At 64.9% G+C, this 57671-nt stretch carries 43 protein-coding genes and 1 tRNA gene (2 of these 44 cut by a window edge); 29 read left to right on the top strand and 15 right to left on the bottom strand.

From position 1 onward, the window contains the following. Window positions 1-1147 carry the 5' portion of a dicarboxylate/amino acid:cation symporter gene (locus QOL62_RS08425; RefSeq protein WP_283405918.1) on the bottom strand. Its footprint begins 134 nt before the window's first position, so 1147 of the gene's 1281 nt are visible here — the first part of the coding sequence; it begins with the start codon at window positions 1145-1147; its stop codon lies off the left edge, out of view. Between the two features lie 233 nt (window positions 1148-1380). Between QOL62_RS08425 and glmM the strand changes: the two genes are divergently transcribed. The 3 genes from glmM to thiD are packed head-to-tail and all read left to right on the top strand — an operon-like array spanning window position 1381 to window position 3768. After that, entirely contained in the window at window positions 1381-2721 is a 1341-nt protein-coding gene (glmM, locus tag QOL62_RS08420; RefSeq protein ID WP_283405917.1) for a phosphoglucosamine mutase, read from the top strand. 31 nt (window positions 2722-2752) lie between these two features. Next, the gene (locus QOL62_RS08415; RefSeq protein ID WP_103729318.1) at window positions 2753-2989 is read left to right on the top strand and encodes a DUF1272 domain-containing protein; all 237 of its coding nucleotides are present in this window, start codon (window positions 2753-2755) and stop codon (window positions 2987-2989) included. Window positions 2990-3018: 29 nt separating this feature from the next. Beyond that, window positions 3019-3768, top strand: a complete 750-nt coding sequence (gene thiD, locus QOL62_RS08410) for a bifunctional hydroxymethylpyrimidine kinase/phosphomethylpyrimidine kinase (protein WP_283405916.1) — start codon at window positions 3019-3021, stop codon at window positions 3766-3768. A 3-nt stretch (window positions 3769-3771) separates the two neighbouring features. Here the strand turns inward: thiD and QOL62_RS08405 are convergent, their stop codons facing one another. Both QOL62_RS08405 and QOL62_RS08400 read right to left on the bottom strand, forming a co-directional pair. After that, window positions 3772-3939, bottom strand: coding sequence for a hypothetical protein (locus QOL62_RS08405; RefSeq protein WP_158250648.1), 168 nt, complete (start codon window positions 3937-3939; stop codon window positions 3772-3774). 120 nt (window positions 3940-4059) lie between these two features. Then, entirely contained in the window at window positions 4060-4935 is an 876-nt protein-coding gene (locus QOL62_RS08400) for an LOG family protein (protein WP_103729138.1), read from the bottom strand. A gap of 91 nt (window positions 4936-5026) precedes the next feature. Here QOL62_RS08400 and QOL62_RS08395 point away from each other — a divergent pair, with 91 nt between their 5' ends. Then, on the top strand, window positions 5027-6091 hold the full coding sequence (locus tag QOL62_RS08395) for a S66 peptidase family protein (RefSeq protein ID WP_283405915.1): 1065 nt from the start codon (window positions 5027-5029) through the stop codon (window positions 6089-6091). Window positions 6092-6098: 7 nt separating this feature from the next. On the opposite strand, the gene QOL62_RS08390 is transcribed toward QOL62_RS08395, so the two are convergent. The 3 genes from QOL62_RS08390 to QOL62_RS08380 all read right to left on the bottom strand — a co-directional run bounded on the left by QOL62_RS08390 (window position 6099) and on the right by QOL62_RS08380 (window position 9803). Next, window positions 6099-7349, bottom strand: a complete 1251-nt coding sequence (locus QOL62_RS08390; RefSeq protein ID WP_283405914.1) for an MFS transporter — start codon at window positions 7347-7349, stop codon at window positions 6099-6101. Between the two features lie 288 nt (window positions 7350-7637). After that, the gene (locus QOL62_RS08385; protein ID WP_103729135.1) at window positions 7638-8942 is read right to left on the bottom strand and encodes an MFS transporter; all 1305 of its coding nucleotides are present in this window, start codon (window positions 8940-8942) and stop codon (window positions 7638-7640) included. Between the two features lie 63 nt (window positions 8943-9005). Then, entirely contained in the window at window positions 9006-9803 is a 798-nt protein-coding gene (locus QOL62_RS08380; protein ID WP_283405913.1) for a 2-keto-4-pentenoate hydratase, read from the bottom strand. Window positions 9804-10079: 276 nt separating this feature from the next. Between QOL62_RS08380 and QOL62_RS08375 the strand changes: the two genes are divergently transcribed. The 5 genes from QOL62_RS08375 to QOL62_RS08355 all read left to right on the top strand — a co-directional run bounded on the left by QOL62_RS08375 (window position 10080) and on the right by QOL62_RS08355 (window position 15564). Beyond that, window positions 10080-11099, top strand: coding sequence for a LacI family DNA-binding transcriptional regulator (locus tag QOL62_RS08375; protein WP_103729134.1), 1020 nt, complete (start codon window positions 10080-10082; stop codon window positions 11097-11099). A 103-nt stretch (window positions 11100-11202) separates the two neighbouring features. Next, a complete protein-coding gene (gene kduI, locus QOL62_RS08370) occupies window positions 11203-12039 on the top strand; it encodes a 5-dehydro-4-deoxy-D-glucuronate isomerase (RefSeq protein WP_283405912.1) in 837 nt (278 codons plus the stop codon). Between the two features lie 76 nt (window positions 12040-12115). Further along, window positions 12116-12871: a 2-dehydro-3-deoxy-D-gluconate 5-dehydrogenase KduD gene (kduD, locus tag QOL62_RS08365; RefSeq protein WP_103729132.1), complete on the top strand. Its 756-nt coding sequence runs from the start codon at window positions 12116-12118 to the stop codon at window positions 12869-12871. After that, window positions 12871-13896, top strand: coding sequence for a sugar kinase (locus QOL62_RS08360; protein WP_283405911.1), 1026 nt, complete (start codon window positions 12871-12873; stop codon window positions 13894-13896). The genes kduD and QOL62_RS08360 overlap by 1 nt, the downstream gene beginning before the upstream one ends. A 117-nt stretch (window positions 13897-14013) precedes the next feature. Then, a complete protein-coding gene (locus QOL62_RS08355) occupies window positions 14014-15564 on the top strand; it encodes a carboxylesterase/lipase family protein (RefSeq protein ID WP_283405910.1) in 1551 nt (516 codons plus the stop codon). A 4-nt stretch (window positions 15565-15568) separates the two neighbouring features. Here QOL62_RS08355 and QOL62_RS08350 read toward each other — a convergent pair whose 3' ends face one another. After that, entirely contained in the window at window positions 15569-15919 is a 351-nt protein-coding gene (locus tag QOL62_RS08350) for a cupin domain-containing protein (protein WP_283406038.1), read from the bottom strand. A gap of 349 nt (window positions 15920-16268) precedes the next feature. Between QOL62_RS08350 and QOL62_RS08345 the strand changes: the two genes are divergently transcribed. The 3 genes from QOL62_RS08345 (at window position 16269) to QOL62_RS08335 (ending at window position 21335) form a co-directional block, all read left to right on the top strand. Next, window positions 16269-19160: a TonB-dependent receptor gene (locus tag QOL62_RS08345; protein ID WP_103729128.1), complete on the top strand. Its 2892-nt coding sequence runs from the start codon at window positions 16269-16271 to the stop codon at window positions 19158-19160. A 74-nt stretch (window positions 19161-19234) separates the two neighbouring features. After that, window positions 19235-20233 (top strand): alpha/beta hydrolase, encoded by a 999-nt coding sequence (locus QOL62_RS08340; protein WP_283405909.1) that lies wholly within the window; start codon window positions 19235-19237, stop codon window positions 20231-20233. Window positions 20234-20282: 49 nt separating this feature from the next. Then, on the top strand, window positions 20283-21335 hold the full coding sequence (locus QOL62_RS08335; RefSeq protein WP_283405908.1) for a LacI family DNA-binding transcriptional regulator: 1053 nt from the start codon (window positions 20283-20285) through the stop codon (window positions 21333-21335). On the opposite strand, the gene QOL62_RS08330 is transcribed toward QOL62_RS08335, so the two are convergent. Beyond that, complete coding sequence (locus tag QOL62_RS08330) at window positions 21336-22766, bottom strand: mannitol dehydrogenase family protein (protein ID WP_283405907.1); 1431 nt, start codon at window positions 22764-22766, stop codon at window positions 21336-21338. After that, complete coding sequence (uxaC, locus tag QOL62_RS08325; RefSeq protein WP_283405906.1) at window positions 22763-24220, bottom strand: glucuronate isomerase; 1458 nt, start codon at window positions 24218-24220, stop codon at window positions 22763-22765. Before uxaC ends, QOL62_RS08330 begins: the two co-directional genes overlap by 4 nt. An 81-nt stretch (window positions 24221-24301) precedes the next feature. On the opposite strand from uxaC, the gene QOL62_RS08320 reads away from it, so the two are divergent. From QOL62_RS08320 to QOL62_RS08275, 10 genes are all read left to right on the top strand, one after another. Next, window positions 24302-25816, top strand: a complete 1515-nt coding sequence (locus QOL62_RS08320; RefSeq protein WP_283405905.1) for a UxaA family hydrolase — start codon at window positions 24302-24304, stop codon at window positions 25814-25816. Window positions 25817-25925: 109 nt separating this feature from the next. Further along, window positions 25926-27554 (top strand): family 43 glycosylhydrolase, encoded by a 1629-nt coding sequence (locus QOL62_RS08315; RefSeq protein ID WP_283405904.1) that lies wholly within the window; start codon window positions 25926-25928, stop codon window positions 27552-27554. Between the two features lie 14 nt (window positions 27555-27568). Beyond that, a complete protein-coding gene (locus tag QOL62_RS08310) occupies window positions 27569-28720 on the top strand; it encodes a fumarylacetoacetate hydrolase family protein (protein WP_283405903.1) in 1152 nt (383 codons plus the stop codon). A 24-nt stretch (window positions 28721-28744) separates the two neighbouring features. Continuing rightward, complete coding sequence (gene xylB, locus QOL62_RS08305) at window positions 28745-29536, top strand: D-xylose 1-dehydrogenase (protein WP_283405902.1); 792 nt, start codon at window positions 28745-28747, stop codon at window positions 29534-29536. Next, entirely contained in the window at window positions 29536-30399 is an 864-nt protein-coding gene (locus QOL62_RS08300; RefSeq protein WP_283405901.1) for an SMP-30/gluconolactonase/LRE family protein, read from the top strand. The genes xylB and QOL62_RS08300 overlap by 1 nt, the downstream gene beginning before the upstream one ends. Window positions 30400-30440: 41 nt before the next feature. Beyond that, entirely contained in the window at window positions 30441-31886 is a 1446-nt protein-coding gene (locus QOL62_RS08295; protein ID WP_283405900.1) for a sugar porter family MFS transporter, read from the top strand. Continuing rightward, a complete protein-coding gene (locus QOL62_RS08290) occupies window positions 31883-32725 on the top strand; it encodes an aldose 1-epimerase (protein WP_283405899.1) in 843 nt (280 codons plus the stop codon). Before QOL62_RS08295 ends, QOL62_RS08290 begins: the two co-directional genes overlap by 4 nt. A gap of 69 nt (window positions 32726-32794) precedes the next feature. Next, on the top strand, window positions 32795-33871 hold the full coding sequence (locus QOL62_RS08285) for a LacI family DNA-binding transcriptional regulator (protein WP_283405898.1): 1077 nt from the start codon (window positions 32795-32797) through the stop codon (window positions 33869-33871). A 157-nt stretch (window positions 33872-34028) separates the two neighbouring features. Continuing rightward, the gene (locus QOL62_RS08280) at window positions 34029-37886 is read left to right on the top strand and encodes a LamG-like jellyroll fold domain-containing protein (RefSeq protein ID WP_283405897.1); all 3858 of its coding nucleotides are present in this window, start codon (window positions 34029-34031) and stop codon (window positions 37884-37886) included. After that, complete coding sequence (locus QOL62_RS08275) at window positions 37886-38599, top strand: LamG domain-containing protein (RefSeq protein WP_283405896.1); 714 nt, start codon at window positions 37886-37888, stop codon at window positions 38597-38599. The genes QOL62_RS08280 and QOL62_RS08275 overlap by 1 nt, the downstream gene beginning before the upstream one ends. A gap of 234 nt (window positions 38600-38833) precedes the next feature. On the opposite strand, the gene QOL62_RS08270 is transcribed toward QOL62_RS08275, so the two are convergent. Then, window positions 38834-38907 (bottom strand) — tRNA-Gln (locus QOL62_RS08270). A gap of 153 nt (window positions 38908-39060) precedes the next feature. On the opposite strand from QOL62_RS08270, the gene QOL62_RS08265 reads away from it, so the two are divergent. Together QOL62_RS08265 and QOL62_RS08260 are read left to right on the top strand one after the other, a co-directional pair. Continuing rightward, a complete protein-coding gene (locus QOL62_RS08265; protein ID WP_283406037.1) occupies window positions 39061-40419 on the top strand; it encodes a Ppx/GppA phosphatase family protein in 1359 nt (452 codons plus the stop codon). After that, complete coding sequence (locus QOL62_RS08260; RefSeq protein WP_283405895.1) at window positions 40416-41075, top strand: RlmE family RNA methyltransferase; 660 nt, start codon at window positions 40416-40418, stop codon at window positions 41073-41075. Before QOL62_RS08265 ends, QOL62_RS08260 begins: the two co-directional genes overlap by 4 nt. Window positions 41076-41186: 111 nt before the next feature. Here QOL62_RS08260 and QOL62_RS08255 read toward each other — a convergent pair whose 3' ends face one another. Next, window positions 41187-41843, bottom strand: a complete 657-nt coding sequence (locus QOL62_RS08255; protein ID WP_283405894.1) for a c-type cytochrome — start codon at window positions 41841-41843, stop codon at window positions 41187-41189. Between the two features lie 136 nt (window positions 41844-41979). Between QOL62_RS08255 and QOL62_RS08250 the strand changes: the two genes are divergently transcribed. Next, entirely contained in the window at window positions 41980-42879 is a 900-nt protein-coding gene (locus tag QOL62_RS08250) for a prephenate dehydratase (protein ID WP_283405893.1), read from the top strand. A gap of 139 nt (window positions 42880-43018) precedes the next feature. Here the strand turns inward: QOL62_RS08250 and QOL62_RS08245 are convergent, their stop codons facing one another. Beyond that, window positions 43019-44032, bottom strand: coding sequence for a M48 family metallopeptidase (locus tag QOL62_RS08245; protein ID WP_283405892.1), 1014 nt, complete (start codon window positions 44030-44032; stop codon window positions 43019-43021). Window positions 44033-44461: 429 nt separating this feature from the next. On the opposite strand from QOL62_RS08245, the gene QOL62_RS08240 reads away from it, so the two are divergent. The 4 genes from QOL62_RS08240 (at window position 44462) to ispG (ending at window position 49302) form a co-directional block, all read left to right on the top strand. After that, a complete protein-coding gene (locus QOL62_RS08240; protein WP_283405891.1) occupies window positions 44462-44704 on the top strand; it encodes a hypothetical protein in 243 nt (80 codons plus the stop codon). A gap of 768 nt (window positions 44705-45472) precedes the next feature. Continuing rightward, the gene (gene glmS / locus QOL62_RS08235) at window positions 45473-47296 is read left to right on the top strand and encodes a glutamine--fructose-6-phosphate transaminase (isomerizing) (protein WP_283405890.1); all 1824 of its coding nucleotides are present in this window, start codon (window positions 45473-45475) and stop codon (window positions 47294-47296) included. 192 nt (window positions 47297-47488) lie between these two features. Then, window positions 47489-48001, top strand: a complete 513-nt coding sequence (locus tag QOL62_RS08230; protein WP_283405889.1) for a GNAT family N-acetyltransferase — start codon at window positions 47489-47491, stop codon at window positions 47999-48001. Window positions 48002-48174: 173 nt separating this feature from the next. Next, entirely contained in the window at window positions 48175-49302 is a 1128-nt protein-coding gene (gene ispG, locus QOL62_RS08225) for a flavodoxin-dependent (E)-4-hydroxy-3-methylbut-2-enyl-diphosphate synthase (protein WP_283405888.1), read from the top strand. A gap of 142 nt (window positions 49303-49444) precedes the next feature. On the opposite strand, the gene QOL62_RS08220 is transcribed toward ispG, so the two are convergent. The 3 genes from QOL62_RS08220 to rpoB form a co-directional block, all read right to left on the bottom strand. After that, a complete protein-coding gene (locus tag QOL62_RS08220; RefSeq protein WP_283405887.1) occupies window positions 49445-50020 on the bottom strand; it encodes an opacity protein in 576 nt (191 codons plus the stop codon). Window positions 50021-50354: 334 nt separating this feature from the next. Beyond that, complete coding sequence (rpoC, locus tag QOL62_RS08215) at window positions 50355-54653, bottom strand: DNA-directed RNA polymerase subunit beta' (RefSeq protein ID WP_283405886.1); 4299 nt, start codon at window positions 54651-54653, stop codon at window positions 50355-50357. Window positions 54654-54727: 74 nt separating this feature from the next. Next, window positions 54728-57671, bottom strand: the 3' portion of a protein-coding gene (rpoB, locus tag QOL62_RS08210) for a DNA-directed RNA polymerase subunit beta (protein ID WP_283405885.1). It continues 1223 nt past the right edge of the window; the window shows 2944 of its 4167 coding nt (coding positions 1224-4167); the start codon falls outside the window, past its right edge; it ends in the stop codon at window positions 54728-54730.

Raw genomic sequence — 57671 nt, 5'->3', positions numbered from 1 at the left:
CGAGCGGCCCTAGCGGCACACCCATCGTGGCGGCGATCGGTCCGATGGAGGAGACGAAGCTGATCGTGCCGGGCAGCGATACCGCGCCAAACGTGGTGGCGAAGGCGACAAAGGCGCCCGCCGCCAGAGCGCCTGCGCTCAGTTCCACCCCGGCGAGCTTCGCCGCGTAGATCGCCACGCCCATGTTCATCGCCGGCCCGGTCGCGCGGAACAGAGTGACGGCGAGGGGAAGGGCGAACTCCGCCGTGGTGGTCGCAACGCCCAGCCTGCGGCTCGCCGCCAGCATCGTCGGCAGGGTGGCCAGCGAGGACTGGGTGGACACGGCGACGACCTGCGCCGGAAGCATGGCCTTGAAGAAGGCCGAGAGGCTGCGCCGCCCCGCGATGACTGCGATCGCATAGCCCGCGATCATCACCACGGTGCCGACGGTGACGACAAGCACGATGTAATGCGCGAGCGCCCCGAGCGCCGCACCGCCGCTGCGCACGCCAAGCGACAGACCCAGGGCGAAGACGCCGATCGGAGCGAGCTTCAGGACCCAGCCGATGACCACCATCATAGCGCCGGCAAGCCCTTCAAACAGCAGTGCGAGAAGCTTGCGGGGCTCGTCGCGAAGCCGCGTGGACGCGAAGGCGAAGAGCCCGACGAAGACGATGACCGGGAGCATCGCGCTGGCCGCCGCAGCCGAGACCACGTTGTAGGGCAGCAGGGATGCGAGGAAGTCGGACAGGCCCGGTACCTTCCCAGGGGTGACGCCCTGCGCGAAGCTGACGCCGGCGGGGGCGGGGAAGAGGTCGAGCAGAAGCGGCATCGCCACGGCACCCAGGATGGCACTGAAGGCGAGGAAACCCACGATGATGCCCAGGGTCCGCCGCGCCATGAGGCCTGCCTTGGCCGCAGCCACCGTCTCCACAATGCCGGAGAAGAGCAGGCCGGCGACGAGCGGGAGGATCGTCATCTGCAGGCCCTGCAGCCACAACGAGCCGACCGGGGCCGCAATCGCCAGGGCCGGCTGCGCCTGAGGCTTGCCCGCGAGGAGGAGCCCAAGGACCAGTCCGCAGATCAGGCCTGTCAGCGTCAGCGCGCCGGGAACGCGGATTTCAGGGATGCGCGAGGTGCTTGATGAAGCGGGGGATAGCGAAGTCATGCGCAGCGACAAATAAGCGTCAGTGCTCCGGATGGCAATTTGCCCCAGGTACCTTCGAAGCATTATCCTTGCGCTATGCTTTCGTCGCGAGCAGACGGCGGGTGACGGTTATCTGTTCGACGGATCAACGATCAAGCTGTAAGGGCGCGCCAAAGTCAGGGTGCCTATGTCGCGCCAGACAAGGCATCGGCGTTTCGAAGCTATATTGAACGCTGCATAGAAAAGGTCAGAGAATGGGGAAACAGTTCTTCGGCACGGACGGTATCAGGGGCCGAACCAATCAAGGGACGATGACCGCGGCCACGGCGATGCGGGTGGGCCAGGCGGCTGGCACTCATTTTCTTCGCGGCGCCCACCGTCACCGGGTGGTCATCGGCAAGGATACGCGGCTTTCCGGATACATGCTGGAGAACGCCATGGTGGCCGGTTTTACCAGCGTTGGCATGGACGTCGTCCTCCTCGGCCCCATGCCCACGCCCGCCGTGGCCTTGCTGACGCGGGAACTGCGGGCCGATGTGGGCGTCATGATCTCGGCCAGCCACAATCCGTACGAGGATAACGGCATCAAGCTGTTCGGCCCTGACGGATTCAAGCTCTCCGACGCGGATGAGCTGGCGATCGAAGCGATGCTGTGCCAGGATCTTCCCCTCGCCCCATCCGCTGAAATCGGCCGCGCCCGCCGCGTTGACGACGCCAACGGCCGGTACATCCACGCGGTGAAGGCCGCGCTGCCTTCGTCGGTGCGGCTCGATGGCCTGAAGATCGCCGTCGACTGCGCGAATGGCGCGGCCTACCAGGTCGCACCCGCGGCCTTTTGGGAACTCGGGGCGGAGATCGTCTCGATCGGCGTCTCCCCCAATGGACGAAACATCAACGAGCGTTGCGGCTCGACGCACGTCGATCTGCTTCAGGAAACCGTAGTCTCCTGCGGCGCCGATATCGGCATCGCTCTCGACGGTGACGCGGACCGCCTGATCGTCGTGGACGAAAAGGGCAGGACTGTGGATGGCGACCAGATCATGGCTCTCACCGGAAGCCAGCTTGCCGCCCGGGGTGAACTGCGCGGCGGCGGCGTCGTGGCTACCGTCATGTCCAACCTCGGGCTGGAGCGCTTCCTCAACGGGCAGGGCCTCTCGCTCGAACGCACGGCCGTAGGGGACCGCCACGTCCTCGAGCGCATGCGGGAGGGCGGCTTCAACGTGGGCGGGGAGCAGTCCGGCCATATGATCCTGCTCGATCATGCGACGACCGGCGATGGAACGGTGGCAGCGCTGCAGGTGCTGGCGGCCCTGGTTCAGTCTGGCAAGCGGGCGAGCGAATTGCTCCATCTGTTCGATCCCGTGCCGCAGCTGCTGCGCAACGTGCGCTTTGCCGGCGGCCGCCCGCTTGAGGAGGACAGCGTCAGGGCGGCCATCGCCGATGCGCAGGCCTCGCTCGACGGTCGGGGGCGACTCGTGATCCGCCCGTCGGGCACGGAGCCGGTCATCCGCGTGATGGCCGAAGGCGACGATGCCGGCGAAGTGGAAGCGGCCGTGGCCTCGATCTGCCACGCCGTCGAGAAGGCAGCGGCATGATTCTCTTGGAAGTCCGGGGAGGATGCTGCTGATGCTTGAGATGCGGCCTGACTGTGAACGCTGCGGCACGTCCCTTCCCGCAGAGGCGCCCGGCGCGTTCATCTGCTCGTTCGAGTGTACCTACTGCGCCGAATGCGCGGATGCGCTGGACGACCTGTGTCCGACGTGCGGGGGCGAACTCGTCGATCGTCCCACCCGCGCCAAGCGGCACCACGATTCGGCGCCTCCATCGAAGCAGCGACGTTTCAAGGGGCAAGGCTCGACTTGATCGGGGGTGAGGGGATAAGGAGCGCCGTCATGAACCAGCCCCCTCGCATCCTCTCCATCGCCGGGTCCGACAGTTCCGGCGGCGCCGGCATCCAGGCCGACATCAAGACCATCACGATGCTGGGTGGCTTCGCGATGACGGCGATTACGGCTATTACCGCCCAGAACACTCGTGGCGTGACGGCGGTGACCGCCTTGTCCGCCGACATGGTCGGCGCGCAGATAGACGCCTGCGCGTCCGACATCGGGGTGGACGCTGTGAAGATCGGGATGCTGGGAAGCCCGCAGATCGCAGGCGTGGTAGCGGATCGGCTGGAAAAGCTGGGCGTGCCTGTGGTCTTCGACCCTGTCATGATCTCGACCGCGGGGTCGGTTCTCGCGGACGAAGCGACGGTGCAGCAGTTCGGGCGGCTTATGGCGATCGCCTGCCTCACGACCCCGAACTTCGATGAACTCGCAGCGCTTGGCGGCGATGAAGCGTTCGTTGGCCGGGGCATACCCTATCTCGCGAAGGGAGGAGACGCGCCCGGCGAGATGGTGGTGGATCGCCTGATCGTGGACGGCAGGGACCCGGTGGTATGGACCGGCTCGCGCATCGACACCCGCCACACACACGGTACCGGCTGCACGCTCTCAAGTGCGATTGCCACCCTCCTCGGAAAAGGCGCCACGCTTGAGGAAGCGGTGCGGGATGGCCGGGAGTTCGTTCGGGCAGCGTTGCTCGCAGCGCCGGGGTTCGGCGCAGGCCATGGACCGATGGGGCATCAGGCGGTGCGTTGACCGTCAATCCTGGGACTGACGGTGCCGCCGTAGCGCCGTGTCCGCAAGCATTCCTGCGGCGGCCATGGCACCGCCGGTGATGCCCGCAGTGCCCAGCGCCAGAATGACGGGCTGCACGTAATCAGCAAGCATGCGGGCCCGCTGGTGCAGCGGCTCTACAAGGGTGCTCATGGGTTTGCATCTGCTTGGGTCATGCCCCTGCAGATGCACCCGATTCCCTTATCGATCCACCCGGATAAGTTCGCTCATTGTGTTCGATATTTCCGAACAGTGCACCGGGCGCCTGCTGCTTCAGCCGCAGTCCAGATCGTAGTACTTCTTGATGTGACCCCAACCTTCCTCCGCCGTTTCGCACCAGTGGAAGAGGTTGACATCGTCGGGGCTGATGACGCCCTCTTCGGCCAGGGCTTCGAAGTTCACCACGCGTTCCCAGAACTCGCGTCCGTAAAGCAGGATGGGGATAGGCTTCATCTTTCCGGTCTGTATCAAGGTCAGCAGTTCGAAGAACTCGTCGAATGTGCCGAAGCCGCCGGGGAACACGGCAACCGCGCGCGCGCGCAGAAGGAAGTGCATCTTGCGAAGCGCGAAGTAGTGGAACTGGAACGAGAGGCGCGGCGTCACGTAGGGATTGGGCGCCTGCTCATGAGGCAGGACGATGTTCAGCCCCAGCGACTCCGCGCCGACGTCTGCCGCGCCCCGGTTGGCCGCTTCCATGATGGAGGGGCCGCCACCGGAGCAGACGACGAACTGGCGCATACCCTTCTCGACGATGGCGCACTGGCTGGCCAGGCGCGCCAGCGTGCGGGCTTCCTCCCAGTACTTGGCCTTCGCGGCGAGGCGTTCGGCCACCTTGTGCTGGTAGTCGGTCGCGGCCGCCGCCACGAGCGCGTCCGCACGGTCCGGAGAGGGTATGCGCGCGGATCCATACATGACGAGGGTGGAGCCGATGTTGGCTTCCTCAAGCAGCATTTCCGGCTTCAGCAGCTCCAGCTGGAAGCGAATGGGGCGCAGTTCGTCCCTCAGCAGGAAATCGGTGTCGCGGAAGGCGAGACGATAGGCCGGATGCTCGGTCTGGATGGTGTCGGCTTGCTTTTCGGCGAAGCCGGCCTCCTGTTCGGCCTTGTAGAAGCGGCGTTCGGTGAGGTCTTTATCTTCTTTTTCGGTCATTGGTGCTCCATGGCCCGACGCGTCGGGCGGGTCCAGAACAGTTGTCGGTGCCGCTGGTTGCACGGCGTTGCATACAGGCTAGGCTGTGAGGATGATGAACAGTCGGACTTTGACGCGGCGAGGCGCACTTATGGGGATCGGCGGCGGTCTCTGCATGCTTCCCGCCCGGGGGGCGGTGGCGCGCGGAGGCCTGCCATCGGCACCGGTCAATATGGTGAAGCCGCCGCGCCTGCGCAACGGCGATGTCTTGGGCATCGTGGCTCCTGCCGGCTTCGTAGCCGACCGCTTCGGGATCGAGGAGGTCGCCGCCACGGTTCGTGCCATGGGCCTCGTGCCCCGCGTAGCGCCGCATCTGACTCAGCGGCACGGCTATCTTGCAGGCACGGACGAGGTGCGCGCCCGCGATCTCATGAGCATGTTCGCTGACGATGATGTCAGGGGCATCCTGGCGGTCCGCGGCGGGTGGGGATCGGCTCGACTGCTGCCTCACCTCGACTTCGCCACCATCCGCAAGAAGCCGAAGCTTTTCGCGGGCTTCAGCGACAACACGGCCCTCTGCCTGGCGCTGGCCAGCCAGGGTGTCGTTTCGATACACGGGCCGAACGCCTCGGCTTCGTGGCCGCAGGCCTCGTGGGAGTCGTTCCACCGGGTCGCGTTCGAGGGCACGCTGCCGACCTATTCCGTGCCCGTGCGGGATGGCCCCGGCCTTGGCGCGCGGGGAACCGGCGTGCGGACGTTTCGCGGAGGCAAGGCTCAAGGGCGACTGATCGGGGGCAACCTCACGGTCCTGAGCGCGCTTGTCGGCACGCCTTTCCTTCCGTCTTTCGACCGCGCCATCCTCTTCCTGGAAGATACCAACGAGGCAGAGTACCGGATCGACCGAATGCTGACCCAGCTCGCTTTGTCAGGCGCGCTCGACAAGGTGGCAGGTGTGGTTTTCGGTCAGTGTACCCGGTGCGAGAATCCGGATGGCGGCTATTCCAACTTCACTCTCTACGAAGTGCTGGACCAGCGCTTCGGCTCTCTTGGCAAGCCGGCCTTCCAGGGCCTCATGATAGGGCACGTGGCAAACCAGATCAGTGTTCCCGTAGGCATCATGGCCGAGATGGATGCAGACGCGGGAACGCTCCGTCTGCTTGAGCCGGCGGTCGTCTAGGAATGCGTCAGCGCTTCACCTGCACGGCCATGAGCCCGAACAGACTGAGCAGGGCCGCCGCCGAGATGTAGAGGCCGACGAAGAGAACGCCGCCACTGTCCGCCAGCGCCTGCGCGGTGGCCGGTGCGAAGCCGCCGCCGATGATGCCACCCACGTTGAACGCGATGGAGGCGCCTGTGTACCGTACCCGAGCCTTGAACAGGCGCGGCAGCAGTTCCGCGATCGGGCCGTAGACCAGCCCCATCGTGAACAGCGCGAGGCAAAGGAACAGGCCAATGACAAACAGGGATCCGGCCGAGAACATCAACCCCATGATGGTGCCGAGGAGCACCGCACAGAAGCATCCGAACATGAGGACCGAGCGCGAGGACCGCCGGTCTGCCGCGTATCCCGCAACCACGATCCCCGCAGCCATGAAGAGGATCGCGAACAGCTGCACGCCCAGGAACTGCTGGCGTCCATAGCCCAGCGTGCCGGTCCCGTAGCCGAGCGCGAAGGTGGTGGCGAGATAGTAGAGGGCGAAGCAGGCGATCACCGCGAAGGTTCCGGCCACCGTCTCGCGTATGTGCGTGCGGAACAGCTCGACCACGGGGATCGCGCGGTGCTTTTCATCTTCCTGCACGAAGACGGGGCTTTCCGAGAGACGAAAGCGGATCCACAGTCCGAGGCCGACCAGCACCGCGCTCAACAGGAAAGGAACGCGCCATCCCCAATCGGCGAACTGCTCGTCCGTCAGCACCGAGCTTAGGACGAGGAAGAGCCCGTTCGCCGCGAAGAATCCCACAGGCGCACCAAGTTGCGGGAACATGCCGAAGCGCGCCTCATAGCCCTTCGGGGCGTTCTCCACCGCCAGCAGGGCAGCGCCGCCCCACTCACCGCCCAGCCCGAGCCCCTGGCAGAAGCGCATCAGGCACAGAAGGGCGGGTGCCATCCATCCGGCGCTTTCGTATGTCGGCAGCAGGCCGATCAGCACGGTTGCGCCCCCCATGAGCAGGAGCGATGCGACAAGGGTGGACTTGCGTCCGACTCTGTCCCCGAAGTGGCCGAACAGCGCTGCGCCTACCGGCCGGGCGATAAAGGCGATGGCGAAGCTGGCATAGGACGCGAGGTGCTGCACCGCCGTCGATTCGGCCGGGAAGAACAGCGGCCCGAAAACCAGAGCCGCAGCCGTGGCGTATATGTAGAAGTCGTAGAACTCGACCGCGGTGCCCACCAGGCTTGCAGTGAGCACCCGGGCATTCTGGCGGTAGACGTTCATCGATCGCTCCCCTCGCGTGGCACCCCTCTAGCCGGACACGGGGCCGATGACGAGAGGGCGAAAGACCCGGGGCATGTCGCGAAGATTGGAAAACCTGGTGTCGCTGGCGGTCTTCGGCATGAACCCGGCTCCTCGGCCGGGCTCCGCTTCATCGCTGCGTTTCGGGAGAGCGATCTCGGGCACGGCCCGCGTTGGAGGGGGCCAGGGAATCCCGGATGTGGCCCGTAATTCCCTGACCATGAGGAATAACGCGCTGTCCCTTCCCCGGGACCGCCTTGGGCGGGGCCCTTACTTCGCTTCGATGCTCACCGGTCTGAGGCGCGGGCTGAGCACGTGGACCGCGAGCAGGGCGAGCAGGTAAGCGCTTGCACAGATGGCGAAGAGCACCTCGTAACTGTGGGTCGCATCAAGGATGTAGCCCGCGAACAGCGCCATACCCATGCCGCCCACGGCGCCTGCGGTGCCGCCGATGCCCACCACCGAACCGACCGCTCCGCGCGGGAACACGTCGGAAGGCAGGGTGTAGAGATTGGCGGAGAAGGCCTGGTGGGCTGCGGTCGCAAGGCCAATGATCAGCACGGCGGTCCAGACGTTGTCGACGCCCTGGACGAACCAGATCGGCAGCACGCACACCGCGCACAGCAGCATCGTCGCCTTGCGCGCGAAGTTGGGGCTGCGGCCAGTGGCAATCAGCTTGGACGACATCCAGCCGCCGGCGATGCTGCCAACGTCCGAGATCAGGTAGATTGCCGCCAGCGGCAGGCCGAAGGTCTTGAGGTCCAGGTCGTAGCGGTCGAACAGGTAGCCCGGCAGCCAGAACAGGAAGAACCACCAGATCGGGTCGATGAGAAACTTGCCGAGCGCATAGGCCCAGGTTTCGCGCACGATGAGCAGTCGCCCCCAACCGATCTTCTCGACTGGATCGGCCGGGTCCTGACGGATGTAGGCCAGTTCCTGCGGCGTCACGTGGGGATGGCTGCTCGGGTGGCGATAGAATGCCCACCAGGCGCCCAGCCACAGGATCCCGAACAGGCCGGTGACGAAGAACGCCATGCGCCAGTCGAACCACAGCACCAGCAGCGGCACCAGCAGCGGGGTCACAATCGCGCCGACGTTCGCGCCGGCGTTGAATATGCCGATTGCCAGTGCCCGTTCCTTCTGCGGGAACCAGTCGGTCACGGCGCGGATGCCGGCGGGGAAGTTACCCGATTCGCCCAGTCCCAGTCCGAAACGGGCCATCGCGAAGGAGGTGATGCCGGTCGCGAAGCCGTGGGCCATGTGGCTGACGGTCCAGATGACGATGGCCAGAACATACCCCAGCCGGGCGCCCAAAGTATCGACGATCTTGCCGAAGGAGAGATAGCCGATGGCATAGGCCAGCTGGAACCAGAAGACGATCCCGGCAAAGTCGGATTCGGTCCAGTTGAATTCGGCGGACAGCGTGGGCTTGAGCACGCCGATCATCTGGCGGTCCACATAGTTGATGGCCGTCGCTGCAAAGAGCAGCGCCACCACTACCCAGCGGTAGCGCCCCACCTTCAGCGGAGCGCCTGTCCTTGCCTGGCCGGCCGTGCTGCCGGTTTCTGCATCCATTTTCCTGCTCCCTTGCGACCTCGCGCCGTTCACCACGGCCATATTTTCCGATCGCTCTTCTCGTCAGTCCTGCCTTGCCGCGATAATGCCGCAAGCGACCGTACCGTGGCCGTCGAAGTTCGCCAGTATATGCTGGCCCGGCGTGACGGGATGAACACCCGTCACCGCGCCGGTCGAAACCCAGGTGCCGGCGCTGCAGTCGATCCCGCGCACCGAGAGATGGCCCAGCAGGAAGCGGACGGCGCCGAGCGGTCCGTCCAGCATTGTCGTCGTGGTCGCCTCACCGGCCGTGTCGCCATCGATGTCCAGTCGGACGGTGATGGCGTTGAAGTCAACGGTTTCCCAGCCTTCCAGCAGCGGGCCGATGACCATGCCGTAGTTGTTGCCGTAATCGGAGACAGTCACCGGCGGTCCATCCGCGTTGATGCCGGGATAAGGGGAGCTGGCGACCTCGATGCCGATATGCACCGCGTCCAGTATGGCCCGCGTGCCCGCATCGTCCTGCGGCACCACGCCGTCCCAGCCGGGCGCGACATGAAGCAGGAACTCCGCCTCGGCTGCGGCGAAACCGTCCGCGAAGACAGGCATCGCCGGTGCTTCCCCGTCAGCGACGGTCACCACGCTGTCACTGAAGATAGGCCCGGCCAGGCGGTTGCTGGCCAGCTGCACGTCAAGCGGCGGGTTGATCTTGCCGACCTTCCAGCCTGCGATCTCGCGGCCGTCAAACCGGATGGCGATGTCCTGGATGGCATAGCCGCCGCCGAGATCGGCTGGGATCTGCCCCGGATAGGTATTCAGTGCGCGTTTTTCGCGCCGTGCCGTCACGAAAGCTTCGGCCACTGCTTTTGCGGTGTCTGTCAAAACGATCCCCAACCCATTTCCTATCGTGCCCGGATCATCTGGACACCGGTGTCACCCGACGCCAATAGCAATCCGTCGTATTCAGAGTGTCCGCTCTGTCGGGATGGCCACCGACAGCGCCACCCTAGGGATGGACCTGCTTTCTTTCCGCCGATGACAGGATAAACGGAAAGATGGTAACCGGTGTCATATTGCCTTTCACCTCGCGGGAAGGCAAGCCGAAAAAAAAGCGCCCCGGTTCCTCGATAGCCCGGCGTACATCAACAAGGATGCCGCATGGCAGAAGGCCAGAAACCGACGATCAATGATGTGGCGCGCCTTTCGGGCGTGTCCAAGAAGACGGTCAGCCGCGTGATCAACAAATCGCCGCTGCTCAATGCGAGCACGCGCGAGAAGGTGGAATCGGTGATCGCCGAACTGGGTTACGTGCCCAATCCGCAGGCGCGGGCGCTGGCGTTGCGGCGCAACTTCCTGATCGGTCTCATCCACGACAACCCGAACGCGCAAATGGTGCTGGGGGTGCAGGAAGGCATTCTCGACACCATCCGCGATACTGAATTCGCGCTCGTCGTTCATCCGGTGAACCGCTATTCGCCGACGCTGCATGACGATATCCGCCGCTTCATCGAGCAGCAGCGGCTGTACGGCGTCATGCTCCTGCCGCCGCTTTCCGAGCGCGATGATCTGGCCGATCTGTGCCGTGATCTTGGCTGCACCGTCGTGCGCATGGGCTCTGCCAGGCTGGACGAAGATGCTCACCTTGTTGCCTCCAACGACCGGCAGGCTGTGCGCGAGGCGGTGGGCTGGCTGGCGGAACTGGGCCATTCGCGGATCGGCTTCGTAGCGGGTCCTGAAGGCTTCCGCTCGGCCAACGAACGCGAGCAGGGTTTTCTCGAAGGTCTGGCGGGGGCAGGGCTCAGCCCGGACCCGGCGATCATGGCCCGCGGCACGTACCGCTTCGAATCGGGCAAGGCCGCAGGCGAGAAGCTGCTGGCCGCGGACATTCCCCCGACCGCCGTCTTCTCCAGCAACGATGAGATGGCGGCGGGCATCCTCCATGCGGCGCGCGAGCGTGGGCTGAATGTGCCGGATGACCTCTCGATCATCGGCTTCGACGATACCGCCACCGCTGCACACATCTGGCCGCCGCTCACTACCGTGCGGTGGCCGATCCGCGCGATGGCGAAGACGGCGGCCGCAAAGCTGATCAGGCCCGCATCGGCCGCTTCGGAGCCTTCGTTCTTCCTGTCCGACCTCATCCGGCGCGCCTCCGCAGTTCCCCGCAGCGCCGCGTGAGGGCCTGTGTAAAGGCGGACACCAATTTGGCCGAAGCCGCATTGACACCGGTTACCTAAAGCGGATACGCTTCACGCCGAAGAGATGAACGGGAGAGTTCGCAGTGTTCTGCAAGACGTACCACGCCACCCATCCGGACATGATGGAGTGTGTCTCCAATGAGGAGCTGCGCGATCGTTACCTGGTGACGGGCATGTTCAAGGCGGGTGAGGTCAACCTCAACTACTCGCACAACGAACGCTTCATCATCGGTGGCGCGGTTCCAGGGGCGACGCCGCTGGCCCTGCCGCTGCAGACCGCGCCCAAGAGCGCCGAAGGCAAGTCGTTCTTCGAGCGCCGCGAAGCCGGCATCACCAACATCGGCGGCCCGGGCGCGATCACGGTCGACGGTCAGCGCTTCGAAATGAAGAACAAGGAATGCCTCTACGTGCCGATGGGCAGCCAGGAGGTCATCTTTGAAGGCGAAGGCGCGCGCTTCTACATCGCGTCGGTTCCTGCGCACAAGGCGCTGCCGATCAAGCACATCACGCTTGACCAGGCCAATCCGCTGGCGCGCGGAGACCTTGCCAACTCCAACCAGCGCACGATCTACCAGCTGGTCATCCCCGGCGTATGCGAGAGCGCGCAGCTGCTGCTGGGCCTGACCGTGCTTGAAGAGGGTTCGGTGTGGAACACCATGCCGCCGCACCTCCACGATCGTCGCAGCGAGATCTACCTGTACTTCGAACTCCCCGAGGAGAACGACCGCATCTTCCACTACATGGGCGAGCCCGATCAGATGCGTCACATCGTGATCGCCAACGAAGAAGCCGTCATCAGCCCGCCGTGGTCGATCCACATGGGTTCGGGCACTAAGAAGTACGCCTTCATCTGGGCTATGGGCGGGGAAAACCTCGACTACACTGACATGAACGTGCTCGACATCTGCCAGCTGCAGTAAGCGGCACTGTCTTCAGGCCCGCGTCCCGGAATAAGAGAGGGACGTGGGCAAGACACATACTGACGGGATAGGACACATGGCAATTTCCTTCGACCTGACGGGCAAGGGTGCGCTCGTCACAGGTGCCAACACGGGCATCGGCCAGGCCATTGCCGTGGCTCTGGCAGAAGCCGGTGCCGATGTTGCGGTGGCTGGCCGGTCCGAGCCGACCGAGACGCTCGGCGCGATCGCCGCAACCGGGCGCAAGGCGGTGAACATCAAGGCCGACCTGTCGAGCATCGAGCCGGTCGGACGCGTCATCGACGAAGCGGTCGCGGGTCTTGGCAAGGTGGACATCCTCGTCAACAACGCCGGGATCATCCGCCGCGACGATCTGCTGGAGTTCTCCGAGGAAGACTGGGATGCGGTGATCGACACCAATCTCAAGACGCTGTTCTTCCTCAGCCAGGCAGCGGCGAGAGGCATGGTGGAGCGCGAGGGCGGCAAGATCGTCAACATTGCCTCCCTGCTGACCTTCCAGGGCGGCATCCGTGTCCCCAGCTACGCGGCGGCGAAGTCGGGCGTGAGCGGGGTGACCAAGGCAATGGCGAACGAACTCGCCCCCAAGGGCGTACAGGTCAACGCGATCGCGCCTGGCTATATCACCACCAACAATACCGCCGCGCTGGCCGCCGACGAGACGCGCAACCGCCAGATCCTGGAGCGCATCCCAACCGGCCGCTGGGGCCGGCCGGAAGATATCGCGGGGGCCGCGGTGTTCCTCGCCTCGCAGGCATCCGATTACGTCACCGGCCAGATCCTGGCCGTCGATGGCGGCTGGCTCGCGCGCTGATGCCAGGTTCCACCCGCACCGGCCACGTCGTCACCTTTGGCGAAGTCCTCCTGCGTTTCGCGACACCGGGCGGGCGGCTGATGGTCCAGTGTGATGCGCTGGACATGGTGGTGGGCGGAGCAGAGGCCAATGTCGCGGCGGGGCTGGCCTCGCTGGGGCATGACGTGACGATGCTCACGCGCCTGCCGTCCAGCCCACTGGGCGACCGGGCGCGCGCGGCGCTTAATGCCGCCGGGATCGATACCGCCCACGTCGGGCGCGACGCCGGCCGGATGGGACTTTATTTCCTCGAAAGCGGAGCGGGCTTGAGGCCCTCGTCGATCACGTATGATCGCGCGGGTTCGGTGTTCGCAACCTCCAAGGCGACCCAGTTCGACTTCGCCTCCGCTTTGGAGGGTGCCCGACTGCTCCACCTGTCGGGCATCACGCCGGCGCTCGGCCCCGGGGGCGTCGCGCTTGCGCAAGCCGCCGTCGCCGCAGCCGTCAGCGCCGGCGTGCCTGTTTGTTTCGATGGCAACTACCGTGCTTTGCTGTGGGATGCCTGGGACAGCAACCCGCGTGAGATCCTGACGGACCTGATGCAGTCGGCCACAATCATGATCGGCAACCATCGCGACATCTCGCTGCTGCTGGGGAAGGCGTTTTCCGGCGACGGTTCCGAACGGCGGCGTGAAGCGGCACTGGCGGCTTTCGACGCCTTTCCAAAGCTGCAACTGATTGCCTCTACCGCGCGGCACGTGGTCAATTCCGGGCATCATCGCATCGCAGCCCGCGTCGATGCGCGCGACGGCGCCCACCAGACCAGCGAAGTGGACGTGACCGGTATCGTCGACCGCATCGGTACCGGCGACGCTTTCGCAGCGGGCGTACTGCACAAGTGGCTCGAAGGCGCAGACCTTGTCGCTACGGCGCAGGCGGGGTTGGGCTACACGGTGCTCAAGCATACCGTGCCGGGCGATATGTGCCTGGTCGGGCCGCAGGAGCTTGAATCCTTTTCGGCCAGCGGAGGGGATGTGCGGCGGTAAGGCCGGGGACTGTCAGACCTTCGGCAGAGCGCCTCGACGCCGAGGCAGGCAGACCTCAAGAGAGCCACCGCTGCCGGAGCAATTCGCGGATAATGAGCGGGGCCGGGAGAGTTGAACATGACGTACGCCAATTTCACCCGCCGCACCCTTGTTGCCACGGCCGCTGGGTCGGCCGCCGCCTTGGCGTCGCCGCTGCCGGTTCTTGCCCGCACCGCCAGGGCTCCGCGAGCGGGCCGCTATACGGGCCTCACCGAAAACGGCGTCTTCGCCTTCAAGGGTATCCGCTACGCCCGCGCCGAACGCTTCGCCCAGCCCGTGGCGGAGCCGTGGGACGGCCCTGCCCTTCAGGCCACCTCGTTCGGGCCGATCTGCCCGCAGCGGGCGCTGGGGGATGAAGCACAGGCGGAAGATTGCCTCTATCTCAACGTCTGGACACCAGAGATCAATCCTCGGGCGAAACGGGCGGTCATGGTGTACTTCCACGGCGGGGCCTACACCACTGGTTCGGTGACGGACCCGCTGACTCACGGCGGCAGGTTGGCGGCGGACGGCGACGTCGTGGTGGTGACGGTCAACCACAGGCTGAATGCGCTGGGCTATGCCTGGCTCAAGCCGTTCGACACGCGATACTCGGACAGCGGCAACCTTGGCCAGCTGGACCTGATACTGGCGCTTCAATGGGTGCGCGCGCATGTCGAGGCGTTCGGTGGGGATCCTGCGCGGGTCATGGTCTTCGGCCAATCCGGCGGAGGCGCCAAGATCGCCACGCTGATGGCGATGCCTGCGGCAAGGGGGCTGTTCCACAGTGCTGCGACGATGAGCGGCCAGCAGGTTCAGGCCAGCGGACCTGCGCACGCCTGGGCGCGCACGCAGGCTTTTTTGGCGGCATTGAAAACCGATGTCGAAGGCCTGCGCACCATGCCGATTGAGCGGCTGAGGGAAGGGCTGGCGGCGGTCGATCCGATACTGGGCGGAAGCGTCTATTTCGGGCCGGTACTCGACATGACCAACCTTCCGCGTCATCCCTTCTGGCCCGACGCCGCGCCGCAATCGCTAAGTGTTCCGATGATCCTGGGCAATGTGCGCGACGAAACCCGCGCCTTCCTTGATCCCCGTGGCCCGAAGCTGAAGGGTCTCGACTGGAGCAACCTTGCCGCGCGCATCCAGCCCGAGATCAAGATAGACCTCGATCCGGTCTGGGTGGTGGAGCAGTATCGCCTTCATGAACCGGCCTGGACGCCCGAGCAGGTCTACTACGCGGCGACAACTGCGGGCCGCTCCTGGCCGGGGCAGGTGATCGAAGCCGACGAACGCGCTGCTGCGGGGGCAACGGCGACGTGGGTCTATCAGCTGGACCGCAGTTCGCCGCGCGACCCGCTGCGGGGCGCCGCGCACACCGACGACATCCCCTATGTCTTCGGTACCCTTGACGCACCGGGCAGCTATTCGGGCACCGATGCGGTCGCGCGCGGCCTGAGCACTACGATGATGACGGCCTTCACCGGGCTGGCCAGGACAGGCAGCCCCGGGCTGGCGGAATGGTCGTCCTATCGCCTGCCCAATCGCGCAACCATGGTCTTCGATGCGCGATCGCGGGTGGTGAACGACCCCCGCCGCTGGGAACGGGAGCTTTGGGCGAAGGCGCCCTACGTGCAGCCGGGGGTGTGAGCGGTCACTTCTTCGGAGGGTTGGGGTAAGCGACGATCAGCGAAAGCGGTTCCTCGCCGCGCTGCCAGATACCCACCACCGCGCCATCGTAGAGGTAGGCCGTCATGCCCGCGCGCAGCGTCTCACGCCTGCCATCCGACACCACTTCGCCAACGCCCGAGAGGACGTAGTAGACCTCGTCATGGGCAATCGGGTGTTCGCCGATCGCAGCGCCCTTGTGAAGGACGCGGCGACGGAATTCCATCGCGCGGGGCGGGGGGGCGGCATCGGAGATGCGGTAGGCGGTGCTCATGCCGATGCTGCCATGCGGCGGGGCTTCCTCGCGGACGGTGTCGCGCTCGTCGATCACCACCATGGGCGGCGCTGCCGCGACGAGCAGCAGAGTCGCGGCAATCACGCTGCCGGCTCCGAATGGGGTGCGAAATGCTTTGAAATACGCCAGATTTGCATCGTCTTCTCCCATGTTTATCGTGTTGCGACCGGGCTATTGACACCGCAGTCCCGCTGCGTCACATATTGATGACACCGGTTACCACTGATCGCAAGGATGATCTTCGGAACTGGTGAGGCGATCCCCCGCGGGTCGCCGTCGTGCTCCAGAAGGAGCGGGAGTAGAGGTGCCGGAAGTAGTGCTGCGGAATGCGCGCTTCCTTTTGACACCGATGTCATAAGTGCCTTTGACCGGGCTGTGAGGGGATGTTGTCATGCGCAGGCATGTTACCGGAATTACGCTGTTGAAGGCTGCTCTGTTCGCAGGCAGCGCTCTGACCGCATCGAGCACGCTTGGGCAGGCGGCGCTGGCGCAGGAAGTGAGCGAGGCTGCGGCCGATGCCGCAACGGCAGATCAGTCGGCCACCGCGAACGAGATCATCGTCACCGGTTTTCGCAAGTCGCTCGAAGCGGCGCTCAATGTGAAGCGCGAAGCGATCTCGGCCGTCGATGCCGTTGTCGCCGAGGACATGGCCAAGTTTCCGGACCAGAACCTTGCCGAATCGCTGCAGCGCATTCCGGGCATCTCGATCCAGCGCGACGGAGGTGAGGGCCGTGCCATCACCGTGCGCGGTCTTGGCGCGCAGTTCACCCGCGTGCGCGTGAACGGCCTTGAAACGATCGCCACCAGCTCGGACGGCGCATCCGCCAACCGCGACCGCGCGTTCGACTTCAACGTCTTCGCCTCGGAACTGTTCAGCAGCCTTGTCGTTCACAAGACCGCCGAAGCCAGCCTTGACGAAGGATCACTGGGCGCCGTGGTCGACCTCAACACCGGCAATCCGCTTGCGGGCAAGGCGGGGTTCACAGGGGTGCTCAACCTCCAGGGTTCGTACAACGACCTGTCGGACAATGTCGGCCCCCGCGCCGCCGGCCTCCTGTCCTGGAGGAACGATGCAGGCACGTTCGGCGTCAACCTGTCGGCTGCGTACTCGCATACCGATACGCTTGAAACCGGCAACAATACCGTGCGCTGGGCGCAGGCCTACTTCAACTCGGTCAACGGAACGCCCTGCTTCTACTCGGACGTGGGGCCGACGGGGGGCAGCCCGGTGAACTCGGGCGGCGGTTATCGTCCGTCCGCAGCCTGCGACGCTGCCGCGCTTTCGTTCCACGCCCGCATCCCGCGCTACGGCAAGGTCGAACATGACCGCCGCCGCCTGGGCCTCACGGGCTCGGTCCAGTTCGAGCCGACCGACCGCACCAAGATCTCGATCGACGGGCTCTATTCCTCGTTCAAGGAAGACCGCAAGGAGCAGTGGCTCGAGGTTCTCGCCCGCTCCAACGAGCGTCGCTTCAATCTGGTGAACCCGGTCTACGACGATACCGGCACAATGATCGGCGGTACGTACAACAACGCCTGGGTCCGTACTGAAAGCTACCTGCGCAAGTCGGAAACCGAGTTCTACCAGGTTGGCGCGACCTGGGAGCAGGACGTCAGCGACACCTTCCGCTTCACCCTGCTCGGCGGCTTCTCGCAGTCTGACGCCGACATCCCGGTCGAGACGACGTTCGCCTACGACAACCGCAACGCCAACGGCTTCAGCTTCGACTACAGCGACATGAAGTCGCCGGTGCTGAGCTACGACCTCGACGTAACTGACCCGGCGAACTTCCAGCTTGCCGAAATTCGCGACCGTCCCTCCTACGTCAAGAACCAGTTCAAGACCGCGCAGCTGCGCACCGAATGGGACATGACGGAAGGCTTCACCGTGAAGGCAGGCGCCGTGTGGCGTCGCTACGACTTCCGCACACAGCTGTTCATGCGTGACACGGCGGCCTGTGCCGCCAACGGCCAGCCCGACCTGATCCTGGGCCAGGTGACCTGTTCCTCCAGCGTCTACGGCCTGCCCGTGTTGGCCGACTTCTCGCGCCTGATCGAGCTTGGCGACGCGGGCCAGCCCGGCGGCACCACCAGTTCGTGGCTGGTGGCCGACATCGACAAGGCGGCCGACTACACCAACCTCTACGGGCGCACCGCCATGGAGGATCTGGGCAACAATCGCCGCGTGCGCGAAGAGACTTCGGGCGGCTACGTGCAGTTCGACGTCAAGGGCGAGATCTTCGGGTTGGAGTACGCGGGCAACGCCGGCATCCGCTATGCGCACACCAAGCAGACGTCGACCGGCTACACCGCCGGGGTGGCGGCCACTGTCGAGAGGACCTACGACGACTGGCTGCCGTCGATGAACCTGGCGTTCTACCCGCACTCCGACGTGATCGTGCGCGGCGCGATCGCCAAGGTGATCACCCGGCCCTCGCTCGGCAACCTCAATCCGGGCGGCTCCGTCGATGGCTTCAACTATCGCGTGACCTTCGGCAACCCGTTCCTCGACCCGTTCCGCGCGACCAACTTCGACGCTTCGGTCGAGTGGTACTTCGCGCCGCAGGCCCTGGTTTCGGTCGCGGGCTTTATCAAGAAGATCGAAAGCTTCCCGGTCGCTGGTACGTATACCGCCACTCTGCCGCAGCTCGGGCTGGGCCGTGACGTGCTGGGCACCAGCACGCCTGCCTACCTCAACTACGATCCGAATCAGGAATACGTGGTGTCGTCGCAGGTCAACGGCGAGGGCGCGACGCTCAAGGGTGTCGAGATCGCGCTGCAGATGCCCTTCACCTTCCTGCCGGGCATCCTGCGCAACACCGGCTTCCAGGGCAACGCGACCTTCATCGACAGCAGCGCCGACTACCAGATCACCGGCCCGGCGGTCACGGCCTGCACCCGCAATCCTACGACGGGCGCCTGCGGTCTCACCGGCGTTTCGGCGATCTACAACAACACGCTACTTGGTGTGTCGGAGAAGGCCTGGAACGCGACGCTCTACTACGACGACGGCAAGTTCTCGATCCGCGGCTCGGTCAGCTATCGCGGGCCCTTCAGCGACGCCACCAGCGCGACCGGCAACATCTTCGAAGGGTACGGCTCGTACACCAGCGTTGATGCGGCGATCCGCTACAAGGCTACCGAATGGCTGGAACTGTCGATCGATGGCAACAACCTGACCGACGAGTATCGCTACCGCACCAACGACATCTACGCGAACCGCAACTACGAGAACAACCACTTCGGACGCACGATCCTGTTCGGCGCGCGCGCAAAGATTTGATTCCCTCCCCCTGACGCGTGGCTCGTCGCCTTTGCGGCGGGCCACGCATTTTTTCTTTTCGAAGGGAGCCGCCGTTGGACTTCGATCGCAGGACCCTCATCGCCGGTTCCCTTGCCGCTGCCGGCTTTGCCGCGCGGGCGGAGGCACAGACGCCGCCGCCGACCGCTTCGAACGCGCTGCCGCCCGGACTGCCTCAACCGCACGAGACGATCGACCTGTGGCCGAAGGGCCCGCCGGCCAGGCTCAAGGCAGCGCTGACCGAGACGGTGAACGAACGCTCCGCCGACGCCCTCGTGACCGATCGCGCGGTTTACGGCATCACCCGTCCGCGCCTTGCGGTATTCCGGCCCGACCGGCCTAACGGCGCGGCGGTGATGATCACGCCGGGCGGCGGCTATCGCTGGATTGTGGTCGACAAGGAAGGCTACGAGATCGCCCGCTGGCTCACCGCGCGCGGCTTCACCGCCTTCGTGCTGTTCTATCGCCTGCCCGGTGAGGGCTGGTCGAGCGGAGCCGACACCGCCCTTGCGGATGCGCAGCGCGCCATGCGCCTGATCCGGCATCGCGCAAAGGAATACGCCATCGATCCGGAGCGAGTCGCGGCGATGGGTTTTTCGGCGGGTGGACACCTGTGCGCGGATCTCAGCACGCGTTTTGCCGCCAGGGTCTACGATCCGGTGGATGCGGCGGACGGTCTGTCCGCCAGGCCGCACTGTGCCGCGCCGATCTACCCGGTGGTGAGCATGGATCCGGCCATCGCACACGCCGGATCGCGCAATCTGCTGCTCGGCCCCGCGCCGTCGCTGCAGGACGCAGCGGCGCATTCACCCGACCAGACGGTGCCGGCCGATGCACCGCCGCACTTCCTGGTCCACGCCGAGGACGACGATGTCGTGCCGGTGGAGAACAGCGTGCGTCTGCGCGCGGCGCTCAAGGCACGGGGCATACGGGTGGAAACGCACCTCTTCGCCAATGGCGGCCACGGCTTCGGCCTGCACCGGGCGATCGGCAAGCCGGTGGAAGCCTGGCCGGACTTATGGCGCGCCTGGACGCGGACGGTGGGTTTCGCCTGAAGCCACACTGGCGCTTGATCGGGGCGGCGCAGGGCATAGAAGTCTGCCGATGGACGATGCCCCTACAGCCCCGCATGCCGTGAAGCTCCACGGCGGTGACGCCACCATCGAGGATGTCGCTGCGGCAGCAGGCGTTTCGATCCGCACGGTATCGAGGGTGCTCAACAAGTCTTCCAAGGTCAACGCGGAGACGCGCGCGCGGATCGAAGACGCGATCGCGGCGCTGCAGTTCAAGCCCAGTGCGCGGGCGAGGGCGCTGGCGCTGCGGCGCTCCTTTCTGATCGGGCTGATCCACAACGACCGCAATGCGCTGGTGCTTGACGCCACCCAGCGTGGCGTGGCGGCACGAACGGCTGAGAGCGGCTATGAACTGATCGTGCATCCCACCCCGCTCGACCCGCGCGAAGCGGCCCGCGACGTGCTGGCGTTCGTCGATCGCTCGCGGGTCGACGGGCTCGTCGTGCTGCCGCCGGTATCCGGCATATCCGGTCTGGCCGCCGCGCTCGCGGAGGCGCAGGTGCGCGCCGTCGCACTGTCGTCGGTCCCTATTCCGGGCTTTAGCGAAGTAATCATCAGCAAGGAGCGTGCGGCGGGGGCCGACGTGGCCCGTCACCTGCTGGCCCTCGGCCATCGGCGGCTCGGGATCGTCAATGGTCCCGCGCACGTCTCCTCCGCTTCCGAACGGCGCGCCGGCTTCATCGAAGCCGCGCTTGAGGGTGGAGCCGAAGTGCTCGAAGCGCCCGGCGACTACGATTTCGCCTCGGGTGTCGCTGGTGCGGAGCAACTTCTGTCTCAGACCATGCGTCCGACGGGGATCTTCGCCGTCAACGACATCATGGCCGCCGGCGTGCTTAAGGTTGCGGCGATCAGAGGGATCGCGGTTCCAGAGGCGCTTTCGGTGATCGGCTTCGATGGAAGCCTGCTTACCCGCATGCTGACGCCCGCGCTGACGTCGGTGCAGCGCCCCTTCGCAGAAATGGCCGCGGCCGCCGCTACAAGGCTGATCGCGGCCATAGAGGGAACGCAGGTCCCGCCCTTGCCGGAGATGGCGCTCAGGCTTGTACCGGCCGAGTCGACGGGACCAGCCCCGCCGGCAAGCTGATCAGACGCCTGCCGGTGCTGGCTGTCCCGCCTCGAGCGAGGCCAGTCCGGCCGCCACCGCATGTGCGAAACGCGGCTCGCTGCCGAGATCGCCGAAGACCTCGCGCAAGGCCAGAACGCTGCGCCAGTCTCCGGCGCGCGCCAGCAACATCGGGCCGAGCGGGTCAGTGATCGTGCGGCCCTCGTTCGCTGCCCTCACCAGAAAGCGCAGCCATGCCGCGATGGGCAGCGCCAGCCGTTCCACGCTGCGTCCGGCGGCGAGGGCATCGCGCACAGTGTCGAGCAGGCGGTAAGGCAATTTCTGCGAACCGTCCCAGGCAATCTGCGAGAGCAGGTGCCGGATTGCGGGATTGCGAAACCGTGCCAGCACGTCCGAGATGTAGCCGTCGAGATCGAGGCCGGGTGGCGGGGTGACCGATGGCGCGATATCCACGCGCATCAGCCGCTCGACGAAAGCGGCCAGAGTGCTGTCGGCCATGGCGTCGGCCACCGTTTCAAGGCCCATGCCCAGCCCGATATAGGCCAGCGAACTGTGCGCGCCGTTGAGCAGGCGCAGCTTGGCAGTTTCGAACGGACGCACGTTGGATGCGAAGGTGACGCCCGCGACGTCGAGCGCCGGACGCTCGCCGGCGAAACGGTCTTCGATGACCCACTGGGTGAAGCGTTCGCGCTGGATCGGCCAGGCATCTTCAAGGCCGGTTTCGTGCGCCACGCGCGTGCGCAGGGCCGCGTCGGTGGCGGGAGTGATGGAATCGACCATGGCATTGGGGAAAGCGACATTGTCGGCGATCCACCGCGCGGTGTCTGGATCGATCTCGCCTGCCAACGCGAGGGCTGCGGCTTCCAGCTTGCGGCCGTTGTCCGTCAAGTTGTCGCAGCACAGCACCGTTACGCCCGGCAGCCCGGCATGGCGGCGGACCTGGAAGCCCCGAACCAGCCAGCCGGTGAACGAGGCCGGCGTCCAGTCGTCGGCTCGGGCCGCCTCGAGGTCCGTCGCGATGGCCGGGTTCGCAAGATCGAGAGCGCCGTCGGCGTTCAGACAGTATCCTTTCTCCGTCACGGTGGAGGAGATCACACGGGTATCGTGATGCGCCAGTGCCGTGAGGATCGCCTCCGGATCATCCCGGGTCAGTACCCGTCCGATCGACCCGATGACACGGTAGCTCGTCTCCAGATCGAGCAGGGCCAGCGTGTAGAGCCCGTCCTGTGGGTTCAGGGAGTCGGCCACTCCGCGCGAATTGAGGCTGATGCCGGTCAGCCCCCAGCGCGGATCGTGCGCCAGCAGGGTGTCGAACGCAGCGGCCTGATGGGCGCGATGGAAGGCGCCGGGGCCGAAATGAACGACGCCGTTCGTGACGGTTGAGCGGTCATACCGTGGCGCTGCGATGCCTTCGGGCAGAGCGGTCAGAGCTGCCTGGGAGAGCCGGGTCATGCCGGTTCCGCAACGCGCACCGGCGCTTCCAGGCCGTACGCCTTGCGCACCAGTCCGACGGTCAGCTCCTGTGCAAGCTCCGCGGCTTCCCAGTCCTGCAGCCGGTGTTCGGCAACCAGGCGGGCGAGGAATCCGCAGTCGATCCGCCGCGCGACATCATGGCGCGCCGGAATCGAGAGGAAGGCGCGCGTGTCATCATTGAAGCCCACGGTGTTGTAGAACCCCGCCGTCTCGGTTGTCATCTCCCGGAAGCGGCGCATGCCTTCGGGGCTATCGTGGAACCACCACGCCGGGCCGAGCTTCAGGCAGGGATAATGCCCGGCGAGCGGCGCCAGTTCGCGGGCATACGTCGTCTCGTCCAGTGTGAAGAGGATGACTTTCAGGTCCGGTTCGTTGCCCAGCAGGTCCAGCATGGGGCGCAGCGCCTCGACGTACTCGGTCGCGCGGGGGATGTCCGCGCCCTTGTCCCGCCCATGGCTGGCGAAGAGGCGGGCGTTGTGGTTGCGGGTGGCGCCCGGGTGGATCTGCATCGTCATGCCGTCCTCCACGCTCATCCGCGCCATTTCCGTGAGCATCTGCGCGCGGAACAGTTCGGCCTCCTCGGCGCTCGGCCCCGTCTGCCCGTGGGCCCCGCGCATCACCTTTGCAAACAGCGCTTCGCACTCCGCCGTCGAGAGATTGGCGGTGCGTGCCGTGAGGAATCCGTGGTCGGTCGCCGTCGCCCCCATGGCGCGGAAGTCGGCCCGGCGCTTGCGGTGGGCGGCCAGATAGCCGGACCATGTCTCGACATTCTCGCCCGCAAGCTCGGCGAAGCGGGCAATGTCGCGTGCGAAGCTGTCATGCTCTGGGTCGATCACCGAGTCGGGCCGGTACGTGGTGACGACCCTGCCCTTCCAGCCCGAGGCCCGGATTGCCTTGTGGTGCTTCAGATCGTCGCCAGCGCCCTCCGTGGTGGCGAGCAGTTCGATGTCGAACCGTTCGAACAGGGCGCGGGGGCGAAACGCGGGAGAGGCGAGCGCCTCGCCGATGGTATCGTAATAGTGGTCTGCCGTGTCCGCATCCAGCGCGACGTCGATGCCGAAGACTTCGCTGAAGACATGCGGCAGCCACATGCTCGACGGCGTGCCGCGGAACAGGTGCCAGTGGCTGGCGAACACGCGCCACGCCTCACGCGGGGCGGTTTGCGGCACGACGCCACCCTTACGGGGGACCGCCAGCGCGTCGAGGTCCACGCCTTGCGAATAGAGCATGCGGAACAGGTAATGGTCAGGCGCCAGCAGGAGCTCGGTCGCGTTGGTCCAGGCCGCATCGGTGGCGAACCACTCCGGGTCTGTGTGGCCATGCGGGCTGATGATCGGCAGTCCGGCCACCTGCGCGTAAAGCTCCCGGGCGATCGCGCGAGTGGTCGGGTCTGCGGGAAGCAGGCGGTCGGGGTGCAACGACAGGCTGGGCATCAGGATACTCCCGGGACGTCAGTGGCTTTGACAGCCGATTACCGAGTTGTGCCAGCGCTGGCAATGCGATATTGACGGGCCATGGCCGATACCCTTGCTCCCCCTGTGTCCGTAATGAAGATTGGCGCTGAAGACGACGTCGCCGTCGCTCTTCAACCGCTGGAGGCGGGGGTGGACGTGAAGGTGGACGGTGAGGCGATCCGGCTGCGCGAGGCGATCCCGGCAGGCCACAAGTTCGCTGTCGCCCCGATCGCTGCAGGGGCTCCGGTGCGCCGCTATCGCGCTCCCATCGGCCTTGCCAGGTGCGACATCGCGGTGGGCGAGCATGTGCACACCCACAACGTCCGGACCGCGCTTTCCGGCGAACAGGCCTATGCCTTCACCGGCTCTCCTCCACGTGTTGAAGCCACTGCCTCGTCGCGCACCTTCCGGGGGTATATTCGCGCCGATGGCAGCGTGGGCACGCGCAACGAACTCTGGATCTTGCCGACGGTCGGCTGCGTCGGCCGTCTTGGTGAAAGGCTCGCGGCCAGAGCCAATCTGAAGCAGGCGCCCGGCGTCGATGGTGTCCATGCCTTCAACCATCCCTTCGGCTGTTCGCAGCTGGGAGCGGATCTGGAAGGTACGGCGGCGGTGATCGCCTCGCTGGCGCTCAACCCGAACGCAGGCGGCGTGCTGCTGCTGGGGCTGGGCTGCGAATCGAACCAGCTGGAGCAGTTGCTGCAGCGCATCCCCGAGGATCGGCGGGAGCGTCTGCGCGTGCTGCGCGCCCAATCGGCCGGTGACGAATTCGCTGCCGGAGAAGCGCTGGTGGAGGAACTGATCGGGCTCATGGCGGCGGACAAGCGCACCGAAGTGCCGCTGTCGAAGCTGCGGCTGGGTGTGAAATGCGGCGGGTCGGATGCGATGAGCGGTCTCACCGCGAACCCGCTCATCGGGCTGATGGCGGATGCGGTGACTCAGGCGGGCGGCGCTGCTATCCTGACCGAAATCCCCGAGATCTTCGGCGCGGAAAACCTGCTGCTGGAACGCGCCACCAGCGAAACCGTGTTCGAACGGCTTTCCGAGCTGGTGAATGGGTTCAAGCGCTACTTCATCGAGCACGGCGAGCCGGTTTCGGAAAATCCCAGCCCCGGCAATATCGCGGGCGGCATCACCACACTGGAGGAGAAGTCGCTGGGAGCGGTGCAGAAAGGTGGCCTTGCCCCGGTGCAGGACGTCATCGCCTATGGCGAGCGCATCTGTGCAAGGAGGGCGCCGGGTGGCCTGACAGTGCTGGAGGCGCCTGGAAACGATGCCGTTTCCACCACGGCGCTGGCAGCGGCAGGGGCTACGATCACCCTGTTCTCGACCGGGCGGGGCACGCCCCTGGGCAGCCCCGTGCCGACGGTGAAGATCGCGTCCAATCACGCGGTGGCCGAGCGCAAGGCCGGTTGGATCGATTTCGACGGCGGGCAAGTGCTTGAACTGGGCATGGCAGGCGCGGCGGAAGCGTTGCTGACCCGCATCCTTGCCATTGCCAGCGGCGAACCCGCCCGCAACGAAAGCAACGACGAGCGCGCCATCGGCATCTGGAAGCGTGGTGTCACGCTCTGAGAGCTGAAGCCCCGCATTAGTGCTCAGGAAAAGGTGTCATCCCGAATTCGCGTTGACACCAAAGCCAGGAATGATAGCGCTAGCATAAATAGCAGAAAGGGAGAGAGGCATGAAGTTCGACCGGCGGGAAGCGTTGACGGCGGGCATAGGGGCACTGTCGCTGGCCAGCGTCCAGACCTCGCGCGCCGCGGCGAAGGACGAGTGCCCGGCTACCGCTTCAACGGCCGGGGTGAGCGGACCTGTACCCCCTTATCGACGCGGGTTCGACAACCAGCGCATCGCGGATCTGGGTGACGGCCGTTACCTCAACCCGCTGATGGCCGGCGACCATCCCGATCCCACCATCGTGAAGGACGGGAAGGACTACTACATGACCTTCTCGACCTTCGATTCCTATCCGGGTCTGGTGGTCTGGCACTCGCGCGACCTGATCAACTGGCGGCCGCTCACGGCGGCGCTGCAGAAGAACCTTGGATCGGTCTGGGCGCCGGACATCAGCAAGCACGCCGGGCGTTTCTTCATCTATTTCACGGTCAAGGCCACACCGAACGCGCAGTACGTGGTCTGGGCCGACAAGGCGGAAGGGCCGTGGAGCGAGCCGGTCAGCCTCGGTTTGCCCAATCACATCGATCCGGGCCACGCCGTGGGCGAGGATGGCTCGCGCTGGCTGTTCCTTTCAGGGGGGGACCGCATCCGCCTTGCCCAGGACGGCCTTTCCACCGTGGGCGAGGTGGAGCATGTCTACGATCCATGGCGTTACCCCGACGATTGGGAAGTGGAGGGGTTCTCTCCCGAAGGTCCCAAGATCGTGCGCCGCGGCGAATACTTCTATCTCGTGACCGCGGTGGGTGGCACCGCCGGCCCGCCGACCGGTCACATGGTGATCGCCGCACGATCCCGGTCGATCCACGGTCCCTGGGAGAACTGCCCGCACAATCCCATCGTGCGGACCACCGACATATCGCAAGCCTGGTGGTCGCGCGGGCACGCGACTGTTTTCGAGGGACCGGCGGGGGACTGGTGGTCGGTCTACCACGGGTTCGAGAAGGACTTCTGGACGCTGGGCCGCCAGACCCTGCTCGATCCGGTGACCTGGACGGCGGATGGCTGGTTCCGCATGGACGGCGGCGATCTTTCGCGACCGCTGGCCGCACCCAAGGGGGGCAGCAAGGCCGGACCCCACGGCATGCCGCTTTCCGATGACTTCTCGACACTGGAGATCGGGCGGCGCTGGAATTTCTTCAAGCCCGCGCCGGACGAAGCGAAGCGCCTCCGGGTGGCGGACAAGCGCCTGCATCTCACGGCCAGCGGCACCGCGCCCGCCAATTCCTCGCCGCTGCTGCTGATTGCGGGTGATACCGCTTACGAGTTCCAGTGCGAGATCGAGATCGATCCCGGCGTCACGGCCGGACTGCTGCTGTTCTACGATCATCAGCTCTATTGCGGTCTGGGCTTCGACGGGCAGAAGTTCGTGACACACCAGTATGGCCTGGAGCGTGGGCGGCCGGCCAATCCGCACGGTAGCCGTATGCTGATGCGCGTGCGCAATGACCGCCATATCGTCTCGTTCCACACCAGCGGCGATGGCGGGAAGACCTGGAAGCGCTTCGACCGGGGCATGGAGACATCCGGCTACCACCACAATGTCCGTGGCGGCTTCCTCATGCTGCGGCCCGGCCTCTATGCTGCGGGGAAGGGGGCAGCCCGGTTCCGCGATTTCAAGTTCCGCGCCCTCTGAAGGAGCCTCACGACATGGCCGACGTTCTATCGATGCTCCCTTCGGACTGGCGTGAAGGCCTGTTCCTCGGCCGGCTTGACCTGGGGGAAGGCCCCACCCCGGTCCTGCTGGAAGGCGGCTTCGTCCACGACATGTCCGGCGTTGCACCCACCGTTTCCGACCTCGTCGCTATGGGCGCCTTCGATCCGGCGCGTGGCAAGGCGGTGGGGCCGGTGGAGGAGGTGCTGGCGATGGCCACGCTGCTCAGTCCGATCGACCTGCAATGCGTCAAGGCGGCGGGCGTCACGTTCGCCGTCTCCGCGCTGGAGCGCGTGATCGAAGAGCGCGCGCGGGGGGACGCGGAAAAGGCGCAGGCGGTGCGCAGCGGGCTGGAGGCGCGCATCGGGGGGTCCATCCGCGCCGTCGTGCCGGGCAGTCCGGAGGCCGCGGCGCTCAAGGCGGCTCTGATCGAGGACGGGATGTGGTCGCAGTATCTGGAAGTGGCGATCGGGCCGGATGCCGAGATCTTCACCAAGGCGCCGGTGCTTGCCACGGTCGGATCGGGCGCCGAGATCGGCGTGCGGTCGGATTCCGGCTGGAATAACCCGGAGCCTGAAGTGGTCATCCTTGCCGATGCGCGGGGCACGGCGATAGGCGCAACGCTGGGCAACGATGTCAATCTTCGCGACTTCGAGGGGCGCTCGGCGCTGTTGCTGGGCAAGGCCAAGGACAACAACGCCAGCTGCTCGATCGGCCCGTTCGTGCGCCTTTTCGACGCGGCTTTCGGCGTCGGCGACATCGAGACTGCGCAGGTTCTGCTGCGGATCGATGGCACCGACGGCTTCACGCTGGAAGGCGAAAGCCGTATGTCGCAGATCAGCCGCCCACCGCTTGAGCTGTTGCGCCAGTGCTTCTCCGAACACCAGTACCCCGACGGCGTGGTGCTGTTCCTGGGAACGCTGTTCGCGCCCACGCAGGACCGCGATGCATCCGGGCGCGGCTTCACGCACAAGGTGGGGGATGTGGTGACCATCTCGAGTGCACGGCTGGGCAGGCTGGTCAACACCGTGACCACATCGCGTGATGCACCCGCCTGGGAAACCGGCATCTCCGCTCTCTACCGCAACCTGGCTTTGCGCGGGCTGACGGTGGCAGGCCACGCCACCCGCTCCGATGCGCTGGCCTGACTCATCCAGACCCGAAGGACGATCATGCTGACCACCGCCTCCCCCCGGCCCGAAGCGCCTACGGCACGTTATCCATCGCTTGCGGGCAAGGGGGTATTCGTCTCGGGCGGTGGCTCGGGCATCGGTGCGGCCCTTGTGGAGGCTTTCGCGCGGCAGGGAGCGAAAGTCTTCTTCGTCGACATCGCCGCCGAACCCTCGCACGCGCTGGTGGAGCGTCTGGCCGATACGGTCGAGTTTGCCCCGCGCTTCGTTGCGGGCGATCTGCGCGATCTGTCCTTCGTGCAGGCGCAGGTGGCCGCGGCGCATGACCAGCTGCGCGGTCTTCACGTGCTCGTGAACAACGCCGCCAACGATGATCGCCATGCACTGGAAGACGTGACGGCCGAATACTGGGACGACCGCATGGCGGTGAACCTGCGGCACCTGTTCTTTGCCGCGCAGGCCGCCGTGCCTCTGATGGAAGCGGCAGGCGGCGGCGTGATCCTGAACTTCGGTTCGATCAGCTGGCACCTCGCGCTCGATCAGCTCTCGCTCTATCAGACGGCCAAGGCCGGTATCGAGGGCATGACCCGGGCGATGGCCCGGGAACTGGGTGAGCGCAACATCCGTGTCTGTGCGATCGTTCCGGGGAATGTCCAGACCCCGCGGCAGGAAAGATGGTACACGCCCGAAGGCGAGCGCGAGATCCTTGACGCCCAGTGCCTCAAGGCGCGGGTGCAGCCTGCCGATGTAGCAGCCCTTGCGCTGTTTCTCGCCTCCGACGATGCGCGCATGTGTACCGGGCACGAGTATTTCGTCGATGCGGGCTGGCGCTGATGATGATTCCCGAAGTCGCCGTGAAGGTCGGCGCTGCGCTGGGCGAGGGGCCGGTCTGGGATATCGCGCGCGAATGCCTGTGGTTCGTCGATATCAAGGGCCATCGTTTGCATCGCTTCGATCCGAAAACGGGCGCGCTGGAGAGTACGGCCGCTCCCGAGGAACCGGGCTGGGTTGTCCCGCTGCGTGACGGCGCGCTGCTGGTCGGCGCGAAGGCGGGCGTGCATCGCCATGCCCGCGGCGCCTTCACGCTGCTTCATGCCGTGGAGCAGGACCTGCCGGGCAACCGCCTGAACGACGCCGCCGTCCACCCGGACGGTTCGGTCTGGCTGGGCACTATGGACAATGCCGAGGACGCGCCAAGCGGCGGCTACTATCGCCTCCATGCGGGCGTCTGCACGGCACTCTCGCCCAAGCCGATGATCATCACCAACGGTCCGGCCTTCTCGCCCGACGGGCGGACCGTCTACTTGGTCGACACGCTGGAGCGAACGATCCTGTCTGCGCCGGTGGATGCCGAGGGTCACCCCGGCGTGACGCGGATCTTCGCGCGTGTGCCTCCTGGCATGGGTTACCCCGACGGCCCGGCCGTGGACAGCGCGGGTACTGTGTGGGTCGGGCTGTTCGGGGGCTGGGGCGTGGTGCGTTTCGCGCCGGATGGGACGATGCTCGGCAAGGTGGAATTCCCGGTCGCCAATGTGACCAAGATCGCATTTGGCGGTGCCGACCTTACCACCGTCTACGCCACTACCGCGCGCAAGGGCTTGTCGCAAGGCGAACTGGCGGCGCAGCCCGCCGCCGGGGACCTGTTCACATTCACGGTTGAGGTGCCGGGGCTCGCGCCCGAATATCCTTCGGTCTAGAACGACCGGCACGAGCAAGACAACGGGAAGAGGAGCAGCGGATGGCGTCGGTGGATATCGGCAGGACGGATGGGGGGCTCGCGCCCGAAGGCAGAGTCAACATGGCCTTCGTCGCCATGATCGTTGCGGTCGCGACGATCGGTGGCTTCATGTTCGGCTATGACAGCGGGGTGATCAACGGCACGCAGGACGGGCTGGAAAGTGCCTTCGACTTGTCCGACCTCGGGACCGGCCTCAACGTCGGGGCAATCCTGCTGGGCTGCGCCGTCGGCGCCTTCATGGCGGGGCGGCTGGCCGACGTCTGGGGCCGGCGCAGCGTCATGATGATCGGCGCGGCGCTGTTCGTGGTCAGCGCCCTGGGCGCCGGGGCCGCGACAAGTTCCGCGCTGTTCATCATCGCCCGCTTCATCGGCGGCGTGGGCGTGGGCGTGGGCGCGGCCAGCGTGCTGGCACCGGTCTATATCAGCGAAGTGACGCCCGCCTCGATCCGCGGGCGGCTGTCCAGTCTGCAGCAGATCATGATCATCACTGGCCTGACGGGCGCGTTCGTGGCCAACTGGGCGCTGGCAAGGAACGCCGGTTCCAGCACCGAGCCGCTGTGGCTGGACCTTCCGGCATGGCGCTGGATGTTCTGGATGCAGGTGATCCCCGCCGTGATTTACCTGGGAGCGCTGTTCATGATTCCGGAGAGCCCGCGCTATCTCGTCGCGCGCGGCCGTGAAGCCGAGGCTTACGCCGTCCTGAAGCGCATCTTCGGAAGTGCTACCGCGACCGGCATGGTCGCCGACATTCGCGCGAGCCTTGCTGCGGATAACCATCGCCCCAGCTTCGCCGATTTGAAGGACCCTGCCACCGGTCGCCTGCGCCGGCTGGTCTGGGCCGGTATCGGTATCGCCATCTTCCAGCAACTGGTCGGCATCAACATCGTGTTCTACTATGGCGCCGTGCTGTGGCAGTCGGTCGGCTTTTCCGAAGGCGACGCGCTGCTGATCAACATCCTGTCCGGTTCGCTTTCGATCCTGGCCTGTCTCGTGACGGTGCTGCTCATCGACAGGCTGGGACGCAAGCCGCTGCTGCTCGCCGGCTCGGCAGGCATGGCGGTCACGCTCGGCACGATGGCGGTCTGCTTTGCCAGTGGCACCTTCGTGGACGGTCACCTGACGCTGTCCGACCAGACCGGCCTTGTCGCGCTGATCGCCGCGAATGCCTACGTCGTGTTCTTCAATCTGAGCTGGGGCCCGGTCATGTGGGTGATGCTGGGCGAGATGTTCCCCAACCAGATCCGCGGTTCGGCCCTGGCCGTCTCGGGCTTTGCGCAGTGGATCGCCAACTTCGGCATCTCGGTCAGCTTCCCGGCGATGGCATCGGGGCTGGGCCTTCCACTCACTTACGGGTTCTACTCGATGAGCGCGCTTCTCTCGTTCTTCTTCGTGCGCGCCATGGTCACTGAGACGCGCGGCCGGACGCTGGAGGAGATGGCGGGTTGATCCACCTGCGCGCCGGCAGCAGCGAAGCGATGCTGCTGCCTCATCTGGGCGGCGCGCTCGGCAGCTTTTCGGTGGCCGGGCGCGCCGTTCTTCGGCCGACAGCATCCGCTGCGGCGCATCCGCTGGACAGCGCGTCATTTCCGCTGGTGCCCTATTGCAACCGTATAGCGAGGGGCCGGTTCACTTTCGACGGCGAGGACCACGCCCTGCCGCGGAATGTTCCCGAGTTCGCGCATCCGCTGCATGGCCTTGGCTGGCTGAAGACGTGGACCGTCGACCGTCAGACCGTAGACAGCGCCCTGCTTTCCTGCACGCACGAAGCGGATGCCGACTGGCCATGGGACTGGTCCGCCACCCAGCACTTTGTGCTGGAGGACGGCGCGCTGCGCGTCACGCTCGATGCCGTCAACCGCTCTTCCAGGCCGATGCCCTGCGGACTTGGCCATCATCCCTATCTCGTGCGAAGGCCGGGTGCGGTGCTGGCGTTCACGGCAAAGGGTGTTTGGCGCAACGACGCGGATGATCTGCCGGTCGAGGCGATGCCCGCTGATAGCTTCGGCGATTTCGCAAAGGGTGCGGAGCCGCAAGGCGCCGGCATGATCGACAACTGCTGGCACGGCTGGGACGGTACGGCGACCTGGGATAAGACGATCATCGTGTCATCGCCCGAAGCGCGCTACCTGCATGTCTTCGCGCCGCCCGGTAAGGACTTCATCTGCCTGGAGCCGACCAGCCAGATGCCCGATGCCGTGAACCGGCCGCCTTTCGCCGCGGCAGGCGGCAGGGTCCTGTCAGCGGGTGCGACGCAGCGCCTTGCCATGGAGATCCGCGTCCGCTGATGGGCGTGCATTTGCAAGCGGGTCTCCCGCAGGATAGCACCGCCGGCTCCAGCCCGGAGAGGATCGCGCATGGTTGACGAAATCGAGGGACTGCCCGTGCGCGCGCGTTCTTCCCGCCGTTCGCGGGCCGGGCCGACGATATCGGACGTCGCGCGCGAGGCCGGGGTCTCCCTGATGACTGTATCGCGCGTGATGAACGGCAAGACCAATGTGCGGGAGGAAACCCGCGAACGGGTGCAAGCCGCGATCAAGGCCTTGAACTATTCGCCGAGCATGGCAGCCCGCAATCTCGCCGCCGCCAGCGAGATCCGCATTGGCCTGCTCTACAGCAACCCGAGCGCAGGATACCTGAACGAGTTTCTTGTCGGCAGCCTGGACCAGGCCAGCCGCGCGAACGTGCAACTGGTGGTGCAACTCTGCGAGAGGCCGGAAGAGCGGGCCGTCATCGTGCAGCGGTTGGTCGAAGGCGGGGTGGACGGTGTGATCCTGCCGCCGCCGCTCTGCGACGCCGATGCGATCCACCGCTTCCTGCAGGAAGCCGAGATTCCCGCCGTCGTGGTCGCCTCGGGCCGTCCGCCGGCTGGTTTGTCCTCCGTCAGCATCGACGACCGCGCCGCGGCAGCGGCCATGACACGCCACCTGACAGAGCTGGGGCACCGGCGCATCGGCTTCATCTCCGGCGCTCCGGACCAGACAGCGTCGGCGCTGCGCCTGCAAGGCTATGGCGATGCCTTGAACGAAGAACAGCTCGCCTCCGAACCTGAACTGGTGGTGCAGGGGCTCTTCACCTACCGATCGGGGCTTGAGGCAGCGCAACGGCTGCTGGCCCTCGTGCCTCCCCCAACGGCCATCTTCGCCAGCAATGACGACATGGCGGCAGCGGCGGTAGCGGTCGCGCATCGGCTGGGGCTTGATGTGCCGGGCGATCTAAGCGTGGTCGGTTTCGACGATGCGCCCCAGGCGACGACGACCTGGCCGGAGCTGACGACCATACGCCAGCCCATCGCCGATATGTCCCGCGCGGCGGTGCAACTCCTGGTGGACGACATCCGGACGGTTCGTGACGGCCGCAGTCCGTCGCCGCGTCATACCCGAATGGGGTTTGAACTGGTTCTGCGCCAGTCTGACGCCGCTCCCCCCGCCTGACGCCCTCCTCTCTGTCACCAGGGGCCGATCATTCGGGAGGAATTATCCGGGAAAAACATCGAGCATCGGCTATTGACACCGGTATCATCCGGGCCGGATACCAAGCGTATAACTTGTTGGGGCACGCCTGATGCCCAGCCCGGGAAGAGGATCGACTATGTGGCAGCGTGATCGGCGCATTACCCGCTATCTGAAGACATCGCTGATTGCCCTGGTTGCCGCAGGCATCTGCGGTTCGGCTTCGACGGCCGATGCCGAGGAGGCGAGCGGGCTTCTTTTTCACGCGCCGCTCGACACCGGTTTCGATGCCAGCATCGCCGGCGGAGAGGCGCGCCCCAATTTCAGGAGCGACGTGTCGGTCGTGAGCGACGGCGCCATCGGCGGGGCGGGGCGCTGGAGTGACGGGGGCTACGTTGCGTGGCAGGCACCGGGCAACATCTATGCGCAGCGGGGCACCTTGTCGTTCTTCTGGCGCAGCCATGCGCCGGTGGGAGAGGCCCCCTTCGTGATCTTCCGCGCCAGCGCAGGGGATCATTCCAGTTGGGACATGGCGTTCCTGCGGATCGACTGGAACGGCAGCGGCTTCGATGCCTTCGTCACCGATGCCAACCTCTCGCGCGTGCGCGTCAGCTGGACATTGCCTACGACCGGTTCTGCCGAAAAGCTGTCTCCGGACGCGTGGCATCATATCGCCTTCGCCTGGGATGAGAACGCCGGGGTGAAGCTGTTCTGGGACGGCCGGGAAGTCGCCGCGAAGGCGCAGGCGGCGGACCTCGACATGGCGCTGGACCAGTTCGGTCTGGCCGGCCGCGTCATCGCCCCGCATCAGGTGCAGAGCCGCTATAATTTCATGCGCGGGTCCGATCTCGACGACGTACGCGTCTACGATCACATGCTCGACGGCGCGCAAGTGGCGCAGCTGGCGAACCGCCAGGACGTGAAGCCTGTTGCGTCCAGACCCGACCTGCGAAAGGCTTGGCTGCACCGCTTCGGCTGGGACACGCAGAGCCCGCCGGTGCTGAGCGATCCTGTCACCACCGTACGCAAGATCGAGTTTGCCGACGCCAAGGATCTCAAGCAATGGATGTGGAAAGGGGTGGACGGCATCGCCGAGACGACCTGGCCCGGCGTCTATAACCGATCGGGCCTGCCGGGGCGGAACGACTATTTCGAGCTTCCCGACTGGAACGTCTATGTCGATGGCGGCAAGGCCTACGAGCTGACCCTGCCCCAGAATGCCAGCTTCAACCGCGTCGAAATCCGCGGCGCGGCCTATGGCGATCTGGAATGGTCGGCGGATGGCAGGTCAGCCTGGCAGAAGCTGGCGACGCGCCCGCGCGGCGTGGTGCGTTCGCTGACTGACGTACCCACGCGGAAGGGCGGGACGCTGCGCTTCACCAACGTGATGCAGGAACAGCCGATCCAGGAGATCTGGGCCTACGGCATCCACGCCGGCGACGTTCCCAGGGGCACGTTCCAGTTGAGCTACACCGTACGCACCGATGACGCAGCGGATCTGGGGGCGCTGGAGGCGCTCAACGCCCACATTGCCGGGCGCTATCCCGCGCATGAACGCGCGACCGTCGTGGCGCTGCCGACGAGCGGGGTGAAGGCGGCCGTCGGCGCAGGCAGCGCGGCCGGGTCCGGCACCGCGCAGCGCTCGGCAGGGGCTCTGCCGATCGTGCATGTCCTGATCCCCTCCAACTTCGGCGATGCGCCTGCGGACCGTCCGCTCGCGCGGGCGTGGAACTACGGCTGGGAGAACGTCCACGACGGTCTGGACGGCATCGCCATCGTCCTGCCGCCGATCGACGCGGAACCCGATGCGAAGGGCGTGATCCCTCTCGACATCCGCGTGAAGGATCCGATCTGGCCTGACCGTGATCTGATCGACGTGCAGGTTTCGGTCCGCCCCGGGCAGCCGCGCACCCTCTGGCTGGACCTGCGCGACCGCATTCTGACCGCCGATAGTCTATACCTCACGATCGCCTCGGCCGCTCCGGATTTCGGCACGAAGTCGCTGGACGGAATGACCGTGCAGATGATCTTCAAGGATCGGGAGGCGGCCAAGGTGGAGCACGTCGCCGATCGTTTCAATCAGGTGAAGGACAATTGGGCGTTCCTCGTCGAGGAACACACCGCATCCAAGCGGGCGGCGCTCTACCGCCGGCTCTACGGGGACATCACGGACCTGCTGCGCGTCGATCCCGGCAATCTGGAAGCCCGCCGCTACTGGGCCGACATCGGTTATTCCGAAGCGCAGCTGCCGCCTTTCGTCCAGCCCGAGGCGCCGGCCGGAATGCCGCTCTGGGCCTTCCGCCAGCTGGAAGACCTGAAGCTGACGCGCCAGTTCGTGAACTGGTGGATCGACAAGAGGCAGGTGCCCTACGGCGACTTCGGCGGCGGCATTTCCGACGATACCGACCTGACGCAGCAGTGGCCGGGACTGGCGTTGATGGGCGTCGATCCGGACAAGATCAACGCTTCGCTGCGGGCGCTTTCGGACGCCGTCTACAAGAATGGAATGATCGTCGACGGCCTCAGCGCCATCACTACCGACGAACTGCACGTCTACGAGGAAGGCATCAATTCGGACGCCGAGCGACTCTACCTCAATTGGGGGGAGCCCAAGGCGGTCGAACGGATGATGGCCACCGTAAAGGCGCTCGGCCGCGTGATCCGCACGAACCCGGCGGGCCACATGCACATCTCGTCCAGCTGGTACGGTGGGCGCAGGATCTATATGGATGACCCCTGGGCCTGGCAGAAGCCCTATGGCTTCGTCGTCATGCACACGCCTGTGCTATTAGGCACCTACAACGCCGATCCCACCGCGCGCGGGCTGGTCACCGGGCTGATGGACGGGCTGCTCGCGCATGGCAAGCAGGGGGCGGACGGGCTCTGGACATTCCCCAACGACATCAGCTTCCTGCATGATACCGAACGCGCCGGCGACGGCGGCGGCGCCTCGCTGCCGATGCAGTCGGCCTGGGCGGCGTGGCGCTTCACAGGTGACGACAAGTACCTGCGCCCGATTCTCGGCCGCGTCGGCAAGGACAACTTCGGCGCCCTGACGGAGATTAACGAGAACGCGCTGACCCTTCTGGGCAAGCGCGACCTCGCGAGCGACGTCATGCTGCGCCGCGCGCGCAACGGTGACGACTTCGCCCGGTTCGAAGCCTGGAACACAACCGGTGACAAGGCGTGGCTGGAGGCGCTCAACGCCCATGGCATCTCCGACAAGGCGCAGCACATGTACATGTACACCGAAGGCCACTGGTGGAGCGACCGTGTCGATGCACCCAACGAATATCTGCAGCGCGAACGGCTGGGTGGCATCGCTCTCAAGCGGAACCAGACTTATCCGGGCAATGCGGTGAGCTGGCGTTTCGCCGATCCGGAAAGCGCCGTAAAGGTTGCGATTCTCGTGCGTGATGCGACGCCCGAGCAGTTCACCGTCATAGCCTACAACACCACCGCCCGCGAACAGCATGCGGACATGGGCACCTGGAATGTCGTGGCCGGGACTTGGGAGATGACGCAGGGCCTTGCCCCTGATGGCGGCGATGTCGCGCAGGGAGACGTGACCCGACGTGAGATTGAGCTGGAGCGCAGCGGCTCCCTGCCGGTCTCTTTCGCGCCGGGCACCACCACGGTCATGACCTTCCGCCTGAAGGAGAAGGCGGCCGTCCAGCCCGAGCACCGTCCGGACCTCGGCATCGGCACGGACGACGTCGTGCGCAAGGGCAACCGGGTGACGGTGACCGTCCACAGCCTCGGCTCGGTGGCGGCGCCTGCGGGCACGGTGACGCTTGAGACGCCCGAGGGCAGGGCGCTTGCCATTGCTGCGGTGCCTGCGCTTGAGGCGCCGACGGACCTGGCGCCCAAAACGGCGCGGATCGCTCTTGCCGTTCCGGCCGGTGCGCCGGAAACCCTGCATGTCCGGGTCACTTCCGGCGTGGCGGAGGTCACGCGCCGGAACGATGTCGTCGTGCTGGGCCGGGAGAACCACTGATGCATCGCATACCGGGCATGTGCGTGCTGGCGCTGGCAGCCCTTCCTGCTTCCGTGCAGGCAAAACAGGAGACGTGGAATTTCGACCGCCTCGACCGGATTGGAGGGATATCCACTCAGGTCATCGGCTCACCGGTGATCGAGGATGGCGCCATCGTCTTCGATGGGGTGGACGACGCCCTTTATCTTCCCCGTCATCCTCTCGCCGGGGCGCGCCAGTTCACCGTGGAGGCGGTGTTCCGGCCCGACGGCGGTGCATTCGAACAGCGTTGGCTACATCTCGCCTCCGACGATCCGGCAAACCAGACCCGGTTGCTGTTCGAGATCCGTGTGACCGGCCAGTCCTGGTATCTGGACAGCTTCATCAAGGGGAAGGGCTATTCGCAGGTCCTGATCGACCCGGAGAAGCTGCATCCCATCGGCCGCTGGTACCACGTTGCGCAGACTTTCGACGGCACGATGTACCGCAGCTATGTCAACGGGGTGCTGGAGAGTGAGGCGAAGGTCTCAGGCTTCACGCCGCAGGGGCCGGGCAATACCTCCGTGGGAGTCCGCTACAACCGCGTCAACTTCTTCCGCGGTGCCGTGTGCAAGGTTCGCTTCACCGACCGCGCTCTGGTGCCAGCGAAATTCATCGGAGCTTCCAGGATGCTGAGCGAGAAAACGCCCTTGTCTCCTTCGTGCGGAGCGCGAAAGTTCGGTGACCGCCGATAAGTGCAAGATCCGCCGAATTCGCGGCCCCGCCAGACCCCTGATGCGGACGCGCGAATCACGCCTACACCATCGCCGTTTTTCATCACGGCTGCAGAAAGCTCTGCCCACCTGTGTGAAAGGCAAAGTATCCCGTGGAGCTGGGCTTGGCTGAGACGGGGTAAGACGCAAATGCCAGAAAAACCACCGCCTACGCAAGGGCGCTGCGCTTGGTTGAGATCGGCTGATATGGGAGATTGGATGCCCCGCGAGGATTCGAACCTCGATAGACGGAATCAGAATCCGTAGTCTTACCATTAGACGACGGGGCAACCGGAGGGCGCCCTGTAGTAGGGCGATTGATTCGGGTCAAGCTCCTTGTTTCATAGAAAAGTGCAGCCCTTGCCGGTTGGGCCGCAGGTCGTTAGCATCGTGCTCAGGTGCCCGCCCGATCGGCGGGAAGACATTTGAAGAGTATCGATATCATGGCGGAGCACGATCCGCCGGCAGCTAAAGTCGAAGTGTCGGGTAAAGTTGAAGCGCCGGGGCGACCGGCGCGAAAACGCAAGGGGCGAAGGGGAAGGGCGAAAGCACCAGGCAACCCCAAGTCCGCCGGTACGGCAGCCAAGGCGAAGGCGCGCCCATCAGGAAGCGCCGGGAAATCCGAGGCAGGCAAGGCGCCGCGCGCAGAAAACAAGGCGGGCCCGTCCGAGGCGGCGGCTCCGCAGGTCCGCAAGGCTCCGGCAGCGGCCGCTGGGGCACCCTCCGGGCAGCCTCTGCCCGCCAGCCCGCTGTCGGGCCGGCAGGCCTATGCCGCGATCGATCTGGGAACGAACAACTGTCGGCTCCTGATCGCGCGCCCGTCCGGTGAGAACTTCACCGTGATCGACGCCTTCAGTCGCGTCGTGCGGCTGGGAGAAGGTATCGCGCAGTCGGGACGTCTGTCGGACGCGGCGATGGAGCGGACGCTTTCGGCGTTGCGGGTCTGTGCCGACAAGCTGATGCGGCGCAACGTCTACCTTGCGCGTTCGGTTGCCACCGAAGCCTGTCGCCGCGCATGCAATGGTGCTGAATTCATTGAGCGGGTGCGCCAGGAAACCGGCATAGCGCTGGACATCATCTCGGCACGCGAGGAGGCGCGGCTGGCCGTGCTGGGTTGCCACGTGCTGCTGGAAGATGGTTTCGGGCCTGCGATGATCTTCGACATCGGCGGCGGCTCCACCGAACTGGTGCTGATCGAAAGCACCGGCACGGTGCCTCGTATCCTGGACTGGCAGAGCGTGCCTTGGGGCGTGGTCTCCCTGACTGAGAGTTGCGGGCCGGAGGGCACCACGCGGGATGAACGCCTGGCCCGCTACCGCTACATGCACAGCCTCGTTGCGGAGAGTTTCGCCGCGTTCTCCAAGCGGGTGGCTCCCGCGCGGGAGAGTGCCAGCCAGGAGGGCCCGCTGCGGCTCCTCGGCACCAGCGGCACGGTCACGACGCTCGCCAGCCTCCACCTGGAGCTGCCGCAGTACGACCGCCGCATGGTCGACGGCCTCATCGTCCCGGCGGAGTCCATGCGGGGCATCAGTTCGCGCCTTTCGGCGATGGCGATCGAGGAGCGGCGCGAACTGAACTGCATCGGCCGTGAACGGGCCGATCTCGTCGTCGCCGGCTGCGCGATCCTTGAAGCCATACTCGACCTCTGGCCCGCAGCCAGGCTTGGCGTTGCCGACCGCGGCATACGCGAGGGCATCCTGCGCAGCCTCATTGCCTCGCACAGCCCGCTTTCAGGCGGGGAGCGAGCTTCCGGAATACGAACCATGTCACACACGATCCGCAACGCAGTACACGCCCGATGAGCCGGTCTGGCCGCGACCCCGGCGAACGTCTTCGCACCGCCAAGAAGCGCTCCACCAGTTCGGCGCGATGGCTGACCCGCCAGCTCAACGATCCTTACGTGAAGAAGGCCAAGGCCGACGGCTACCGCAGCCGTGCAGCCTACAAGTTGATCGAACTGGACGAGAAGTTTGACCTCTTCAAGGGCGTGGAGCGCGCGGTAGACCTCGGCATCGCACCGGGGGGCTGGAGTCAGGTGCTGCGGCTGAAACGCCCGCAGGCGAAGATCGTCGGCATCGACCTTCTGCCCACCGACCCCATCGAAGGCGTGACCATCTTCGAGATGGACTTCATGGCGGATGAGGCACCGGCCGCGCTGGAAGGCGCGCTTGACGGGGCTCCCGATCTGGTCATGTCGGACATGGCGGCCAACACCGTCGGACACAAGCAGACGGACCACCTGCGTACGATGGGCTTGGTGGAGACGGCGGCGGACTTCGCCATTCAGTATCTCGCGCCCGGCGGAACGTTCGTCGCGAAGGTTCTCGCCGGAGGAACCGACACGCAGCTCCTGACGCTGCTGAAAAAGCATTTCACGAGCGTCAAGCACGCCAAGCCGCCGGCTAGCCGCAAGGACTCCTCGGAATGGTACGTGATCGCCAAGGGGTTCAAGGGCTGACGCCACCGGGCTCGACGCGCGGTAGGCGGGAGCATGTCTCTCGGACGAAAACGGCCCGCTAGCGACTCGGTGGCGCTAGCGGACCGTTTTCAGCCGGCGGTGCCGGACTCGTTACTCGCCGACGGTACCGACCGCGCGGTTCGCCGCGTCTGCCGGTTCGGCCGGAACGCCGGTAGCCTCTCCGTCGGGAGCGGCGGCGGCATCACCTTCCGCTGCGGCATCGGCGGCGGGAGCAGCCTCAGGAGCCGGCAGCGGCAGATTGGAACCCTGCGAATTCAGGAACGCGATGACGTTGGCGCGATCTTCCGGCTTCGAGAGGCCGGCGAAGGTCATCTTGGTGCCCGGAGCGAACGCCTTCGGGCTCTTGAGCCAGTCGTTCATCATCTCGAACGTCCAGGTGCCGCCCTTGCTCTTCAAGGCATCGGAGAATGGGTAGCCGCCGGCACCCTGGCCGACAGGTTCACCAAGGACGCCGTGGAGATTGGGCCCAATGCCGTTCGCCCCGCCTGCATTGATGGTGTGGCACGAGGTGCACTTCGCGAAGGTGGCCTCACCCTTCGCCACGTCAGCTGCAGCCAGCAGATTGGCGATAGGAACTTCGCCGCCGCCTTCTCCTTCTTCGGCGACGCCTTCGACTGCGTACCCGGGAGTTTCCGGGGCATGATGCTTGTCAGCTTGGAAATACATCGAGCTGGTGATGCTCAGTCCCAGGCCTACGATGCCTGCAAACAGAGTCCAACCGGCGATTGTATTGAAACGATCGTCCATTCAGCATGCCCCGCGGGTGATTATTAGCTCATCCTGTTGGTGTGCGGCTCTACTGTCCGCCTTGGGTCAAAGCAAGTGCCATTGCCGATTTCCGCCATTGCGCAACCTCGTTGCTACGCCTAATCGCGCGCACGTCATGCATGCCTATCCCCAGCCCGCCATTGCTCTTGTCAGCGAGATGGAAGCCACCGCTGCCGCGCAGCCCGTTCGCGCCGTTTCGTTCCAGGGGGCCCCGGGGTGCAATGGCCACCGCGCGGCGCTCGAATACGACGCCGCGTGCCTGCCGCTGCCATGCTTCTCGTTCGAGGATGCGCTGGACGCGGTGAAGGAAGGACGCGCGGATCGGGCCATCATCCCGATCGAGAATTCCCAGCATGGCAGGGTTGCGGACATCCACTTTCTGCTGCCGGAAAGCGGACTGGCCATCGTGGGTGAACATTTCATGTCCATTCACCACGCCCTGATGGCGTTGCCCGGCGCGCGGGGGCCGTTCGCCGCCGCCTACAGCCATCCGCAGGCGCTGGGGCAGTCCCGCCATTACTTGCGGGAGCGGGGCATCGTTCCCATGGCCTATGCCGATACGGCGGGCGCCGCGGCGCTGGTCCGGGAGAAGGGCGAGCAGGGGGCGTGCGCCATTGCGCCAAGGCTCGCGGCGGAGCTCTATGGGCTCGACGTAATCGAGAACAATGTCGAGGATGCCGCGAACAACACCACGCGATTCGTGGTCCTCGCCCGCGAACCACTCGACCCATTTCTCCTGAGCGACGTACAGGCGATGACGACCTTCATCTTCGAGGTGAAGAATATTCCGGCGGCGCTTTACAAGGCCTTGGGAGGCTTCGCCACGAACGGCGTGAACATGACCAAGCTGGAGAGCTACCAGATCGGTGCAAGCTTCGCCGCGACGACTTTCTACGCCGACATCGAGGGGGCCCCGGGGGATCCGCGTGTGGACCTGGCGCTGCAGGAACTGGCATTCCATTGCAAATATGTGCGGCCGCTGGGGACATACAGGCAGGCGCGTGTGCGGGGGTGATTGACCGCCCTCGCGCCTTCCGCATGATGTGTGCGTCAGACCGATGCGCACCAAGGGTGTCGACGCAGGTAGCTTTCGTCCGGTAGCGTTGACGGGCAAGCGTGGCTGGATCGGCGAGGGTTCAGCTGTTCCGCTTTGTTTATTGCGCCTTCACCAGAAGAGACTGCCAATCGCCGTCGAGCGGCCGATCTCTTGTGTCGAGAATGGCGGGCCGATGCGGGCGTGCAGCGCCCAGGCCGGCGATCGCCCGTTCCATCGTGGCGACCCTGTCTCTCCAGGCCGGATGGGAGCGGCTGCCTAACGGCCCCATGTCCTGCGAGGGACCAAAGCGGCTCCAGAAGCGCAGAGCGATGGCGGGGTCGTAGCCGGCGTTGGCAAGCAGCGACACGGACAGGATGTCTGCCTCCAGCTCCGTCTGCCGAAAGTAGCGGACGTTCCGGCCGAAGCCTGAGAGAAGGCCGAAGCTGACGCCCCTGGCCTCAAGCCGCTCCCGATGCCGGAGTATGTTGTGGGCGAGCTCGTGCGCGATGGGTGCGGGGACCAGGTCCGGGTACTCGGCGAAGAAGCGGCTTCCGATCTGCACCATCTCTCCGTCGGCCTGTGCCGCAAACTCAGGACCGACCGCCACCTCAAAGCGGGTTCGGCAGGATGGTTTCGGCTCCACCGTAATATTCTTATCGCTGCCGTTCCGCCGGACATAAAGCCTGAGCGGTCGATCTGCGGGTAGTTCCGCGATCTGCTTTTCGACCTTGATGAGAGCCGCGGTGCTCGCCTTGGCATCCCGCCGGGGCGGGGCAAAGCGAATCGCCTCGATCCCCAGCAGCGTGTCCCCGGCGCGCAGGCCTGCCATCGCTGCGGGGCTATTTTCCAGGACGGCCTCGATCCCGACGGGGCCGTCGATCTGAAAATGACGTATCGCCGCCTCGCGGGTTTCGGGCGCATACTGCTCCGGCGTGTGTAGCAGCAGTCCCAGGCCGGGCTTCTGGCGATCACACAAGGCGGCATTTGCGACGGCCAGCCTTTCGCCGATCCGTGCCAGATCGCTGTCGATGGCACGAATATCCTCGAACAAGGCGCTGTCGGGCCCTGCAGTCACCGGAGCAGGGCCGACGATCATCGCTGCGGTGAGAAGGAGAGATTTGAGGCGCAGCATCAACCTTCTTCTGGGCTTTGCAATGGCAGAGGTTTTCACGTGCTGCGGCCTTGTCGAAAGATACCACGCAATGCGGGGCAGTGGTGTGGAACCGATTGGCCTGCCCTGCGTTCCGACCAAAAGTCTTGAATGAGCAGCAAGTTCACCCTCAATGAATCTTGATCGTTGTTATGCATTTGGCGGGTGACTGATCTGTATAGTTGATATTTTGATGTCGCCACTGTAAGAGCAGATTCCGAGTTCAGAGGCCATATCTACGCAAACGCGGGTATATAAAAGTTAATCAGGACTGTCTCACAATTCTTTGTATTGTTGTGAAAAATCAACACTGGACACGGCATTCCGCAAAGACCATCAAGCCGCTTGCATGACCTGGCTGCCGATGATAGCGGATAGTTGGAGTTGTGTTTCTAAAAAGGACAAAAAGATATGCGTATTAGCAATCTGCTTGTTGCCGGTGTCGTTGCATCTTCACTGGTGGCTACCCCGGTTCTGGCAAACTCGGCCTCGTCGCTTTCGGTCGCTAAGGCGTCGAACGTGAAGGCTGCCACTTCCTCGAAGAAGGGCAGCAAGCTGCAGGGCGGCGCTCTGGTCGGCGTCCTGGCTGCTGCTGCAGTTGTTACGGGTGTTGTGTTCGCAGTCGACGGCGACGACGACAGCGACAGCAACTAATCGGTTCTCAGAACGGATGGAAATGGCGGTCTAAAAGGGCCGCCATTTTTCTTTGCAGAGGTGGCGGTTAGCTAACGGGAGAGCTGAATTGGCCAGCATTACACGCGAAGAAGTGGCGTACTTTCTGATCGCTATGATGATTCTCGTTCCTTCCATAGTCTACCTCAAGAATCTTCCTCGCAAGAAGCGCGAAGCGCTGCGGCGTCGAGGCGTAAAAACGCACGGCCACTGAGGATCAGGCATTCTTTAGAAGCGTTCATTATCTTGTCTCATTAAAGGGCACTTTCGCTCCCTCCTGCCGCTTGTGAAACCGGGCAGACCACGATATCGCGCCCGGATGCGGCATGATCTGGCTGGCTTCTCTGGCTTTGACATTTACCTGCGGAGCGAGACGGCTGCTGCGCTGAGGATCCCACACATGCAGGTGCCGTGTAGGATCCGTGCGATGCGCAGCGCCGGATTTTCTGCGGCTGGCATCACTGCCCCGCGATCGATGGTTTCGACTCGCTCGATCCCCACTGATCGCGTCGGGTGGGGGCAAGTTGGCGAACCAGCACCTTTCGCTGATCGTACGCCCCGGACTTCATCGACACGTTCAGGCGGCAGCCTTGCGGTGGACGCTGTCGGCCTACCCATACCCGCGACCTGCTGTGCGCCCTACGAAGCCGATGCAGCAAAAACGTATCTCAAACCTGCGATATCAGGGATCTGCCGGACACGAGATCGGAGATCCGCGTCCCCTGTACTCTTTAGCGAAAGACGAGCTTAATGTGTGGCATCATCGGCATTGTCGGTAAGGAAGACGTGGCAGATCGCCTGGTCGACGGCTTACGGCGTATGGAGTACCGCGGCTATGACAGCGCAGGCGTCTGTACGCTTTTCCAGGGCGAGCTTGTCCGTCGCCGCGCCGAAGGGAAGCTAAACAACCTGGTGAAGGAAATCGGCGGCAATCCTGCCCCTGGCTTCACCGGTATCGCGCATACCCGCTGGGCGACCCATGGAGCACCGACAGCTGTCAATGCCCACCCCCATGCGACATCCGAACTGGCGCTGGTTCACAACGGCATCATCGAGAACTTCAAGCCGCTGCGCGAGGGGCTCGAAGCCCGTGGTCGGACATTTGAAAGCCAGACCGACACGGAAGTGGTGGCTCACCTCATATCGGAGCAGGTAGAAGCGGGACTGGCGCCGGAAGACGCGGTTAAAGCTGTCCTTCCAGAACTGCGCGGTGCCTTCGCCCTGGCGATCGCCTTCAAACGCTACCCGGACATGCTGATCGGCGCACGGCTGGGATCGCCGCTCGTGGTCGGCTATGGAGACGGTGAAACCTACCTAGGTTCCGACGCTCTGGCCTTGGCGCCTTTGACCCAGCAGATCACGTATCTGGAGGAAGGCGATTGGGTCGTCATCACGCGCGACGGCGCGCGCATCTATGACGCCCAGAACAATCCGGTCGAGCGCGAGGTGGTCCACTCGGGCGCTTCGGTCATCGCGATCGAGAAGGGGAACTATCGCCACTTCATGCAGAAGGAGATCTTCGAGCAGCCGACTGTCGTGGCGCAGACGCTCCGTTCCTATCTCCGCCAGGTCGATCAATCCGTGGCTCTGCCGCAAATCGATTTTGATCTTTCCACGATCAAGCGCATCACCATCGTGGCATGCGGAACGAGCTACTATGCGGGCATGATTGCCAAGTACTGGCTCGAGACATTCGCGCGGCTCCCGGTCGATATCGATGTGGCCAGCGAATTTCGCTACCGCGATCCAGTCCTCGAACCGGGCGGGCTGGCGCTTTTCATTTCCCAGTCGGGCGAAACGGCCGACACCCTTGCCGCCCTTCGCCATTGCAGGGCGGCCGGTCAGACCATTGCCGTTGTCGTCAATGTGCCGACCAGTTCCATGGCGCGGGAGGCGGACCTCCTCCTCCCGACACACGCAGGTCCGGAAATCGGCGTCGCCTCGACCAAGGCCTTCACTTGCCAGCTCGCCGTTCTGGCCGCGCTGGCTGCTCACCTCGCGGTGAAGCGGGGCCGGATGGACCGGGCGGAAGAGGCCGAGGTCGTCCAGCATCTGCTCGAGGTGCCTGCCTGCTTCAACGCCGCACTGGCGCATGACGACGAGATCGCGGCTATGGCGCACCTCATTGCCCCGGCACGCGACGTGCTGTATCTCGGCCGTGGGCCGGATTACCCGCTTGCTCTCGAAGGGGCGCTGAAGCTGAAGGAAATCAGCTACATTCATGCTGAAGGCTATGCTTCCGGGGAGATGAAGCACGGCCCCATCGCGCTCATCGACGAGGCGGTGCCGGTCATCGTTCTTGCCCCTTCAGGCCCGCTGTTCGAGAAGACCGTCAGCAACATGCAGGAGGTTCGCGCCCGCGGCGGCAAGGTCGTGCTGATCTCCGACGCTGCCGGCATTGCCGAAGCCGGTGACGGCTGCATCGCGACGATCGAGATGCCGCAGGTGCATCCCCTGATCGCCCCGCTCATCTACGCAGTGCCGGTCCAGCTTCTGGCCTATCATGTGGCTTGTGCAAAGGGCACCGACGTGGACCAGCCCCGAAACCTCGCCAAAAGCGTGACGGTGGAATAAAGCCGATAGCCTGTTCACCGCCTTGGAACGGTCGGATACCGCCTGAGCGGTAAGCGGTTCCCTTCACGAGGCGGTGGGTCGGCAGACTTGATTGTAGTCAGCGTCAGCGTGGGTGCCCTTTGAACCCTCGCGGCAACCTCCCGCTGGTGCGTCGGCCCCTCATCTTTGACAGGGACAAAGCAGCAATTGACGATGAGCCTACGCCTCGCGCGCACCGATGATGCTTCGGCACTCGCAGATCTTGGCGCCCGCAGCTTCGTTGCCAAGTTCGGTCACCTCTACACGCCGGAAAATCTGGCGGCCTTCCTTGCGGCTTCGCACTCGGAAGAAAAGATAGCCACGGAACTTGATGATCCCGGGATGCGCATCATGGTGGCCGAAGAGCAGGGGCGTCTGCTCGGGTTCTGCAAGCTGGTGATGAACTGCGCCTGGCCTGAGTATGCACGGGGCCAGCGCACCATCGAGCTCAAGCAACTCTACACCGACCCCGAGGCGACAGGACAAGGCATCGGCTCGCAACTGATGGACTGGGCGCTGGCGGAGGCCGCGATCTTCGGGGCGGACGAGATGCAATTGTCCGTCTATTCGGACAATCCAGGCGCTCAGAAGTTCTACGCTCGCTATGGCTTCTCGAAAGTTGCGGACATTCATTTCATGGTTGGAGATCACCGGGATGAGGAGTTCCTCTTCGCCAGGCTCCTTTAGGCGCGCGCTCCGGGCCGTCTGGGGTTTCGCTGCCCTTTGAACACTTCGGAGAGGCTCGGGAGGGTGGACCGGATCACCGCTGATACACCCCCTGCTTTCAGGGGAAGAAGGCCCGGCGTTGTTGCGACGTAAAGCGGCTTCAAACCGTCACCTCATGCGCCTATAGAGAAGGCATGTCCTCCGTTCGTCCATGGCGCGATATCGAGCGCCGCAAGAGCCGCCAGATCATGGTCGGCACCGTGCCCGTGGGTGGCGACGCCCCGATCACGGTCCAGACCATGACCAACACCCTGACATCCGACGCGAAGGCGACGATCGACCAGATTCGCCGCTGCGAAGATGCAGGGGCTGACCTCATCCGCGTTTCGTGCCCGGATGTGGAAAGCACGGCAACGTTCCGCCAGATCGCCCGAGAGGCGCGAGTGCCGCTGATCGCCGACATCCACTTCCACTACAAGCGTGCGCTGGAAGCGGCGGATGCGGGGGCGGCCTGTCTGCGCATCAATCCGGGCAACATCGGCGGCGACGATCGCGTTGCCGAAGTGGTGCGGGCTGCCAAGGCGAATGGCTGCGCAATTCGCATCGGCGTCAACGCCGGGAGTCTCGAGAAGGATCTTCTTGAGAAGTATGGCGAACCTTGCCCCGAAGCGCTTGTGGAATCAGCGCTTGATCATATCAAGTTGCTGCAGGACCACGACTTTCACGAATACAAGGTGGCCGTGAAGGCCAGCGACGTCTTCCTCGCCGTTGCCGCTTACCAGGGGCTGGCCGAGGCGGTTGACTGCCCGCTGCACCTGGGGATTACTGAGGCGGGCGGCCTGATCGGCGGCACCGTGAAGTCCTCGATCGGCATGGGAATGCTCCTGTGGTCAGGCATCGGCGACACCCTGCGCGTGTCGCTCTCGGCCGAACCGGAGGAGGAAGTGCGCGTCGGTTTCGAAATGCTGAAGGCGCTTGGCCTGCGCACCCGCGGCGTTCGTGTCGTTTCCTGCCCGTCCTGCGCGCGTCAGGGTTTCGACGTCATTCGCACCGTGGAAGCGCTGGAAGAGCGCTTGCAGCACATCAAGACACCGCTTTCGCTCTCCGTACTTGGCTGTGTCGTGAACGGTCCCGGAGAGGCGCGAGAGACCGACATCGGCCTGACGGGCGGCGGCAACGGCAAGCACATGGTCTACCTGTCAGGCGTGACCGACCATACCGTCCAGAGCGAGGAGATGCTGGACCACATCGTCTCGCTGGTGGAGGCCAAGGCAGCGCAGATAGAGGCTGCAAACGCCGTTGAGGCTCAGGCGGCGGAATGAGCTGAGCAGACGGAGTTGCGCGCCAGTGCGGCTCCTGATTGCTGACCCGACCGTCTCTTCAGGAACAGAAAAGCCGCCCCGCGGGTGAACCGGGGGCGGCTTCTTTGTCAGGCGAGGCTGACGTGCTGTTCGCTAAAGGCGATCAGAAGTGGAAGACGGCGCCGGCCATCGGACGGATGCTGTCGAAGTCGTAGGTGTCGACCTCGAAACGGAAGCGGATGCCGCTGTTGCCGGTGATGCCACCCAGACCGATGTCCTTGGGGCCGACTTCAACGCCGACGCCGTAGATCCAGTCCTTCTCGTCGGAATAGGCGCGCTTCCCGTTTACCCATTCGTGCCCGGCGCTGGCGTAGATCATGCCGCTATCGCCTGCGCGGGCGCCAAGGCGACCCTTCACCCCGTATTCCCAGTCGATGTCTCCAAAGCCTTTCGCCACATTGCCTTCGACACCAACGAAAACGGGGCCAAGCGGGACATTCACGCCAAGCACACCCTGGATGAGTCCGCCGTTCATGTTGCCACCGCGAGGCGAGCCGAACTCGCTGTTGCGATCATAAGTGTCATAGCCACCCATGATGCCGACGTAAGGCTCGATGCCGAAGGCGGGGGTGCCGTCGGGTGCCGTGTCCGCGGCGGTGGTGGTGCTTTGGTCCTGTGCGAAAGCCGCTGCGGGAAGCGAGGCCACCATGGCGGCCGCCAGAAGGGCGATTTTCTTCATCATAATACTCCGTACCAAGGAAGCATTCGGCTTCCCGACATGTGTTCACCGAGCGAGGTTGGTGGACGCATCCCTTGAGGACCATGAGTGCCCGGGCTGGGCGGCAAGTCTGCCTGGTGCAGGAAACCCCGCCAGGCCCGATCAACCGGCTGCACTCAATCATCTCGACGTTCCATCCGTCTCGCAGGTTAAGCGCCCGGCGGAATGCGGGGTTCCGGTGCGGTGCAAAGATGCAGAAGGTGTGACTTTTTGGTTACAGAAGCGGTTCACGAAAAAGCCCCGCCGGATCGCTCCGACGGGGCCAATTCGTTGGCTTGCGTGCGGTCAGGCCGGCTTATTCGGCCGTGTCGCCCTGATCGTCACCCTTGATCAGGTAATCGCCTGCATCGGCGTCGGTGCCGTGGGTTTCACCCTCGACCGCCGCGAGCGGGCTATCGCCGAGATCGTCCGCAGGGTCGCGGGCCAGTTCCGCCTGATGCTCTTCCTCAGCCGTGTTGGCGAGGATCATGGCTTCCTGCATGCGGCGGGTGGCCGCGCGCAGGGCTGCGTCGCGGCTGGAGGCCGCAACCCGGACGCGGTTCATGCCAGCACCGGTGCCCGCCGGGATAAGGCGACCCACGATGACGTTTTCCTTCAGACCGATCAGCGAGTCCTTCTTGCCTTCCACGGCCGCCTGCGTGAGCACGCGGGTGGTTTCCTGGAAGGACGCTGCCGAGATGAACGAGCGAGTCTGCAGCGAGGCCTTGGTGATGCCCAAGAGGACCGGCTTGCCAACCGCAGGGCGCTTGCCCTCGGGAAGCTTGCCGTTGATCTCGGCCATTTCCTCGTAGTCGACCTGCTCGGCCGCGAGCAGCGTGGTGTCGCCGCCGTCGGTGATCTCGACCTTCTGCAGCATCTGGCGAACGATCACCTCGATGTGCTTGTCGTTGATCTTCACGCCCTGCAAGCGGTAGACTTCCTGGATTTCCGCCACGAGGTACTCCGCCAGCGCTTCCACGCCGAGGACTTCCAGGATGTCGTGCGGATCGGGTGAGCCCGAAACCAGGTTGTCGCCCTTCTTGACCCAGTCGCCTTCCTGAACGTCGACGACCTTTGACTTGGGGATCAGGTACTCGACCGGATCACCCTCTTCCGGGATGATCGCGATCTTGCGCTTCGCCTTGTAGTCACGGACGAATTCGACGCGGCCGGAGACCTTGGCGATGACCGCGTTGTCCTTCGGCTTGCGGGCCTCGAACAGTTCGGCAACGCGCGGCAGACCGCCGGTGATGTCGCGGGTCTTGGCGGCTTCGCGGCTTGCACGGGCAATGATATCGCCCGCTTCGACCACCTGGCCATCCTCGACCGAGAGCGTCGTGCCCGGCGCCAGCATGTAGCGCGCAGCTTCGCCCGAAGCATCGTCGAGAAGGGTAAGGCGTGGACGAAGGTCCTCCTTCTTCTTCGAACGTGCGGACGAACGGTCTTCGGTCACGACACGGCTGGTCATGCCGGTCGCATCGTCGACCTGCTCGGTCAGCGTGCGGGTGTCGATCAGGTCCTGATACTTGATCACGCCCGAGGTCTCGGTGATGATCGGCAGGGTGAACGGATCCCACTCGGCCAGGCGTTCGCCCTGTTCGACCTTGGCGCCGTCCGTGTGGAGAAGCACCGTACCGTAAGGCACGCGGTGGATAGCGCGCTCGCGACCTTCGTTGTCGAAGAGCACGATTTCGCCATTGCGGGCCAGCGACAGGCGACGGCCACGCTTGTCGACGATCGTCGGGATGTCGCGGTATTCGACATGACCCGCGCTGATCGCTTCCAGGTGCGAGGTTTCGTTCAGCTGCGCCGCACCGCCGATGTGGAAGGTACGCATGGTCAGCTGCGTGCCCGGTTCACCGATCGACTGCGCCGCGATGACGCCGACGGCTTCACCGATGTTCACCGGCGTACCACGAGCGAGGTCACGGCCGTAGCAGGTGCCGCATACGCCCTGGGTCGCTTCGCAGATGAGCGGCGAGCGGATGCGTGCAGCCTGGAGGCCGGTTGCTTCGATCGCAGCCACTGCCGCTTCGTCGAGCAGCTGGCCCTTCGAGGCGATGGGGTTGCCTTCCTTGTCGACGATGTCCTCGGCCAGAGTACGGCCCAGGATGCGCTCGCCAAGCGAGGCGATGGTGGAGCCGCCCTGCACGATCGAACGCATTTCCAGCGCGCGCTCGGTGCCGCAGTCATCGACGACGACGACGCAGTCCTGAGAAACGTCAACCAGACGGCGGGTCAGGTAACCCGAGTTCGCCGTCTTGAGCGCCGTATCGGCCAGACCCTTACGAGCACCGTGAGTCGAGTTGAAGTACTCGAGAACGGTGAGGCCTTCCTTGAAGTTCGAGATGATCGGCGTTTCGATGATCTCGCCCGACGGCTTGGCCATGAGGCCGCGCATACCGGCAAGCTGCTTCATCTGCGCCGGGCTACCACGCGCACCGGAGTGGCTCATCATGTAGATCGAGTTGATCTGAGCCATGCGGCCCGTCTCCGGATCGATCGGCTGCGCCTTGATCTCGTCCATCATGGCGTTCGCAACCTGGTCGCCGCAGCGGCTCCAGGCGTCGATCACCTTGTTGTACTTCTCCTGCTGCGTGATGAGGCCGTCCTGGTACTGCTGCTCGTAGTCGGCAACCAGTTCCTTGGTTTCAGCAACCAGCGCTTCCTTCGAGTCCGGGATGATCATGTCATCCTTGCCGAAGGAGATGCCGGCCTTGAACGCGTTGCGGAAGCCCAGCGACATGATGGCGTCGGCAAACAGCACCGTGTCCTTCTGGCCGGTGTGGCGGTAGACCTGGTCGATGACGTCACCGATCTCCTTCTTGGTGAGAAGGCGGTTGACCACGTCGAAGGGCACCGTGTGCGACTTGGGCAGGCATTCGCCCAGCAGCATACGGCCCGGCGTGGTCTCGAAGCGCTTCATGTACTGCTGGCCGTTCTCGTCGGTCTGCGGCACGCGGGCTTCGATTTTCGAGTGCAGGGTCACCGCGCCGACGTGCAGCGCTTGGTGAACTTCGGCCATGTCGGCGAACTTCATGCCCTCGCCCGGCTCACCGTCGCGGTCGAGCGACAGGTAGTACAGGCCCAGCACCATGTCCTGGGACGGCACGATGATCGGCTTGCCGTTGGCCGGCGAGAGGATGTTGTTGGTCGACATCATCAGCACGCGCGCTTCGAGCTGGGCTTCCAGCGAGAGCGGCACGTGGACGGCCATCTGGTCGCCGTCGAAGTCGGCGTTGAAGGCCGAGCAGACGAGCGGGTGCAGCTGGATCGCCTTGCCTTCGATGAGGACGGGCTCGAACGCCTGGATGCCCAGGCGGTGCAGTGTCGGGGCGCGGTTCAGCATGACCGGGTGCTCGCGAATGACTTCGTCGAGAATGTCCCAGACTTCCTTGCGCTCCTTCTCGACCCACTTCTTGGCCTGCTTCAGGGTCATCGAGAGACCCTTGGCGTCAAGGCGGGCATAGATGAACGGCTTGAACAGCTCGAGGGCCATCTTCTTGGGCAGACCGCACTGGTGCAGCTTGAGTTCCGGACCCGTCACGATGACCGAACGGCCCGAGTAGTCGACGCGCTTACCCAGAAGGTTCTGGCGGAAGCGGCCCTGCTTGCCCTTGAGCATGTCGGACAGCGACTTGAGCGGACGCTTGTTGGCGCCGGTGATGACGCGGCCGCGACGACCGTTGTCGAACAGGGCGTCGACGGCTTCCTGCAGCATGCGCTTCTCGTTGCGCACGATGATGTCAGGCGCGCGCAGCTCAATCAGGCGCTTGAGGCGGTTGTTGCGGTTGATGACGCGGCGGTAGAGGTCGTTGAGGTCCGAGGTCGCGAAGCGGCCACCGTCCAGCGGCACCAGCGGGCGCAGTTCCGGCGGGATGACCGGCACGACGTCGAGGATCATCCACTCGGGGCGGTTGCCTGAGTCGATGAACGATTCGACGACCTTGAGGCGCTTGATGATCTTCTTGGGCTTGAGTTCCGACTTGGTCGTCTCAAGCTCCTGGAGAAGGTCCGCACGCTCCTGCTCGAGGTCGAGGCTCATGAGCATCTGCTTGACCGCTTCGGCGCCGATGCCGGCCGAGAAGGCGTCTTCGCCATACTCGTCCTGCGCGTCGAGCATCTCGTCTTCGGTGAGGAGCTGGTACTTCTCGAGCGGGGTCAGGCCCGGCTCGATGACGATGTAGCTCTCGAAGTAGAGGACGCGCTCAAGCAGCTTGAGCTGCATGTCGAGCAGCAGGCCGATGCGCGAGGGCAGCGACTTCAGGAACCAGATGTGCGCGACCGGCGCGGCCAGCTCGATGTGGCCCATGCGCTCACGGCGCACCTTGGTCACGGTGACTTCGACGCCGCACTTTTCACAGACGACGCCCTTGTACTTCATGCGCTTGTACTTGCCGCAAAGGCACTCGTAGTCCTTCACGGGACCGAAGATGCGGGCGCAGAACAGGCCGTCACGCTCGGGCTTGAACGTGCGATAGTTGATGGTTTCCGGCTTCTTGATCTCGCCGAAGGACCAGGAGCGGATACGCTCGGGGCTCGCCAGACCGATCTGGATCTGGTCGAACGTCTCGGGCTTCGCCATCTGGTTCGTGAACTTGGTCAGGTCGTTCATAGTTCAATCCCTCTGGGGGTGAATTCTTTTTCCGGGCGGGGAGGGGGCGAGGCCGAAGCCCCGCCCTGAGTTCCTTACTCCGCCGCCAAGGCCACGCCGTCGTCGTCCTCGTCGTTGTCGAGCGAGGAGAGTTCGACGTTGAGACCCAGCGAGCGCATTTCCTTGACGAGAACGTTGAAGCTCTCGGGAATGCCGGCCTCGAAGGTGTCGTCGCCCTTGACGATCGCTTCGTAGACCTTGGTGCGGCCGACCACGTCGTCCGACTTCACCGTAAGCATTTCCTGCAGGGTATACGCCGCGCCGTAGGCCTGGAGAGCCCAGACCTCCATCTCGCCGAAGCGCTGGCCACCGAACTGCGCCTTACCGCCCAGCGGCTGCTGGGTGACGAGCGAGTACGGACCGATCGAACGGGCGTGGATCTTGTCGTCGACAAGGTGGTGCAGCTTGAGCACGTACTTCATGCCCACGGTCACCTTGCGGTCGAACTTGTCGCCCGTGCGGCCGTCGAACAGGTTCACCTGGCCCGATTCGTCGAGCCCGGCGAGCTTGAGCATGGCGGACACGTCGGCTTCGACCGCGCCGTCGAACACCGGCGAGCCCATCGGCACGCCCTTGCGGACGGAATCGGCGAACTCGACGATCTGGTCGTCCGTGCGCGTCGCGATGTCCTCGGCGTAGTTGTCGCCGTAGATCTCGGTCAGCAGTTCACGCACGGCCTCGGGCGGCTGCCCTGCGACCGGGTTCGGGTTGGCTGCACGCCATGCATCCAGAGCCTCGCCGATGCGTGCGCCCAGACCACGTGCGGCCCAGCCGAGGTGCGTCTCGAAGATCTGGCCGACGTTCATGCGCGAAGGCACGCCGAGCGGGTTCATGACGAAGTCGACAGGCGTGCCGTCCTCAAGGAAGGGCATGTCTTCCAGCGGCAGGATGCGGCTGATGATACCCTTGTTGCCATGACGGCCGGCCATCTTGTCGCCCGGCTGAAGCTTGCGCTTCACCGCCACGAAGACCTTCACCATCTTCAGGACGCCCGGAGCCAGCTCGTCGCCGCGCTCCAGCTTTTCCTTGCGGTCCTCGAACTTCTCCTGGATCGCCTTGACGGTCAGGTCGTACTGGGTCTTGACCGCTTCGAGCTGCGACTGGACATGGTCGTCCGCGACCGCGAACTTCCACCACTCGTGACGCTCGACCTCGTCCAGCACCTCGTCGGTGATCTCGACGCCCTTCTTGAGGCCCTTGGGCGCGGCGGTGGCAACCTGGCCGAGGAGCATGTCCTTCAGGCGGTTGTAGGTGGCGCGGTTGAGGATCGCACGCTCGTCCTCACGGTCCTTGGCGAGGCGTTCGATTTCCTCGTTCTGGATCGCGCGGGTACGGTCATCGACCTCGATGCCGTGACGGTTGAAGACGCGCACGTCGACGATCGTGCCCGAAACGCCCGGCGGCAGCCGCAGCGAGGTGTCACGCACGTCCGACGCCTTTTCACCGAAGATGGCGCGCAGGAGCTTTTCTTCCGGCGTCATCGGGCTTTCGCCCTTCGGCGTGATCTTGCCGACGAGGATGTCGCCGGGGTGAACCTCGGCGCCCACGTAGACGATGCCCGCTTCGTCGAGGTTGCGCAGGGCTTCCTCGCCGACGTTCGGGATGTCGCGGGTGATGTCCTCCGGCCCGAGCTTGGTGTCGCGGGCCATCACTTCGAACTCGTCGATGTGGATCGACGTGAACACGTCGTCCTTCACGATGCGTTCGGAGATGAGGATGGAGTCCTCGTAGTTGTAGCCGTTCCAGGGCATGAACGCGACGAGCACGTTGCGGCCCAGCGCCAGCTCGCCGAACTCGGTCGACGGACCATCGGCGATGATCGTCCCCGCCTCCACCAGTTCACCCACCTTCACCAGCGGGCGCTGGTTGATGCAGGTCGACTGGTTCGAACGTTCGAACTTCTGCAGGCGGTAGATATCGACGCCCGACTTGCCCGGTTCAATGTCGCCCGAGGCGCGGATGACGATACGCGTCGCGTCGACCTGATCGACAATGCCTGCACGCAGGGCCGAGATTGCCGCGCCGGAGTCACGGGCGACCGTCTCTTCCATGCCGGTGCCGACGTAAGGCGCATCGGCCTTGACGAGCGGCACGGCCTGACGCTGCATGTTCGAGCCCATGAGAGCGCGGTTGGCGTCGTCGTTTTCCAGGAACGGAATGAGCGAGGCGGCGACCGAGACGAGCTGCTTGGGCGAGACGTCCATCAGCGTGATCTGGTCGCGCGGGCTCATCACGAATTCGCCGTTCTGGCGAGCCGAGACGAGTTCCTCGACGAACGAGCCGTCACCGTTGAGTTCGGCCGAAGCCTGCGCGACGGTGTGCTTTTGTTCTTCCATGGCGGAGAGGTAGACCACGTCGCCGGTTACCTTGCCGTCGATCACCTTGCGGTACGGGGTTTCGATGAAGCCGTACTTGTTGACGCGGGCGAAGGTCGACAGCGAGTTGATCAGACCGATGTTCGGGCCTTCCGGCGTTTCGATCGGGCAGATGCGGCCGTAGTGAGTCGGGTGGACGTCGCGGACTTCGAAGCCGGCGCGCTCACGGGTGAGACCACCTGGCCCGAGCGCCGAGACGCGGCGCTTGTGGGTGACTTCCGACAGCGGGTTGGTCTGGTCCATGAACTGCGAGAGCTGCGAGGAACCGAAGAACTCGCGAACGGCGGCCACCGCGGGCTTGGCGTTGATGAGGTCGTTCGGCATGACCGTCGACACGTCCACCGACGACATGCGCTCCTTCACGGCGCGCTCCATGCGCAGCAGGCCGACGCGGTACTGGTTCTCCAGCAGCTCGCCCACCGAACGCACGCGGCGGTTGCCGAGGTTGTCGATGTCGTCGATCTCGCCCTTGCCGTCCTTGAGGCCGACAAGCTCCTTTACCACGGCGAGGATGTCCTCGACGCGCAGGGTGGTGACGGTGTCCTCTGCATCGAGGCCGAGGCGCATGTTCATCTTGACGCGGCCCACGGCCGAAAGGTCGTAG

The organism is Novosphingobium panipatense (assembly GCF_900182875.1).
Classification (GTDB): Bacteria; Pseudomonadota; Alphaproteobacteria; order Sphingomonadales; family Sphingomonadaceae; genus Novosphingobium; species Novosphingobium panipatense.
Note: the sequence above shows the minus strand (reverse complement) of the source record. Positions and strands in the feature narration are given on the sequence as shown.

Bases quoted from the DNA above. Each gene is read 5' to 3' on its own strand.
- glmM (WP_283405917.1), top strand. From the start codon at position 1,381: ATGGGGAAACAGTTCTTCGGCACGGACGGTATCAGGGGCCGAACCAAT.
- QOL62_RS08415 (WP_103729318.1), top strand. From the start codon at position 2,753: ATGCTTGAGATGCGGCCTGACTGTGAACGCTGCGGCACGTCCCTTCCC.
- thiD (WP_283405916.1), top strand. From the start codon at position 3,019: ATGAACCAGCCCCCTCGCATCCTCTCCATCGCCGGGTCCGACAGTTCC.
- QOL62_RS08405 (WP_158250648.1), bottom strand. From the start codon at position 3,939: ATGAGCACCCTTGTAGAGCCGCTGCACCAGCGGGCCCGCATGCTTGCT.
- QOL62_RS08400 (WP_103729138.1), bottom strand. From the start codon at position 4,935: ATGACCGAAAAAGAAGATAAAGACCTCACCGAACGCCGCTTCTACAAG.
- QOL62_RS08395 (WP_283405915.1), top strand. From the start codon at position 5,027: ATGATGAACAGTCGGACTTTGACGCGGCGAGGCGCACTTATGGGGATC.
- QOL62_RS08390 (WP_283405914.1), bottom strand. From the start codon at position 7,349: ATGAACGTCTACCGCCAGAATGCCCGGGTGCTCACTGCAAGCCTGGTG.
- QOL62_RS08385 (WP_103729135.1), bottom strand. From the start codon at position 8,942: ATGGATGCAGAAACCGGCAGCACGGCCGGCCAGGCAAGGACAGGCGCT.
- QOL62_RS08375 (WP_103729134.1), top strand. From the start codon at position 10,080: ATGGCAGAAGGCCAGAAACCGACGATCAATGATGTGGCGCGCCTTTCG.
- kduD (WP_103729132.1), top strand. From the start codon at position 12,116: ATGGCAATTTCCTTCGACCTGACGGGCAAGGGTGCGCTCGTCACAGGT.
- QOL62_RS08360 (WP_283405911.1), top strand. From the start codon at position 12,871: ATGCCAGGTTCCACCCGCACCGGCCACGTCGTCACCTTTGGCGAAGTC.
- QOL62_RS08355 (WP_283405910.1), top strand. From the start codon at position 14,014: ATGACGTACGCCAATTTCACCCGCCGCACCCTTGTTGCCACGGCCGCT.
- QOL62_RS08350 (WP_283406038.1), bottom strand. From the start codon at position 15,919: ATGGTGGTGATCGACGAGCGCGACACCGTCCGCGAGGAAGCCCCGCCG.
- QOL62_RS08345 (WP_103729128.1), top strand. From the start codon at position 16,269: ATGCGCAGGCATGTTACCGGAATTACGCTGTTGAAGGCTGCTCTGTTC.
- QOL62_RS08335 (WP_283405908.1), top strand. From the start codon at position 20,283: ATGGACGATGCCCCTACAGCCCCGCATGCCGTGAAGCTCCACGGCGGT.
- QOL62_RS08330 (WP_283405907.1), bottom strand. From the start codon at position 22,766: ATGACCCGGCTCTCCCAGGCAGCTCTGACCGCTCTGCCCGAAGGCATC.
- uxaC (WP_283405906.1), bottom strand. From the start codon at position 24,220: ATGCCCAGCCTGTCGTTGCACCCCGACCGCCTGCTTCCCGCAGACCCG.
- QOL62_RS08320 (WP_283405905.1), top strand. From the start codon at position 24,302: ATGGCCGATACCCTTGCTCCCCCTGTGTCCGTAATGAAGATTGGCGCT.
- QOL62_RS08315 (WP_283405904.1), top strand. From the start codon at position 25,926: ATGAAGTTCGACCGGCGGGAAGCGTTGACGGCGGGCATAGGGGCACTG.
- QOL62_RS08310 (WP_283405903.1), top strand. From the start codon at position 27,569: ATGGCCGACGTTCTATCGATGCTCCCTTCGGACTGGCGTGAAGGCCTG.
- xylB (WP_283405902.1), top strand. From the start codon at position 28,745: ATGCTGACCACCGCCTCCCCCCGGCCCGAAGCGCCTACGGCACGTTAT.
- QOL62_RS08300 (WP_283405901.1), top strand. From the start codon at position 29,536: ATGATGATTCCCGAAGTCGCCGTGAAGGTCGGCGCTGCGCTGGGCGAG.
- QOL62_RS08295 (WP_283405900.1), top strand. From the start codon at position 30,441: ATGGCGTCGGTGGATATCGGCAGGACGGATGGGGGGCTCGCGCCCGAA.
- QOL62_RS08285 (WP_283405898.1), top strand. From the start codon at position 32,795: ATGGTTGACGAAATCGAGGGACTGCCCGTGCGCGCGCGTTCTTCCCGC.
- QOL62_RS08280 (WP_283405897.1), top strand. From the start codon at position 34,029: ATGTGGCAGCGTGATCGGCGCATTACCCGCTATCTGAAGACATCGCTG.
- QOL62_RS08275 (WP_283405896.1), top strand. From the start codon at position 37,886: ATGCATCGCATACCGGGCATGTGCGTGCTGGCGCTGGCAGCCCTTCCT.
- QOL62_RS08265 (WP_283406037.1), top strand. From the start codon at position 39,061: ATGGCGGAGCACGATCCGCCGGCAGCTAAAGTCGAAGTGTCGGGTAAA.
- QOL62_RS08260 (WP_283405895.1), top strand. From the start codon at position 40,416: ATGAGCCGGTCTGGCCGCGACCCCGGCGAACGTCTTCGCACCGCCAAG.
- QOL62_RS08255 (WP_283405894.1), bottom strand. From the start codon at position 41,843: ATGGACGATCGTTTCAATACAATCGCCGGTTGGACTCTGTTTGCAGGC.
- QOL62_RS08250 (WP_283405893.1), top strand. From the start codon at position 41,980: ATGCATGCCTATCCCCAGCCCGCCATTGCTCTTGTCAGCGAGATGGAA.
- QOL62_RS08245 (WP_283405892.1), bottom strand. From the start codon at position 44,032: ATGCTGCGCCTCAAATCTCTCCTTCTCACCGCAGCGATGATCGTCGGC.
- QOL62_RS08240 (WP_283405891.1), top strand. From the start codon at position 44,462: ATGCGTATTAGCAATCTGCTTGTTGCCGGTGTCGTTGCATCTTCACTG.
- glmS (WP_283405890.1), top strand. From the start codon at position 45,473: ATGTGTGGCATCATCGGCATTGTCGGTAAGGAAGACGTGGCAGATCGC.
- QOL62_RS08230 (WP_283405889.1), top strand. From the start codon at position 47,489: ATGAGCCTACGCCTCGCGCGCACCGATGATGCTTCGGCACTCGCAGAT.
- ispG (WP_283405888.1), top strand. From the start codon at position 48,175: ATGTCCTCCGTTCGTCCATGGCGCGATATCGAGCGCCGCAAGAGCCGC.
- QOL62_RS08220 (WP_283405887.1), bottom strand. From the start codon at position 50,020: ATGAAGAAAATCGCCCTTCTGGCGGCCGCCATGGTGGCCTCGCTTCCC.
- rpoC (WP_283405886.1), bottom strand. From the start codon at position 54,653: ATGAACGACCTGACCAAGTTCACGAACCAGATGGCGAAGCCCGAGACG.